We start from the raw sequence: 55,919 nt of genomic DNA, 5'->3' as shown, positions 1-55,919 counted from the left end.
TTCCGGGGGAATCGGCACGCCGCCACACCCGGAGGTTCTTGCATCACCTGACGGTGCGTGAGCGTATGGAGGAATTGCGCTCACTCATGGGGTAGTCGCACGATTCACCCCGTTTCCGGAGGTGGTGTCGTGTCGGGCAAACTCCTGCGCTCCCTCGGCACGGCGGCGCTGGCAGCCGTCGTCGTGACCTCTCCGGCCGCGGCTCTCGCGGCCCCCTCGCCCGCACCCTCACCGGCCCCTTCGCCGGGCCCCGGGGACCAGGGCGACCCGGCCGCCGGACCCGGAGCGGCGCCGGGCGGCGTCGCCGCGCTGCTGACCGAACTCCAGCGGCTGTACCAGCAGACCGAGGAGGCCACCGAGTCCTACAACGGGACGGCGGCCGAGCTGAAGAAGCGGACCGCCGAAGCGAAGAAGCTGGACTCCGCGCTCGTCACCGCCCGGCTCCAGCTGTCCCGCAGCCGCGACGCCGCCGGGCGGCTGGCCCGTGAGCAGTACCAGGGCCGATCCGATCTCTCCGCGTATCTGCGGCTGCTGCTGATGCGCGATCCCGAGTACGCGCTGGACCAGGGCCAGGTGGTCCAGCGGCTGGCCGCCGGCCGGGTGGCGACCGTGAAGCGGCTCGGCGGCGCCGAGAAGCGTGCCGCCGAACTGTCGGAGCGCTCCCGCAAGGTGCTGGACCGGCAACAGGTCCTGGCGGCCCAGCAGAAGAAGCAACGGGACACGGTCCGCTCACGGCTCAAACAGGTCGAGGGCCTGCTCGCCGCCCTCTCCGCGGACCAGATCGCCGAGCTGTCCCGCCTGGAACAGAAGGGCACGGCCAAGGCCCAGGACGCCCTGCTCGCCTCCGGCGCCCTGTCCTCGTTCCGCCCGGCGACCGCCGAGGGCGGCGAGGCGGTCCGGTACGCGGTCGAGCAGATCGGCAAGCCGTACGTGTGGGGCGCGGAGGGGCCGGACTCGTTCGACTGCTCCGGACTCACCTCGCAGGCCTGGGCGAGTGCCGGGCGCGACATCCCCCGGACCTCGCAGGAGCAGTGGCGGCAGTTGCGCAAGGTGCCGCTGAACGCCCTGCGCCCGGGCGACCTGGTGATCTACTTCCCGAAGGCGACGCACGTGGCGCTGTACATCGGCAACGGCCTGGTGGTGCAGGCGCCCCGGCCCGGCTCCCGGGTCAAGGTCTCCCCGGTGGCGTCGAATCCGCTGCTGGGCGCTGTCCGGCCCGATCCGGAGAGCGCGCCGCTGGCCACGTACACACCGCCGGAGCTTCCCGACGGGGCCTCCGAGGGCTCCGACGAGGGTTACGGGGACACCTCGGCGCCCGCCGAGTAGCGTCCCGCCGAAGCGGCCATCCGAGCGGCGCCCCGCCACCCGGCGGCTGCCGCCCGGCTCCCGCCCGGACACACATCGGCCGGGCCGGGGCCCGCCGGAGATCCGGCTGTGCCCGGCCCGGCCGGTGCGTCTTCGGTACGGGATGGCTCAGGCGGCCGGACCCGCGACCGAGGCGAGGTACGCGTTCGTCTTCTCGGGCTCGAAGAAGAAGTTGTCGAAGTCCGCCGGGTTGTTGAACCCGTTGGCGAAGCGGTCGGCGACCTGCTGGAACTGACCGCCGGCGCCGATCAGGTTCAGCACGTGCTCCGGCGGGACGCCGAGCATCGCGTTCGTCCACTTCGTGACGTGCTGGGCGGTGTCCCAGTAGCGGTCGAACGTGGACTGCATCCAGGCCGCGTCGAACTCGCCGTCGCCGTGCTCGATGATCGAGTCCAGGTAGGCGTTCGCACACTTGGAGGCCGAGTTGGAGCCCTGCCCGGTGATCGGGTCGTTGGCGACGACCACGTCCGCGACGCCGAGCACCAGGCCGCCGCCGGGGAGCCGGCCGATCGGCTTGCGGACGGTCGGGGCGTAACGGCCCGCCAGGGTGCCGTTGGCGTCGGTCAGCTCGACCTTGGTGGCGCGTGCGTACTCCCACGGGGTGAACCGTTCCATGAGCTCCAGCGTCTTGGCGAGGTGCTCCGAGGGGTCCTTGATGCCCTGGAACGCGTCGAGCGGTCCGCCCGGGATGCCCTCCCAGAACAGGATGTCGGCGCGGCCCGACGTGGTCAGGGTCGGCATCACGAAGAGCTCGCCGACGCCCGGGACCAGGTTGCAGCGGACCGCGTCGAAGTCGGGGTGCTCCGGGCGCGGACCCATGCCGTGGACGTACGCGACGGCCAGGGCGCGCTGCGGGGCGTCGAACGGCGAGCGGGACGCGTCCCGGCCGAACATGGAGACCAGCTCGCCCTTGCCGGCCGAGACCATCACCAGGTCGTAGGTGCGCGAGAAGTAGTCCAGGTCGGAGACCGCCGCACCGTGGATGACGAGCTGTCCGCCGCGCTGGGCGAAGGTCTCCATCCAGCCGGCCATCTTCACGCGCTGGTCAACGGACTGGGCGAAGCCGTCCAGCTTGCCGACCCAGTCGATGGCGCGCGAGGAGTCGGGCGCGGCGACCGAGACGCCGAGGCCCTCGATGCGCGGGGCCTGGGACTCCCAGAAGTTGAGCTGGTAGTCCCGCTCGTGCTGGAGGGCCGTGTGGAACATGCACTGGGTCGACATGACCCGGCCGGAGCGGATCTCGTCGGCGGTGCGGTTGGACATCAGGGTGACTTCGTAGCCCCTGGACTGCAGTCCGAGGGCGAGCTGGAGTCCGGACTGGCCGGCTCCGACTATGAGTATCTTCCGCATCGCGGTTCTCCGTTGTGTGTAGCTATGCCGGTGTGGCGTCGAGGGCGTGGCCGACGAGGGCCAGGAGCGACTCGACGACGGTGATCCTGTTACGCGCGTCCATGATCACAACAGGCACGTGCGGAGGGACAGTCAGGGCCTCCCGGACATCTGCGGCCTCGAACCCGGGTGTCCCCTCGAAGTGGTTGACGGCCACGATGTACGGCAGCCCGCAGCTCTCGAAGTAGTCGAGGGCGGGGAAGCAGTCGGCGAGCCGGCGGGTGTCGGCCATCACGACCGCGCCGATCGCGCCGCGCACCAGGTCGTCCCACATGAACCAGAAGCGCTGCTGGCCGGGGGTGCCGAAGACGTAGAGCACCAGGTCGTCGTCGAGCGTGAGGCGGCCGAAGTCCATGGCGACGGTCGTGGTGACCTTGTCGGGCGTGGCGCTGAGGTCGTCGGTCTCCTCACTGGCCTGGGTCATCATCGCTTCGGTCTTCAGCGGGGTGATCTCGGAGACCGAACCCACGAAGGTGGTCTTGCCCACGCCGAAGCCGCCCGCGACCACTATCTTCGTGGCGATCGGGGCCCTGGTGTGATCGAGCTGCCAGGCCTGCAGCGATTCCTCGGCCTGGTCCTTCGGCCCCGGCTGGCGCGGGGCGAACAGCGGCGACTCAGAGACGACGGAGTCCATTGAGCACCCTTTCGAGCAGTGCGCGGTCGGGCTGGCCGGTGCCGTGACCGGTTCCGTACACGCGAATCTTTCCCTGGTCGGCCAAGTCGCTGAGCAGCACCCTGACGACGCCGAGCGGCATCTTCAGCAGTGCCGAGATCTCCGCGACGGTACGCATCCGGCGGCAGATCTCGACGATGGCCTGAAGCTCCGGCATGACGCGCGAGGCCAGGTTGCCGTTGGTCAGTTCGCGGCGCTCGTCGGGGGCCTCCAGCGCCGCGACGAACGTCTCGACGAGCAGGACGTGGCCGAAGCGGGTCCGGCCGCCGGTGAGCGAGTACGGGCGCACCCGCGCGGGCCGTTTGTCGGCCCCGCGCACGGGGAGCCTGCGGGCGGGTTCAGCAGCAGCGGGGATCACTGGGCGCTCTCCATCGATTTGCGCAGCTCACTGCGGAGTTCGGGGGTGAGTACGTGTCCGGCACGGCCGACGAAGAGCGCCATGTGGTAGGCGATGACGCTCATGTCGCAGTCGGGTGTGGCGTGCACACCGAGCAGCGAGCCGTCGCTGATCGACATGACGAAGACGCTGCCCTCGTCCATGGCGACCATGGTCTGCTTCACGCCGCCGCCGTCCATCAGCTTCGCGGCACCGACGGTGAGGCTGCCGATGCCGGAGACGATGGTCGCCAGGTCGGCGCTGGAGCCCCGGGGGCCGTCCTGCCGTCCGGTCACCTGGGCGTTCTGGTGGCCGGGGTCGGAGGAGAGCAGCATGAGTCCGTCGGACGAGACGACGGTGACCGAGTGGACCCCTGGCACCTCCTCCACCAGATTGCTCAGCAACCAGTGAAGGTTCCGGGCCTCGGTGCTCAGCCCGAACGTGCTGGGCGCAGTCAACTGCGTGCCTCCTCGACTGTGTCCCCCGTCTCTCCGGTCCGGCCGTCGGTACGGCCTGCCGGCTCAGTGTGCTCGGTACGTGTGGTGCCTGAGGCCGGGGCCGTGGCCTCGGCGATCTCCGCCTCGACGTCCCGGCGGCCGTTCTTCGCGCCCTGGTGGAAGCCGCCGAGCCGGCGGCGCAGGGCCTCCTTGTCCACACTGCCCGTGCGCTCGGGTGCGGGGGCGGCGGCGGGCTTGACGACCTTGGGGGTGCGCTTGGGCAGCCCCTTGTCGGTGATCCGCCCGGACTGCGGTTCCGGCTCGGGGTGGCGCGGTCCCGGCAGCGCGTCGGCCACGGGGGTCGCGACGGGGGCCGGGGTAACGGGCGAGGGGCCGCTCTGCGGCTGCGCGCCCTCGTCGGCGGCGCGCTCGTGACGGTCGGGGCCGATGGCGTACGGACCGGCGGCGGTGGTGGGCTCCGGGCCGTCCCCGAAGGCGGGGGCGTGCGTGAACTCGGGTACGTCGTCGAACTCGGGCACCCGCGGGAGCCGGACCTGCATCGTGGTCTCGGCCTCGCTCTCCACGGGCAGCGCGGGCTCGGGATCCGGGGCGGGCCGCGCCGCCTGCGCGGGCGCGGCCGGGGGTGCGTGGTCCGGGGCGACGAGGGCCCCGGCCTCAAAGCCCGGCGTGGTGACGGCGGCCGGGCCGGCCTCGGCGATCGTCTGCTCGGCGGCCGCGATCAGCGGGTCTCCGGGCAGTGCGAGGGTACGGCTCGGCAGGGCGTTGGAGTTGGCCTCGGCGACCGATCCGGGGAGGTTCAGCGTGGGTGCGTCGCCGGGGGCCGTGACCGGCGGCGGGGTCGCGGCCGGGGGTGCCTTCGGGAGCAGGGCCTGCGGCAGCACGACGACGGCGGTCACCCCGCTGCCCTTCTGCTCGCGCAGCTGGACCCGTACGCCGTGGCGCGCGGCCAGCAGCGAGGTCACCTGGAGGCCGAGACCGGCCCCGTCCGCACTCTGCTCGCCCGCCTCGAAGAGCGAAGGGTCGCCGAGCCGGGTGTTGAGCTCGCCCATGCGTACGGACGACATGCCGATGCCCTCGTCCTGCACGGAGAGCATCACCTCGCCGGTCTCCAGCAGCCAGCCGGAGAGCTGGACCTTGGAGTCGGGCGGGGAGAAGGCGGTGGCGTTCTCCAGGAGTTCGGCGACGAGGTGGCTGAGGTCGTCGGCCGCGAACCCGGCGATCTGGGCGTGCGGCGGCAGGGACTGGATGGTGACCCGCTCGTACCGCTCGATCTCGCTGACCGCGGCGCGCAACACGTCGACCAGCGGGATCGGTCCCGGGTGCCCGTGTCCGTGCTCGGCGCCCGCGAGGACCAGCATGTTCTCGCTGTGGCGGCGCATGACGGTGGCCATGTGGTCGAGCTTGAACAGCGTGCCGAGCCGCTCCGGGTCCTGCTCGCGCTCCTCCAGGGACTCGATGACGCCGAGCTGGCGTTCGACGAGGCCGAGGGTGCGCAGCGAGAGGTTGACGAAGGTGTGGTGGACGGTGTTCTTCAGCTTCTCCAGCTGGGCCGCCAGATCGGCGGTGTGGACCTGGAGTTCGGCGCGCTGGAGGGTGAGGGCCTCGCGGCCGGCGATCAGTTCGCCGCGCTCGCTCTCCAGCTTCTCGAAGCGTCCGTTGAACTCGTGGAGCAGTCCGTGCAGCCGGCCGTGCAGGGCGTTGATGGACCGGACGACCTGGGCGAACTCGTCGTTGCGCCCGGTGTAGCGGACCGGCTCGGCGGTCTCGGGTTCCGCGGCGAGGCGGCCGGCGCCGATCCGCAGGACGGCGAGCGGCTGGGTGAGGGTGCGGGCCACGGCGGTCGAGACGCCGACGGCGATGAGCAGACAGCCGCCCAGCAGCGCGATCCGCAGTTCGAGCGCGGTGACGTCGTCGTCGCGCAGCTGCTCCAGGCGCTGCACCTGGGCGGTGCCGAGGGCCGACTCGACGCCCCGCATCCGGTCGATCCGGGCGGAGAGCGCCGCCTGGAGCTTCTTGCTGCTGGTCTTCTGGTCGGACTCGGAGAGCTCGGGGCGGTCGGTGAGCCCGGCGAGGTACTTCTCCGCGCTGTTGACCTCGGGGCCGGTGACGGTGCCGGCCAGCTTGTCGCGGGCGGTGGCACCGGCGGCCTGGTCGAAGTCGGAGAGGGCGGAGAGCTCGCCGACCCGGTACTGCTGGGCGGCGCCGCTCAGCTCGTCGCGGGTGCGGTCCTCCTTGGTCTCGCCCTCGTCCTGGGTCTGGACGGGCAGACCCGTGAACGGGTCGATCTGCGGGGCGGCCGGCTCCTCGCGGGGGACGGCGAGCGCGGCGAGCAGCAGCCCGCGGGTGGCCGAGGCCTGTTCGGTGGCCCGGCCGAGCGCGAGCGGGGCGCGGACCGACTCGGCGGCGCGCGGCGGGGTCGCGTCCGCGAGCTCGTCGGCGAGGTCGTGGAGCTTGGAGATGACCTCGGTGTACGCCTGGTGGGCCTCCAGTGCCGTGCCCTTGCCGCCGATGGCGTCGCGGCGCAGGGAGGGGATGGTGGAGAGGTCGCGGCGCAGGACGGCGGAGGCCGCGTCCCGGATCTCGTCCACCTGCTGGTCGACGCGGGCGCTGCGGCTGCCCGCCGCACCGCTCGTCGAGCCCAGCTTCCCCTCGCGGCCGCCCGCGATGAAGGCGGTGACCTCGTCGCGCTCGTCGGCGAGGGAGTGCGCGAGCGCGATGGCCTGCTGGTTCAGCTCCGCGAGGGTGACCAGCCGCTGCGATTCGGTCAGGTCGGAGGAAGCACTGAGGACCGCCGGCGCTCCCGCGGCCACGACGGTGATCCCGACGACCGCGACGCCTGCGACGAGCCGGCTGCGGACGCGCACGGTGCGCCCGCTCTCAGCCGGCGCCGAAGACGCCATCTCGGAACCGCTGTGCTTGCTGCCCTTGCTCCGAGGCCGCTTCTTCTGCACCGGTGCTCGCAATCTTGACTCGTCCGCCCTTGAAGCAGAGGTGACGCTCGGTCACGTGAACGAGCGCCCCGACTCCTGGTACGGCTTCTGACCATTCCAGTGCTTTTGAGAGGGGGGCGCGCATCAACCGCTCCGCCACTCGAACGAGTGAACCGCACTCCCGAGTTGGCGAACAAGTCTCCCCGCGGGCCCCTGACGGCACACCTGGACGTCCGGCTGGATCTTCGGGGCAGGCTTTGGCAGGATGCCCGCCCGCACACTTCCCGGAGTGATTCCTTCCACCCCACTCGCCCTTCTGACCTGCTGGTACGGGCCAATCCCCGGTGCGTGCAGGGTCCGTGAAGGCATCGTGCAGACTGGGCCGCATGCGCATGGAACTCGCTACCGCCGCCGGCCTCGCCGGACGCCCGAACGAAGACTGGGCAGCCGCTGTCCTCCCTGCCTCCGGGCAGGGTGGGGGGCTCGTTCTGCTCGACGGGGTGACCCCGCCGCAGGGTGACGACGGTTGTGCGCACTCGGTCCCGTGGTTCACCGCGCGGCTGGGCGGCGCCCTGGTCGAACTGTCGGGTTCGCGGCGGGATCTGACCCTGCGGGACATCCTCGCGGAGTCCATCCGGCGCACCGCCGACGCACACCGTTCCTCGTGTGACCTTTCTCACGTACGTACGCCACAGGCGACTGTCGTCCTGGCGCGTTGGGACGAGGCGGAGATCGAGCACCTGGTGCTGTCCGACTCGGTGCTGCTGTTCGAGTCCCCGGGCGGCGCCGTCCGCGCCCTGCTGGACGACCGGCTCGACCGGCTGCCGCCCGGCTCCCTCGCCTCGGAGGCGATCGCCGACGCCCGCGCGCGGAACAAGGAGGGCGGCTTCTTCACCGCCGCCGCCGACCCGGCGGTGGCGGACCGCGCGGTCACCGGGCGCACGCCGCGCGCCGAGGTGCGCGCGCTCGCCGCGATGACGGACGGGGCGAGCCGCTGGACGGAGATGTTCGGCGAGGGCGACTGGGCGGACTGCCTCGGGGTGCTTCGCAAGGAGGGGCCCCAGGGACTGATCGACCGGGTCCGCTCCCTGGAGGACGCGGACACCGACCGCACGTACCTGCGGCGGAGCAAGCCGCACGACGACGCGACGGCGGTCTACGTGCAGTGGTGACCGGGCCGGCCCGCGACGCCCCGGAGGGCCGGCGCGCCGCCCGCGGCCCTCGGCGCGGGTGACGTGGGGCGCCCGCGGCCCTGGTTGCGGGTGGCGGCGGCCGCTCGGCACGCGCGGCGGGCGACGGCGGCTCAGTCCTCGGCGCGGGCGTTCAGCTGGTGCAGGAGCCGGGCCAGTTCCGCCACCTCGGAGCGGTCCCAGTCGGCGAGTTTGCGCACATAGCGGTCGCGGCGCGCGTCCCTGACACTGCGGAAGCGGGCGAGGCCCTCCTCCGTGAGGTGGACCAGGAAGGCCCGCCCGTCGGCGGGGTCGGGCTCGCGCGCGACCAACCCGAGGTCCTCCAGGGCGCGCAGTTGACGGCTCATGGTGGCCTTGCCGACGCCGAAGTACGAGGCGAGGTCGGTGGCCCGCTGACGGCCGGCCGATTCCAGGCGTACGAAGAGTCCGTAGGCCGCCGCCTCCAGCTCGGGGTGCACCTCGCGCGCCATCTCGCCGGAGTTGGCCCGTGCGCGGCGCAGGAAGACCGCCAACTCCAGCTCCAGGGCCAGGAATTCGTGGTCCACACCATTTCCTGCGGTTGCGCCGGGTTCACTCCCGCTTTCGCTCCCGTGCACGTCAACACCCCTCATGAGCTTTCCCGCCACTGAAAGTTTCTTTCGCCGCCGGTCATCGCCGCAGCTCCACCAGTATTTCGCAGGAGTAGACCAACGGCACCGCCCAGGCCCTCTTCCGCCACCCGGGTCTACGTGCGTAGCGTCATGCATGGCATGTTCACACCATGGCATGCCACCAGGGGTGCGTCCGTCGCGCCCCGGGTCAGCAGTTCCCCCCACTGAGGCCTCGGAGGCACGCAATGCCCGTGCACAGATCCGGCTCCAAGACAGCCCGCCGCTCGCGCTTCGCAGCGGCGGGAACCCTGCTCGCAGCTCTCTCCCTCCTCGTCGCCCTGCCCGGCGCCGCCGGCGCGGCCCCCACCGCCGGTGACCCGACCGCGCCCGCCCGGGGCACGGCCACGATGGGCATGGGCGTCGTCGCCCACGACGGCCAGGGCGGACTGCCCACCACCCGCGCGGTCCAGACCGAAGGCGTGGACGTGAGCAGCCACCAGGGCAACGTCGCCTGGTCGACGCTCTGGAACAGTGGCGTGAAGTGGGCCTACACCAAGGCCACCGAGGGCACGTACTACACGAACCCGTACTTCGCCCAGCAGTACAACGGCTCGTACAACGTCGGGATGATCCGCGGCTCGTACCACTTCGCCACCCCGGACACCACGAGCGGCGCCGTCCAGGCCAACTACTTCGTGGACCACGGCGGCGGCTGGTCGAAGGACGGCAGGACACTGCCGGGCGTGCTCGACATCGAGTGGAACCCGTACGGCGCGCAGTGCTACGGCAAGACCGCGGCCGGGATGGTCTCCTGGATCCGCGACTTCGTGAACACCTACAAGGCGCGCACCGGCCGCGACGCGGTCATCTACACCGCGACCAGCTGGTGGCAGACCTGCACGGGCAACAACGCGGGCTTCGGCACCACCAACCCGCTCTGGGTGGCCCGTTACAACACCACGGTCGGCACCCTCCCGGCCGGCTGGGGCGTCTACACGATCTGGCAGTACACCTCCTCCGGCCCCACGGTCGGCGACCACAACCACTTCAACGGCGCCCTCGACCGCGTACAGGCGCTGGCCAACGGCTAGGGCGCGCTTCGAAAAGTCCCGCCCGCCAGCCCTTCCCCGCAGAGCCCGGTGACGCACCCGTCGCCGGGCTCTGTCCCGTCCACCGCTCCGACCAGGCACGATGCCTTCGTGGCCCCACACCCTCCCCCTATACATGCCGTGTATACGTGCTGTGTATAGTCCATGCAGTCCGCACGTAAGTGCGACTTAAACAACGAGGGAGTGACCTGCCTTGCCCACTAGGACGAAGTCGATCGGTACGGGGTTGGCCGTCGCTCTTGTGACGGCGCTCACGCTGACACTGAGCGGCTGCTCGATGGAGACCACGGCCCCCGGATCCGCCCGCGGCGACGCCGGATCCGACGCCAAGGGCTCGTTCGGTCCGGTGGACTGCCGCAAGGCCAAGTGCATCGCGCTCACCTTTGACGCGGGCCCGGCCGAGGACACCCCTCACCTGCTGGACATCCTCAAGAAGGAGAAGGTCCACGCGACCTTCTTCCTGCTGGGCAAGAACCATGTGAAGAAGCACCCCGACACCGTCCGCCGCATCGCGGCGGAGGGACACGAGGTGGCCAACCACACCTGGTCGCACGAGATCCTGACGGACAAGAAGCCCGCGGAGATACGCGCCGAGCTGGAGAAGACCCAGGACGCGATCGAGGCGATCACCGGCAAGAAGCCTCGGCTCATGCGCCCGCCGCAGGGCCGCACCGACGACACGGTCTCCGGGATCAGCAAGGACCTGGGCCTGTCGCAGATCCTGTGGAGCGCGACCGCCAAGGACTACTCGACGACCGACTCCGCGCTGATCAAGAAGCGGATACTCGACCAGGCGAGCAAGGACGGCATCATCCTGCTGCACGACATCTACAAGGGCTCGGTCCCCGCCGTGCCGGGCATCATCGAGGAGCTGAAGAAGCGCGGCTACACCTTCGTGACGGTGCCCCAGCTGATGGCGCCCGCCGAGCCCGTACCGGGGACCATCTACCGCCCGTAGCACCTCCGGTACGCGAAACGGCCCGCCTCCCCGCGAGGGGAGACGGGCCGCCCGTACCGGCCGTGCCCGTGGTGCCACGCCCGTCACTGCGTGACACCTACGCGGCGGCCGGGATCCTGCGCTCCGCCGGGGCCGAGGCCGGGGCGAGGGCGATCTCCAGGACCTGGCGGACGTCCGTGACCGGGTGGACCTCCAGCGTGTCCAGCACCTCGGCGGGGACGTCGTCCAGGTCGGCCTCGTTGCGCTGGGGGATCACCACGGTGGTGATGCCCGCGCGGTGGGCGGCCAGCAGCTTCTGCTTCAGGCCGCCGATCGGCAGCACGCGGCCGGTCAGCGACACCTCACCGGTCATCGCCACATCCGTACGGACCAGCCGTCCGGAGAGCAGCGACGCCAGTGCGGTCGTCAGCGTGATGCCCGCACTCGGGCCGTCCTTGGGGACCGCGCCCGCCGGGAAGTGGATGTGCACGCCCCGGTCCTTCAGGTCCGCGACCGGCAGTTCCAGCTCCGCGCCGTGCGAGCGCAGGAAGCTGAGCGCGATCTGCGCGGACTCCTTCATGACGTCGCCGAGCTGACCGGTGAGGGTCAGTCCGGACGCCCCGGTCTCCGGGTCGGCCAGCGAGGCCTCGACGAAGAGGACGTCGCCGCCCGCGCCGGTGACGGCGAGGCCGGTGGCCACGCCCGGCACGGCGGTACGGCGTTCCGCCGGGTCCTGGGCGGACTCGGGGACGTGGTGCGGCCGGCCGATGAGACCGCGCAGGTCGGCGTCGGTCACCGTGAACGGCAGTTCGCGGTCGCCGAGTTCGTGCTGGGCCGCGACCTTGCGCAGCAGCCGGGCGACGGAACGCTCCAGGTTCCGGACACCGGCCTCCCTGGTGTACTCGCCCGCCAGCTTGCGCAGCGCGGACTCGTCGAGAGTGACCTCGGCCGGCTCCAGACCGGCCCGTTCCAGCTGGCGCGGGAGCAGGTGGTCGCGGGCGATGACGACCTTCTCGTCCTCGGTGTAACCGTCGAGCCTGACCAGCTCCATCCGGTCGAGCAGGGCCTCCGGGATGGCGTCCAGGACGTTGGCGGTGGCGAGGAAGACGACGTCGCTGAGGTCGAGTTCGACCTCCAGGTAGTGGTCGCGGAAGGTGTGGTTCTGCGCCGGGTCGAGCACTTCGAGGAGGGCGGCGGCCGGGTCGCCTCGGAAGTCGGAGCCGACCTTGTCGATCTCGTCGAGCAGGACGACCGGGTTCATCGAACCGGCCTCCTTGATGGCGCGGACGATGCGGCCGGGGAGCGCGCCGACGTACGTGCGCCGGTGACCGCGGATCTCCGCCTCGTCCCGGACACCGCCGAGCGCGACGCGGACGAACTTGCGTCCCATGGCGTGCGCCACGGACTCACCCAGCGAGGTCTTTCCGACTCCGGGAGGTCCGACCAGGGCCAGCACCGCGCCGCCGCGGCGCCCGCCGACCACACCCAGCCCCCGGTCGGCGCGCCGCTTGCGGACCGCGAGGTACTCGGTGATGCGTTCCTTCACGTCCTGCAGTCCCGCGTGTTCGGCGTCGAGGATCTCCTGGGCGCCCTTGATGTCGTACGCGTCCTCGGTCCGCTCGGTCCACGGCAGTTCGAGGACGGTGTCGAGCCAGGTCCTGATCCAGGAGCCCTCGGGGCTCTGGTCGGAGGACCGCTCCAGCTTGTCGACCTCCTTGAGCGCGGCCTCGCGGACGTGCTCGGGGAGATCGGCGGCCTCGACGCGCGCCCGGTAGTCGTCGGACTCGTCCTCCGGGTCGCCGTTGAGCTCGGAGAGCTCCTTGCGCACGGCGTCGAGCTGGCGCCGCAGCAGGAACTCGCGCTGCTGCTTGTCGACGCCCTCCTGGACGTCCTTGGCGATGGACTCGGCGACGTCCTGCTCGGCGAGGTGCTCGCCGAGCCACTGGATGGCGAGCTTCAGCCGGGCGACCGCGTCGGCGGTCTCCAGCAGCTGCACCTTCTGGGCCGTGGAGAGGAAGGGTGAGTAGCCGGAGTTGTCGGCGAGCGCGGAGACGCCCTCGATCTGCTGGACCCGGTCCACGACCTGCCAGGCGCCGCGCTTCTTCAGCCAGCTGGTGGCGAGCGCCTTGTACTCCTTGACCAGCTCGGCGACGGCTCCGGGGAGGGGTTCGGGGACGGAGACGTCGACCCGGGTCCCTTCGACCCAGAGCGCGGCACCGGGGCCACTGGTCCCGGCCCCGATCCGCACGCGTCCACGGCCGCGGATGAGGGCGCCGGGGTCGCCGTCGGAGAGCCGTCCGACCTGCTCGACGGTCCCGATGACACCGACCCCGGTGTACGAACCGTCGATGCGCGGGACGAGCAGCACCTCGGGCTTTCCGCCGCTCTCGCCGACCGCGGCCTGGGCGGCCTGGACGGCGGCGCGCACCTCGGTGTCGGACAGATCCAGCGGGACCACCATTCCGGGCAGCACGACCTCGTCGTCGAGCGGCAGCACAGGCAGGGTCAGCGGTGTGACGGCGTTGGACTCAGTAGCCATGATCTCCCCTTCGGCATTCAAGTTGAGCTATGAAGACTCAATGCTGCTGAGCCGCTCAATGTTCCCCGGGGTGCGTTCGCTGTCAGCGATCACGCGACGCCGCCGCTGCGTGCCCTGGGTGCAACGCCGGGCACGACCGCCGTAGTCCCCGCCCGTCGCAGGCCCGCGTGCCCGTGCCCGCAACGGCCCGCTTACGCGAAATCCCCTGGAGGCCGTCGGCCGCGCCGGACAGGATGGCGCCATGACCGATTCCGCGCTTCCCGCACATGCCCTGCTCGTCGTGGACGTCCAGAAGGCCGGGGTGACCGGGGACAGGGCCGTGCCCGGCGCGGCCGGACTGCTGGAGCGGACCGCGGACCTGATCGCGCGGGCCCGGCGCAGCGGCGCGCTCGTCGTCCACCTCCAGAACGACGGCGCACCCGGCGCGGGCGACGCGCCCCACACACCTGGCTGGGCCCTGCATCTGCCGGTCGGCACGGGCCCTGCGGAGTCCGTGATCCGCAAGACCCGGGACGACGGCTTCGCCGGGACGCCGCTGGGCTCCTTGCTGAGCGGGGCGGGCGTCGAGGCGGTCGCTGTGTGCGGTGTGATGTCGGAGATGTGCGTCCAGGCGACGGCCCGCACCGCCCTGGCCCTGGGCTACCGGGTCGTGCTGCCTCACGACGCGCACGCGACACAGGACGTCCCGGCAGCCCCCGGAATCAGCGAGGCGGTCCCGGCCGCCGTGGTGTCCCGGGTCGCGGCGTGGGCCGTCAGCGCGGACGCGGACGTCACCACGGCGGCCGCGGACGTGACGTTCGCGGCGCCGCCGAAGGCGCGGTCCTAAGGGCTGGCCAGGGTGAAGGCGGGGCGGCAGAGTGCCCGTATGAACGGCGACCGAGGGCGGCCGGACCAGTGATCCGGCCGAGTCGGCCGAGCTCTTCGCCCGCTATTACCCGCATCTTCCCGAGCGGGTCGAGCAGATGCGGCCGGCCGCGCGCACGGGCCGCACCCCGACCGCCGATCCGGCCGTCCTGTCCCTGCTCGTCGACGACCTCGCTCCCTGGCCGGCGGCCGGACACATCGCGGTCCACGGCGAAAGGGCACCACGTCCCCGACCGCATCCGCATCTGTGTGCGCCGTGCGTGAACCGACCCGCACCCGGCCTCCGATAGAGGAGGTGTGAGCCACTTGCGCCCCTCGGGGGACGACCGGACCGACGAGGCGCTGCTGCGTGCCGTCGCACAGGGGGACACGACCGCTCTGGCCGCGCTCTACGACCGGCACGCCGGCTGGCTGCTGGCCCGGCTGAACCGGCGGTGCGCCGACCCCGAGACCGTCCGGGAGGTGCTGCAGGACACCTTCGTCACGGCCTGGCGGTCCGCCGGTACGCACCGGGGGGCCGAGGCGGGCGGCTGGCTCTGGGTGATCGCCGCCCGCAGGCTGGTCGACGCGCAGCGCACCCGGGCCAGGACGGAGCGCGTGGCGCAGGCCGAGCACGCCGGCGGCACCGCGTGGGGGGCCGCCGTCCCGTCCGCCGAGGACCGGGTCCTGGCCGGTCTGGAGTACGGCGACGTGGGAGCCGCGCTCGACCGGATCTCGCCCGAACTCCGGGAGGTCCTGCGGGCGACGGTCATCGACGGGCTGACGACCCGGGAGGCGGCCCGTCTCCTCGGCATACCGGAGGGGACGGTCAAGACCCGGGCGATGCGGGCCCGGCGCGAGCTGCGGGCGGCACTGGACCGGATGGTCGTGGAGAACGGCCCCTTGGGAGGCACGGCATGACGGCCTGGCACGTGGGAGACGAACTGGCCGGGCGGTACGCGGAGGGGACTGCCGCCGAGACCGACGCCTGGTCACTGGAGAAGCACGTCGAGTCGTGTGCGCTCTGCGCGGCCCGGGTGTCCGCGGCGGTACGCGGCCGGGGGGCCGCGGCACCGCTGCTGGAGGGGGTGCGCGCGGCGGTGCTCGCAGCCGCGGTGGCGCAGCCGGTGCGGGGGCGCTCGTGGGACCGGACCCGGGCGTGGGGGCGCTCATCGGGCCGGGGGCGCCCCCGGTCGCCGGTGCCGGGGCCCGCCACCCGGCGCGGGCGGTTGCTGTGGGCCGCCGGACCCGCTCTGCGCGGCTCCTGGGCGGCGGCGCTGGTGCTGGTGGTGCTCACGGCCGTCGCGCTGGCGTACGGGGGCGGGCTCGGTGGCTCGGCCCGGCCCCTGCTCCTTGTCGTCGCGCCGGTGCTGCCGCTCGCCGGGGTCGGCCTCTCGTACGGGCGCTCCGCCGACCCGATGCACGAGATCGCCGCGACGACTCCGGGCGGCGGGCTGCGGCTCTTGCTGATCAGAACCGCCGCGGTACTCGCGGTGACCGTCCCGGCGCTCGCCCTCGCCTGGGCGGTGCTGCCTCCTTCGGCCGCCGGTCCGGGGGTCGTGGCGTGGCTGCTGCCGGGCCTCGCCATGACGCTGGGGGCGCTGGCCCTCGGCTCGTACGTCGGCTGCCGCACCGGCACCTCGTCCGTCGCCGTGTGCTGGGCCCTCGCCGTCGTCGTGCCGGCCTTCACCACGATGCCGTCGGAGCCCGACGCTCCGCTGGCGGCCGGCGCCCGCTATTTCGCGGGGCCCGCGGCCCAGGGCGCCTGGGCGGCCGCGGCCGTGCTCTGCGCCGGTCTGCTGACCCTGCGCCGCAGATCCTTCGACCACTTGGAGACATCATGAGCGTGACCGCGTGAACAGTACGGTCAAGGTTTCGGGACTGACGGTCCGCCACCGTCGCACGACCGCCCTGGACGGCGTCGATCTGGACTTCGCACCCGGCGTGCACGGACTCCTCGGGCCGAACGGCGCCGGCAAGACGTCGCTGATCAGGGTGGTCTCCACGGCCGTCGCCCCGGCTTCGGGGCGGGTCGAACTGCTCGGCAGCGAGGTGGGCAAGGACGCGGACCACCGCGGCAGGGCGGCGGTCCGGCGCAGGCTGGGCTATCTGCCGCAGGAGTTCGGGTACTACCCGGGCTTCACCGTCCGCGAGTTCGTCGCCTACGTGGCGTGGCTCAAGGAGATGGACGGCGCCCTGATCGCGGGGGCCGTGGAGCGTGCGGTGGACCGGGTGGGTCTGACGGACCGCATCGATGCCCGGATGAAGACCCTGTCGGGTGGCATGGTCCGGCGCGTGGGCATCGCTCAGGCGATCGTCAACGAACCGGAGCTGCTGCTGCTCGACGAGCCGACCGCCGGGCTCGACCCCGAGCAACGGGTCGAGTTCCGCGCCCTGATGCGGGAGCTCGGCGAGCGGGCCACGGTCATCCTGTCCACCCACCTGGTCGAGGACGTGGCCACCGCCTGCACGGACGTGACCCTGGTCGAGGCGGGCCGGATCGCGTACCGGGGCACGACGGCCGAGCTGGCGGCCCTCGCAGGCCGGGGGGACCAGCTCGACGGCAGCCCCATCGAGCGCGGCTACACCGCCGCCCTGCACAGCCACCGTGCGACGGCGGCCGCCCGATGACGACGACCCGCACCCCCGCCGCCGAGCGGCAGGACTCCCCCGCACCCCGCCCCGGCCGCCCCTCCCCGCCGTACCGGCCGACGCTCCTCGCCCTGCGGACCGAGCTGCGCCGAGGCATCGCGCCGTGGACCGGTCTCTGCACGGCGGTCACGCTCGCCGCCACCATGGCGGCCAAGGCCGGTTCCTGGCAGGGGAACTGGGGCGAGACCCAGGGGCTGCTGCATTCCGGCGCCACCCTGCTCGTCGGCCCGCTGGTGGCGGCCGCCTCCTGCTGGCAGGGCGCCCGCGAGCACCGGCGCTCGACCACCGAACTCTGGCTCTCCACCCCGCGTGCCAGGTCCGCACGGGCCGTGGTGGCCGCGCTGCCGCTCGCGCTCTGGGCGGTGGCCGGGTATCTCGTCGCGCTGGCCGCCTCGCTGGTGGCCACCTGGCCGTACGCCGGGGGCGGAAGCCCCTTCCCGTCCTTCGCCGTCGCGGACAGCGCGTTCCTGGTGGCCGTCGGACTGGCCGGGTTCGTCGTCGGGCAGCGGTGCCGGTGGCGGCTGGCCGCGCCCGTTCTCGCCGTGCTGCTGTACCTCGTGCTGGGTGTGCCGAGCTACTTCGACTCCTCGGCCCGGTTCCTCGACCCCGCCGTGCAGTACACGCTCGACGGGTCGCTGCCCGTGTGGTGGTTCGCCCCGGTGATGGCTGCGTGGACCTGCGGTCTCGCCCTGGCCGCACTGATCGTCCACGCGGCCAGGCGCCGGTTCCTCGCCGTCGTACCGCTCGCCGTGGCGGCGGCGGTCGCCACGGCGATCGTGCACACCGGCCCCGGTCTGCTGCGGGAGGACCCGGCCGCGCGCCGCGTCGTCTGCGCCGACGGCGCCCCGCGGCTCTGCCTGACCGGGGACAACGGGGCGCTGCTCCCCCAGGTCTCCCGGGCGTTGTCCGGGCTGCTCGGCAGGCTGGACGGAGTGCCGGGGGCGCCGGTCCGCTACGCGGATCAGGAGGCCCGGCCGGGCTCCGGTGCCGTCTGGATGCCGACGCCGAACCTCGGCTGGTACCTCCTGCGAGGGCGGCTGCAGCACCCGGAGGACTACGTCTGGCAGGTGGCCCACGGCGTGGTGAACCGGGAGTGCCCGGATTCTCTCCGCTCCGACCGGGTGGGGGCGACCGACGATGCCGTCACGAACTGGCTCGCAGGCACCTCGCACGCCCCCGGCACCGAGCAGGCCTCCGGCGCGGAGCGGACCCCGCAGCTCCGCCGGCTCGAAGCCATGCCGGCCCCCGAGCGCCGGGCGTGGCTCGGCCGCTTCCTGGCCACGCGCACGAGCTGCTCCCCGGCGGAGGTGCCCGTCCTGTGAACACGGCCGCCGGCACCACCGCGAAGCGTTCGGCGCTCCTGCCCGTCCTCTATATCCGCTCCCGCGGCCTCCCCCGTACCGCGGCCGCGCTTGTCTGTGTCGTTCTGCTCGCCGCCTGGTCCGCCGACCGGCTGGAGAGCAGCTTCGACCCGGGCGCCCGCGTCCCGGTCCTCGTACTGGCGCCGCTGCTGGTGTCCGCGGCCCTCGGCACCAGCCTGTACGCCGCCGCCGACGAGCTCGACCGGACCGCCGTGCACCGCTGGTGGCCGCGGCGGCTGCTGCATCTGCTCGTGCTCACCGTCCCCGCCGCGGCGGCTCTCGCGCTCGCCGTCCCGGGGCATCCCGGGGAGTTCGGCGCCCCGGGCATGATCCGTAACGTGCTCGGGGCCACCGGGGTGGCGGCCGCCTCCGCTGCCCTGATCGGCGCCCGGCTGAGCTGGCTGCCGATGACGGTCTACGGCGGCGCGGTGTACCTGGCCGCACCGCGCACCCCGGGAGGCGCGGCGTCCGTGTGGGCCTGGCTGATGCAGCCGGGTCCGCAGCCCGGGGCCTGGGTGGTGGCCTCGGTGGCGTACGCGGCGGGGACCGCGTTGTTCGCGGTACGGGGTGCCCGCCCCGAGCGCGGCTGACCGCGCCCCCCGATCGGCCGGTGTTTCGACAAATCGCTGGCCCGGCCGCTGCGGCGCGGGCCAGGATGGCGGGGACACCGACCGCCATCCACCGGAGACCAGCACCATGCCCCACGCCTTCGGCCCCGACACCCTCGCCCCCGTCACCCTGGACCGCCGCGAGGGACCGTACGGGGAGGTCGTCCTGCGCAGGCGGGGCGACGACTTCGAGATCATCGCCAACGGGTGCTTCCTGATGGACACCTCGGACGGGCGCTCGGAGCGGCTGCTGATCGACGCCGCACTCGCCGCGCTGCCCGCCGGCCGGACCGGCCCGGCGGTGCTCATCGGCGGACTCGGCGTCGGGTTCTCGCTCGCCCGGGCCGCCGCCGAGCCCCGCTGGGGGCGGATCGCGGTCGCCGAGCGGGAGCAGGCCATCGTCGACTGGCATCTGGACGGACCGCTGGCCGGGATCTCGGGAGCGGCGCTCGCCGATCCGCGGACCGTCGTACTCACGACGGATCTCGTCGCCCACCTCCGTACGACTACGGACCGTTACGACGCGCTGTGTCTCGACATCGACAACGGGCCGGACTGGACCGTCACCGAGGACAACGGACATCTGTACTCCCCGGCCGGGCTCGCCGACTGCCACGCGCGGCTCACGCCGGGCGGCGTGCTCGCGGTGTGGTCCGCACAGCCGTCCGCGGAGTTCGAAGAGGCCTTGCGGAATGCCGGATTCCGTGGGGTAAGGACGGAAGAGGTAGGTGTTGCCCGAGGTGTGCCCGACGTGGTCCATCTCGCAATTCGAGCGGGCTGAGATCCCCCCGCCGGGTATGCGGGAGCCCGGGACGCCCGGGGGCCAAGCGCCACAAGCGCGACACTCCGCCTCCTCTGTCCCCCCGGACCGCGCCTGCGGCCTTGCACCCTGCGTAGCCGGGAGCCCTCCGCTGCCTTTACGCTGCTGACCGATAGCGGGATCACCCACGAAATTCACGAGCGAAGACCGTACGTCCGGGGGAATGGCCTCCGCGAGAACGGGCAGGGGCGGGGCGATGGAACAGACACACACCACCCACACAGGTGTCGCGGCCACCCCGGGCGCGCAGCGCCGCGTGCTGGTGGTCGAGGACGACGCCACGATCGTCGATGCCATTTCCGCCCGGCTGCGGGCCGAGGGCTTTCTGGTGCAGACCGCGCTCGACGGCCCGGCGGCCGTGGACGCGGCCGAGGCGTGGCAGCCGGATCTGATGGTGCTCGACATCATGCTTCCCGGCTTCGACGGCCTGGAGGTCTGCCGGCGCGTGCAGGCCCAGCGGCCGGTGCCGGTGCTGATGCTCACCGCCCGGGACGACGAGACCGACATGCTCGTCGGCCTCGGCGTCGGCGCCGACGACTACATGACCAAGCCGTTCTCCATGCGTGAGCTGGCGGCCCGGGTCCACGTGCTGCTGCGCCGGGTGGAGCGGGCCGCGCTGGCCGCCGTGACGCCCCGCAGCGGAATACTCCGTCTCGGCGAGCTGGAGATCGACCACGCGCAGCGCCGGGTGCGGGTCCGCGCGGACGACGTCCACCTGACGCCGACCGAGTTCGACCTGCTGGTCTGCCTGGCCAACACGCCGCGCGCGGTGCTCTCCCGGGAGCAGCTGCTGGCGGAGGTCTGGGACTGGGCGGACGCCTCGGGCACCCGTACCGTCGACAGCCACATCAAGGCGCTGCGCCGGAAGATCGGTGCGGAGCGGATCCGTACCGTGCACGGTGTCGGTTACGCGTTGGAGACCCCCGCGCCATGAGCGCGCCCGGGTCGGGGCTGCGGCCGTTCTCCATCAAGGCCAAGCTGGGCACGCTCGTCGTGGTCTCGGTGTTCATCACGACCGGGCTGCTCATGGTGGCCCTGCGGACGCGTACCGAGCTGCGGTTCATCACGGTGTTCTCGGTGATCGCGACCCTGCTGATCACCCAGTTCGTGGCGCACGGCATGACCGCGCCGCTGGACGAGATGAGAGCCGTGGCCCGGTCGATCTCGCACGGCGACTACACCAGACGGGTGAGCGGCGCCGACCGGCGCGACGAGCTCGGCGACCTGGCGCAGACGATCAACCTGATGGCGGACGATCTGGCGGCGGTGGACCGGCACCGCAAGGAGCTGGTGGCGAATGTCTCACACGAGCTGCGCACGCCCATCGCGGCGCTGAGAGCCGTGCTGGAGAACGTCGTGGACGGGGTGTCCTCGGCCGATCCGGAGACGATGCGCACGGCACTCAAACAGACGGAGCGGCTCGGCCGGCTGGTGGAGACGCTGCTGGACCTGTCCCGGCTGGACAACGGCGTGGTCACGCTGAAGGCGGGCCGCTTCGAGGTATGGCCCTATCTGTCGGGGGTCCTCAAGGAGGCGAACCTCGCCGCCGCGCACCGCCGGCTGTCCTCGGGCTCCGGCAACCACGCCCGCAAGGACGTCCATCTGCACCTGGACGTGTCGCCGCCGGAGCTGACCGCGCACGCGGACGCCGAACGGCTGCACCAGGTGGTCGCCAATCTGATCGACAACGCGGTGAAGCACAGCCCGCCGCACGGCCGGGTCACGGTGCGCGCCCGGCGCGGCGCGCAGCCCGAGTCGCTGCACCTGGAGGTCATGGACGAGGGCCCCGGCATCCCGGAGTCCGAGCGGCACCGGGTCTTCGAGCGGTTCAACCGGGGCGAGATGCCGTCTCCGCACGGCCCCGGCAGCGACGGCGGGACGGGTCTGGGCCTGGCGATCGCCCGCTGGGCGGTGGATCTGCACGGCGGCCGGATCGGTGTGGCCGAATCAGCTCGCGGCTGCCGGATACGCGTCACTCTTCCGGGGATCCATCAGCCGCGAGGTTGACATAGGGTTCGAACCGGAAGGGCACGTTCTACGTGTTCTGTTCAAGGGGTACGGTCCAAGGGGCCGTAACTGCGGTCTCGCGTACCCGGAGCGAAGCGGAACCAAGCTTGTTTCCCGCCATTTCTTGCCCCGAAACCCGACTTTCGATGTGACTTGCACGACGAAGACCGGCCCGGCCTGCATGGAACGGCCGGGGAGGCGTAGCCTTGATTTCCGCTGTCCATCACCTTGTGAAGCGGAAGAGGGCGGTTGCCGCCGTGTCGTCTCAGTCCCCCAGTAACTCGAGCATCTCGACCGACCAAGCCAGCCCGGGTACCAACCCGGCTGCCGCTTTTGGCCCCAATGAGTGGCTCGTCGACGAGATCTACCAGCAGTACCTCCAGGATCCCAATTCGGTCGATCGCGCCTGGTGGGACTTCTTCGCCGACTACAAGCCGGGTACGTCCGGCACGGCGGACAAGCCCGTTCCCGGCGCCGCAGCCGCGGGGGCTGCGGTGCCCGCGGCTCCCGCCGCACCCGCACCGGCCACCACCGCGCCCGCCGCACCCGCGCAGCCCGCGGCTCCGGCTCCGGCCGCACCCGCTGCCCCGGCGCCCGCTCCGGTCGCACCTGCCGCCCCGGCGGCTCCGGTGAAGGCCGCTCCGGCGAAGGCGGCACCGGCTCCGGCCGCGAAGGCCCCGGCCGCTCCGGCGACCGAGGCACCCGCCGGCCCGGAGTACGTGACGCTGCGCGGTCCGTCCGCCGCTGTCGCGAAGAACATGAACGCCTCGCTGGAGCTGCCGACGGCCACGTCCGTCCGCGCGGTCCCGGTGAAGCTGCTCTTCGACAACCGCATCGTCATCAACAACCACCTCAAGCGCGCCCGCGGCGGGAAGATCTCCTTCACGCACCTCATCGGGTACGCGATGGTGCAGGCCCTCAAGGCCATGCCGGCGATGAACTACTCCTTCGCGCAGAAGGACGGCAAGCCGACCCTGGTGAAGCCGGAGCACGTCAACCTCGGCCTCGCCATCGACCTGGTGAAGCCGAACGGCGACCGCCAGCTGGTCGTCGCGGCCATCAAGAAGGCCGAGACGCTCAACTTCTTCGAGTTCTGGCAGGCCTACGAGGACATCGTCCGCCGGGCCCGCAACGGCAAGCTCGGCATGGACGACTTCACCGGCGTCACCGCCTCGCTGACCAACCCCGGCGGCATCGGCACCGTCCACTCGGTGCCCCGCCTGATGCCCGGACAGGGCCTCATCATGGGCGTCGGCGCGATGGACTACCCGGCGGAGTTCCAGGGCACGTCGCAGGACACCCTGAACAAGCTGGGCATCTCGAAGGTCATGACGCTGACCTCGACGTACGACCACCGGGTCATCCAGGGCGCCGCCTCCGGCGAGTTCCTGCGGATCCTCTCCCAGCTGCTGCTCGGCGAGAACGAGTTCTACGACGAGATCTTCAAGGCGCTGCGCATCCCCTACGAGCCGGTCCGCTGGCTCAAGGACATCGACGCCTCGCACGACGACGACGTCACCAAGGCCGCGCGGGTCTTCGAGCTGATCCACTCCTACCGGGTCCGCGGCCACGTCATGGCCGACACCGACCCGCTGGAGTACCACCAGCGCAAGCACCCCGACCTGGACATCACCGAGCACGGCCTCACCCTGTGGGACCTGGAGCGGGACTTCGCGGTCGGCGGTTTCGCCGGCAAGACGATGATGAAGCTCCGCGACATCCTCGGTGTGCTGCGTGAGTCGTACTGCCGCACCACCGGCATCGAGTTCATGCACATCCAGGACCCGAAGCAGCGCAAGTGGCTCCAGGACCGGGTGGAGCGTCCGCGCCCCAAGCCCGAGCGCGAGGAGCAGCTGCGCATCCTGCGCCGGCTGAACGCCGCGGAGGCGTTCGAGACCTTCCTGCAGACGAAGTACGTCGGCCAGAAGCGGTTCTCGCTGGAGGGCGGCGAGTCCGTCATCCCGCTGCTCGACGCGGTCATCGACTCCGCCGCCGAGGCCCGCCTCGACGAGGTCGTCATCGGCATGGCCCACCGCGGCCGGCTGAACGTCCTGGCGAACATCGTCGGCAAGTCGTACGCGCAGATCTTCCGGGAGTTCGAGGGCAACCTCGACCCGAAGTCGATGCACGGCTCCGGCGACGTCAAGTACCACCTGGGCGCCGAGGGCACCTTCACCGGTCTGGACGGCGAGCAGATCAAGGTCTCGCTGGCCGCCAACCCCTCACACCTGGAGGCGGTCGACCCGGTCCTGGAGGGCATCGCCCGCGCCAAGCAGGACATCATCAACAAGGGCGGCACGGACTTCACCGTCCTGCCCGTCGCGCTCCACGGCGACGCGGCCTTCGCGGGCCAGGGCGTCGTCGCCGAGACGCTGAACATGTCGCAGCTGCGCGGCTACCGCACCGGCGGCACCGTGCACGTGGTGATCAACAACCAGGTCGGCTTCACCGCCGCCCCGGAGTCCTCGCGCTCCTCGATGTACGCCACCGACGTGGCGCGCATGATCGAGGCGCCGATCATCCACGTCAACGGTGACGACCCCGAGGCCGTCGTCCGTGTCGCGCGGCTCGCGTTCGAGTTCCGTCAGGCGTTCAACAAGGACGTCGTGATCGACCTCATCTGCTACCGCCGCCGCGGTCACAACGAGGGCGACAACCCGCAGTTCACCAACCCGCAGATGTACACCCTGATCGACAAGAAGCGCTCGGTGCGCAAGCTGTACACCGAGTCCCTCATCGGTCGCGGCGACATCACGCTGGAAGAGGCGGAGCAGGCGCTCCAGGACTTCCAGGGCCAGCTGGAGAAGGTGTTCGCGGAGGTCCGCGAGGCCACCTCGCAGCCGACGCAGCCGCATGTCTCGGACCCCCAGGCCGAGTTCCCGGTGGCCGTGACCACCGCGGTCTCGCAGGAGGTCGTGAAGCGGATCGCCGAGTCGCAGGTCAACATCCCGGACAACATCACGGTCCACCCGCGCCTGATGCCGCAGATGCAGCGTCGTGCGGCCTCCGTGGAGGACGGCACGATCGACTGGGGCATGGGCGAGACCCTGGCCATCGGTTCGCTGCTGATGGAGGGCACCCCGGTCCGGCTCGCCGGCCAGGACACCCGCCGCGGCACGTTCGGCCAGCGCCACGCGGTGCTGGTCGACCAGGTGACCGGCGAGGACTACACCCCGCTGCTCTACCTCACCGACGAGCAGGCCCGCTACAACGTCTACGACTCGCTGCTCAGCGAGTACGCGGCGATGGGCTTCGAGTACGGCTACTCGCTGGCCCGTCCGGAGTCGCTGGTCATCTGGGAGGCCCAGTTCGGTGACTTCGTCAACGGCGCACAGACCGTCGTCGACGAGTTCATCTCCTCGGCCGAGCAGAAGTGGGGCCAGACCTCCGGCGTCACGCTGCTCCTGCCGCACGGCTACGAGGGCCAGGGCCCGGACCACTCGTCCGCCCGCCCGGAGCGCTTCCTCCAGATGTGCGCGCAGGACAACATGACGGTCGCGATGCCGACCCTGCCGTCGAACTACTTCCACCTCCTGCGGTGGCAGGTGCACAACCCGCACCACAAGCCGCTGATCGTCTTCACCCCGAAGTCGATGCTCCGCCTCAAGGCGGCGGCGTCCAAGGCGGAGGAGTTCACCACCGGCGGCTTCCGCCCGGTGATCGGCGACGACTCGGTCGACCCGAGTGCGGTCCGCAAGGTCGTCTTCTGCGCCGGCAAGGTCTACTACGACCTGGACGCCGAGCGTCAGAAGCGCGGCGACACGGAGACCGCGATCATCCGTCTGGAGCGCCTGTACCCGCTGCCGGGTGCGGAGATCCAGGCCGAGATCGCCAAGTACCCGAACGCGGCGAAGTACCTGTGGGCCCAGGAGGAGCCGGCCAACCAGGGTGCCTGGCCGTTCATCGCCCTGAACCTGATCGACCACCTGGACCTGGCCGTCGGTGCCGACGTCCCGCACGGTGAGCGCCTGCGCCGCATCTCGCGCGCGCACGGCTCGTCCCCGGCGGTCGGCTCGGCCAAGCGCCACCAGGCCGAGCAGGCACAGCTGGTCGCCGAGGTCTTCGAGGCCTGACCGGTCGCCGTACGTACGAAGGGGCCCGGCCCGCGATTCGCTCGCGGGCCGGGCCCCTTCGTGTTCGGTGTGGCGTGCCGGGCCGTTTCTCAGATGACCAGGGGCTCGAAGTCCCAGTAGGGGCGGTTGCGGGAACGGGCCGAGACCGTGTGGACGTGCTGGGCGCCGAGCGTCTCGACCAGGTCGTCGAGTGCCTCGCCCTCGGTCTTCTCGGCCTTCCGCCGTTCCCGCAGGCCGCGCAGGTCGGCAGCGTGGGCGATCCGGGCGGAGAGCGTCAGCGGATGAGTACGGCCGAGGACCTCGACGGCCCGGGTGACGACCGAGTCCGTCAGAGCGGCGGCGGCCTCCGTGTCCCCGACCAGGTTGCGCAGCGCGGAAGCGTTGATCGCACAGCCCAGGGTCCAGGGATGGTTCTCGCCCACGGCCCGTGTCATGGCGGCCAGTGACTCCTCCACGAGCGCGTGGGCGTGCTCCCGCTCGCCCACGTTGCGCAGGATCAGGGCGTGGTTGCCCCGGGTCCCCGCCGCGAAGGGGTGCTCCTCGCCGAGCATGTCGACGTACGCGGCGACGGCCTTCTCGCTTATGGCCCTGGCCTGGTCGATGCTGGCGTGCTCCCGGGCGAAGCAGCTCTGGCCGGCCGCGAACATCATGGTCAGCGGAGCGCCCTCGCCGAGGACCCGTTCGGACCGTTCCAGGACGCGGGTGAACAGGGTGGCGGCCTTGTTCCGCTCCCCCGAACGGTAGTAGCACAGCGCGAGGTTGAACTCGGCCCGCAGGGTCTGCGGGTTGTCCGGCCCCATGACGTTCCGGTGCACCTGGACGCTCTGGTTCTGGAGCGACATCGCCTCGTCGTAACGGCCGAGCAACCGCATGTCGGTGGAGTAGTGGATCTCGGAGTCCAGCGTCCAGGAGTGGCGCCGCGGCAGGAGCGTCCGCCGGGCTTCCAGCGTACGGCCGTCGAGGTCCAGCGCCTCCGGGTACCGGCCCAGCAGCCGGAAGGTGACGGCCAGGTTGTTCTGCGCGGCGAGGGTGCGCGAGTCCTGGTCCCCCAGCAGCTCGCGGTAGCCGGAGAGCACCCAGCCGGACATCTCCCGCGCCTCGTCGTAGCGGCCGAGGCCCCGCAGGTCGGCGGCGAGGCCGGCGGCGGCGCGAAGGTGCTCCAGGTCCTGGACTCCGCGCTCCGTGCGCAGATGGTCCACGGCCGCCCGCTCGATGGCCTCCGTACCGGCGTAGTCGCCGACGGCCCTCAGCAGGTTGGCGTAGTGGTAGCTGACGTCCCAGATCCTGGGGTGGTTCTCACCGAGGAGTTCCTGCCAGGCCTTCATGGCCCGTTCGCCCAGCTTGATGCCGGCCCGGTACTCCCCGGAGACGTACATGTAGCGCAGGCAGTTGAGCACCAGGTTCTGCACCGCCGGGTCGGTGCTCCTGAGCACGTCCGCCCACTTCAGGTGGGGGGTGAGCTCGGCGTACGTGGGCCATTGGCTGGGTTCGGTGGGGCGGCCCGGGTCGGCGGCCGCGAGCGCCCGGCGGACGACGCCGATGAACTCCTGACGGTCCCGTCCCGTCATGTCGTGGCCGACGATCTGGTGGACCATGCGGTGCATGTAGAGCGATTCGCCGGACGACGCCACGTCGTCCGCCGACTCGTGGGACTCCAGCCGGACGACGGAGTACTGGCGGAGCTGGCTGATCGCCTTGTTCCAGAGCAACGGATCGTTCATCAGCCCGGACACCTGCTCCGGCAGCTCTCCGGAGGGCATGTCCTTCAACAGCCGCACGGGGATGGAGCCGGGTGCGAAGAAGCTGCACAGCCTCAGCAGGTCGACGGACTCGGGGACCGTGTCCTTGAGCTTGTTGAGCAGTATCGACCAGGCCGTCTGAAAGGCGAGCGGGAAGTCCGCGGAGACCTTGACGACATCCTGGTCGATCCCGCCTTCGAGGAGCTCGATGTACTCCTCGACGGACATGTCGGAGTCGTTCAGCCACCCGGCGGTCTGGTCCAGGAGCAGCGGGAGGTCTTCGAGTGCGTCGGCCAGCTGGTCGGCTTCGGCCAGGGTGAGGCGGGCCGCGCGGCGGCGGATGAAGGCCACCGACTCCTCACGGCTGTAGACGGGCACCTCGACGAGATGGCTGTTGTGCTCGCTCCACTCCGGGTTGCGGGAGGTGATGAGGACGTGTCCGGGGCCGGTCGGCACCAGGTCCCAGATCTGGTCCGGCTCGTCCGCCCCGTCCAGGATCAGCAGCCAGTGGGCGTGCGGGTCGCCCCGGCGCAGCGCGTCGCGCACCGCGCGCAGCCGCTCGCCGTACTCGGCGCCGGTGGACAGGCCCAGTTCCGGGGCGAGTTCGGCGAGCTTCTGGCGGTAGAGCGCACGACGGTCGGCGGGCACCCACCAGACCACGTCGTACTCGGAACCGAAGCGGTAGACGTATTCGGCGGCCAGCTGTGTCTTGCCGACGCCGGACATGCCGTGCAGCGTCACGACCCCGGCGCCCCGGCCGGACTCCTGGAGGGCGCTGTAGGCCTGGCTGAGCAGTTCCTCACGCCCGGTGAACCGGATGTTGCGCCGCGGCACCCCTCCCCACACCTGCGGGGTGTCGGCCGGATAGCGCGGGCCGGGGCGGGCCTCGGCCGCCTCGGGCAGCGCGTCGGCGGGCAGTCCCAGCCTCGCGAGGAGCCGTCGCTCCGCCTCGTCCGCACCGACGTTGGTCAGGTCCGCCGCGCCGAACGCCGACGTGGCACCGGGCAGCGCGGACGTGGTGACGCAGACCGCGGCGAACCGCTCGGGGTCCGGGGCCACCTCCGAGCGCAGCGCCCTGTTCCATTCGTCATGGCTGCGGGGGCCGAGCTGGAAGTACCAGTCGCTGAGGATCACCAGGACGAGGCCGTGCGAAAGCGTCAGGTCGCGCAGCGACTCCTCCAGCGGAATCTCCACGGGCGGGTCCCAGCGCTGCTGGTAGACCGTCACACCGCGGCGCTCCAGCCGGTCCGTGATCCACGCCGCCCAGGCGCGGTTGTAACCGGCGAAACTGATGGTGACGGTTCTCGCCCCGGTTGCTCCAACTTGCCTGGCCGTTCCGGGCATTCAACCGTCTCCCTGCCTCGATACCAGCATTGTCAACATACACCGGCGCATGGTCGCTCCGGCCGCAAATCCCGGTGGACGCTCACTGCCCTCGCGAGCCGTTCCTCTGCTGCCATATCACCTTCACGGTGCTCACATACGCCTTCGCGCGCGCGAGATGACCCGGGGGAGGCGGACTATGGTCCATACGGTGGTAGAGCGTGATCATCTCGTTGACCAGGACTCTGCCTTCGCGCGTCAGCCCCGCCGATCCGGCCAGGACGGGCAGCACGGCCCCGACCTGTTCGCGGCAGCGGGCGTGCTCGGCCCAGGCCAGGTCGCGGGAGGTGACGCGCCGCGCGCCGAGCGCGGACCGCTGCCAGTAGTCGGCGAGCGCGAGGTGCGAGTAGGCGCCCTGAAGGAGCCCGTCGAAGGGCCGGGGGTCCGAGCGCCAGGGGGCGAAGTGCCGTGGCGTCGCGTCCTCGTGGTGCAGTCGTACGAGACCGCCGAGCGCGGCCAGCTTGGTGTGCTGGAGTTCGTGGACGAGGGTCGAGGCGAAGTAGACGGAGGTGGCCGGACGGCTGCTGAGGACCGCGCCGAACGCCTCTCGCCTCGTTCCGCTGCAATGCGCCACGCCGCCGTCGTCGGCCCCCGATCCGGGCGGGCGGCCGAGCGGCACCACGCAGCGCAGCAGCACGGCCACTTCGGTGAGGCGGTGCTCACCACCGGTGCGGAGCAGGGGTTCCACCCCGGACCAGCACGCGGCCCAGGCCTTGCGTTCGTGGTCGTCCATGCGGACGGCCACGCTCAGCCCGTGACGCGGGAGTCCGCCCCCCTCGGTGCCGTAGGGGTCGACGTCGTCCAGCGGTACGGGGCGGCCGCCGGGCAGCAGGGCGGGGAGGGCGAGCACGGGCAGCCAGCGGGGGTCGGCCGAGGTCATGGTGCCGTCGGGCTGGGTGCGGGCCGTCAGGGGCGGGCCGTTCGCCGGACGGATCACCATCTCGCCCGCGGTGTGGCTGAGTTCGACCGGCCCGGAGTCCGTCCGCACCGCCCCCAGCGTGGGCAGGGGGACGAGCCCGCCGCGGGGGTCGAGCACGGCGGTGCAGTGCACCCCGGCCCGGATCGCGGCCGCCACGGCGAGCGCGGTCAGATGGGCCAGGCCCGCGGGAAGGTCCGGTCCCGTGACGGTCGCGGCGGTGAGGCCGCTCAGCAGCCGCTGCGCCCAGGGGCCCGCCATGGGGTGGAACAGCACGGTGCGCACGGCGTCCCGGTCGACGCGCTCGGCCGTTTCGAGCAGCGCCCAGTCCTTGCGCAGCCGGTCGAGCAGACGGGGTGGACAGACGGTCGTGGGGGCGGCCGCCGCCGCGTCGAGCAGGGCCCTGAGGAGGACGAGGCGGCGGGTGTCCTGGTCGCGTACGAGCAGGCCGAGCGAGTCGGCGTCGCCCTCGGTGCGGCCGAGTTGGCGCAGCGCGTGGTCGGAGATGGGGGGGCTCATGGGGGGTCTCCAGCGGTTGCTTCGGCGAGCCGGCCCGCCACGTGGCGGATCAGCCGTTCGAGGTCGGCGCAGTAGACGGAGGGGTTGATGTAGCCGTTCTCTGCGCGGTAGCGGTGGGCGTAGTGACCGCCTCCGCAGACGTTCAGCAGCGGGCAGCCACGGCAGGCGGCCGCGAGGGCGCCGGCTCCCGACTGGCGGGCGACGATGCCGGGGTGGCGCAGGGCGTCGTCGAAGGTGTGGCGGAAGATGTCGAGTCCGGTGGCGGCCGCGGTGTCGTACGCGGACTTCAGGGAGTCGACCTGCTCGATCGATCCGTCGGTCTCGACGACGACCGCGTTGAGGGGGTCGAGGCCGAGGGATTCGGTGGCGGCGGGCAGGCCGAGGAGCAGGGCGATGCACTCCTCGAAGAGCCGGATCCGGGTCTCCCGCCCGGCGGCCGGCCACCACCGGTCGAAGACGGTGCAGAGCCAGTCGCCGTACGGCGTGGGGCGGCCCGACCCCGGTCCCCCGGGCGTGTCCGCCGGATCGGGCAGACCGGGCGGCGGGCTGGACCAGTTGCCGTGGGGCAGCAGCAGGTCCAGGGCCGGCGGGCGCAGGGCGAGCAGCGACTCGTACATCTCCAGGGGGTCGGTGCGCGGGTCGACGACGGTGAGGATGCCCGCGTACGCGCCGGGGTGGCGGTCGGCGAGGAGCCGGGCCCCGCGCGAGGCGGCGGGCCAGGAGGGGCGGCCCGCGTGGTCGACGCGCTGGGTGTTGTGGGCCGCGCGGCCGCCGTCCAGGCTGATGCCGACGCGTATGCCGTGCCGGGCGAGGGTGGTGACGCCCGCGTCCGTGAGCAGCGTGGCGTTGGTCTGCACGGTGGTGTGGACGGTGCAGCCGTCGGGGACCGCGTGCCGTACCCGGTCGGCGAGGGCGCCCAGCCGGTCGGGGCCCGCGAGCAGGGGTTCACCGCCGTGGAGTACGAGAGCGACGTGCCGGAGCCGGTGGGTGGCCGCGTGTTCGGCGATCCGGTCCGCGGTGCGGTCCAGGACGGCGGGCGCGGCGGCGGCCGGCCTGGACCGCCAGCTCCGGTCGGGGCCCTCGTAGAGGTAGCAGTACCGGCAGGCCAGGTTGCAGCGGCCGTGCACCTTGACGATGAACTGCCCGAACGGCACCGGTGACGGCGTGCCGGGGCCCGGGGGCGCGGCCCGGCCCGGCCCGGGTCGTGGCGCCCCCCGCGCGTGCTGTCCCCCTCGCGGCGTCGTCCGACGAGACACTCCGGCACCCCCGTGCTGTATGTCTGCCGGGACGGCCCGCGCGGCCGGCCCGGGGCGCGTGGCCCCGGCGCGCGGCAGGGAAGGTCCGTCCCGGTCGATGATGTCCTGGTCGATGGCGCCCCTGACCGCGACCGCGCGGTGCCGGGTCCGGCCGCGGTGGTGCGGGGCACCGCCTCAGAAGGCGCTCTGGAAGCCCCAGAGCATCTCCCGCGGCTGCTCGGCCCGGCCCCGCAGATCCGCGAGCACCTCGGTCAGCACCGGGTGGTCCAGGGTCCGCAGCGTCTCCAGATCGAGCCCCAGCAGATCCGGCAGCGCGCCCGCGTCACCGGGTGCAGCCGTCCCGTCGTTCCGTGTCGTCCCGCTCATCACGCCTCCCCGTACTGCAGCACCGGGACCGCCGTGCCGCACTCGCCGTTGAGCGCGCACCGCGGTCCCACGTCCCTGACCTGCCTTGTCCCGCCGCCCTCGGCCGGAGAGCGTCGCCCGTCCCCGGTCCGGGCGCTCACGCCCGGGGCGCCGCGTGCTCCTGGTCGAGCACTCAGCGCTCCAGCTCCGCCAGCCGCGCGGCGGTCGACTCACCCGCCGCGCCGCCGCCGTCCGGCAGCTTGCGCCACTCCTGGAGGGCGGCCCGGTACGCAACGCGCGCGGCCCGGGGGCGCCCCGCCTTCTCATACGTCATACCCCGCCAGTGGTTGGCTGTAGCACCCAACTCGACTGCGGACTGGAGTTGTTGTGGAGTTTCCAGCTCCGCTTCCGCCTCCCCGGCCCGCTCGGCGGCCGAGCGGAAGTCCTCCGCGGCCTCGTCGCGCCGGGCCGGTCTCTCCAGGACCTCGGCGGCCTCCAGATGCGCCCTGCCCAGTTCGAGCCAGCAGCGCGCCGCGGTCAGCGGGTCCACCGCCTCCTGCGCGGCCAGCCCGAAGAGGTACTCGGCCTCCCGCAGGTCGACCCGGTCCGCGGTGGCACGGTGGCGGAGCATCAGGGCCCTGCCGAGCATGAGCAGCCGCTCGGACTGGTGCCCGCCCGCCTCCGGCGTCTCGGTCCGGCAGTCCCGCAGCACCCGTACCGCCGCACCGATGTGCGCGCCGCCGTCGGGCAGTTCGGCGCGGCGCAGCAGTGTGGCACCCCATTCGGCGAGCACATCGGTGTGGGCCCGGGAGTCCCGTGGAATGCCCCGGGCCGCCCGGGCGAACCACGCGCCCGCGGCGACGAGTTCGTCCGGATCGCCGGTGTGCTCGTAGCGGGCCACCCGGACCCTTCCGGCCCGGATCTGCAACTGGGCGCGCTGCCGCTGCTCCCGTACGGTCTCCAGGGCCTGGCCGGTCAGGGCCGCGGCCTCGTCCGGTTCCGCGCCCGAGGCCAGCAGGGCGTCCACCAGGTCCAGCACGATGCGGACCTCGGTGCTCAGGGTGTTCGTGCCGCCCTGGGCGAAGGCCGTGCGCAGCGAGCGGGCCGCCTGCGCCGCGTACTCCCTGGCCTGTTCGTCGTCCTCGGTGGCGCCGGCCAGCTTCAGAAGGGTCCGGCCGTGCTGGAGCGGCAGGGTGGCCGGCCGGTTCTGCTGATCCGGCCAGGCGTCCGCGAAGGCCTCCAGCATGCCGCACGCGCTCTGGAGCAGGGCGCTGTCCCCGTCGAGCCGCCACTGCGCCTCCAGCGCCCGCACCCGCTCCAGGGTGAGCTGGAGTGCCTCGGCGGGCTCCAGGCCGGGGGCCGCGCAGGCCGCCGTGTACTCACGGTCGGCGCGGCGCAGCAGTTCCAGGGCGCCACGCCGGTCGCCTTGCCGGCGGCGGTCGTCGGCGGCCGCGTGCAGCACGTGGGCCAGGACGGCCTGTTCGCGTCCCCCGCCAGGATGCGCGGAGGCCTGCTCGGCGGCGCGCTCGGCCTCGCGGAGCAGTTCGGCTCCGCCCTGCACCTCCCACAGCCGCAGGACGCAGCGCGCGTACTGCGCCCAGAGCCCGGGGTCGGCAGCCGGGTTCGGGCTGCTCGCAGCGGCTCCGCGCAGCAACTGGACGGCGTCGATCAGTCGTTGCACCATCCTGTCCGCCTCGAAGTCCCGCACGAGGGCGCGGGCCCGCTCCACCGTCGGGCGGGTGTCGGGTGCCGAGGGTCCGGCGGGTGCCTCTTCGGATACGGGGGGCAGGGGCATGAATCGCTCCAGTACGCGGGCGGCGACCTCGGCGAAGGCGTGGGGTGCGCGCCTCGCGCCTCCTCCGTTCTCCTCGCCGTCCTCGGTTTCCTCGGCGGTCTCGTTCCCGGAACCGGGACGCACCGTGCCGTAGCCGGCCGGGTACGGGGATCCGTGCGGCGCGCCGTCGCCGAGCTGGGCGAAGGCGAGGGCCGGGAAGTTGGGCCCGCCCTTGCCGAACCGCTGCTCGATGTACTGCGAGCAGTGTTTGAGTACGAGCAGGGCCTCGTCCCGGCTCAGGGGTCCGAGCAGCGCCTCCTGGACGCCAGGCTCGAACACGTACCACTGCCCGCGGCCTCCGTGCCCGTCCGCACGGGAGAGCAGTCCGCTCAGCAGCACCTCGGCGAGTTCGGACGGACCCGAATGCGGCAGCATCGTGCGCTGCACGAGCTGCATCACCGGCAGATAGAGGGGTGCCGCCGCGAGGTAGACGGCCAGCTGTCCGGCGACCGGGGAGGCCATCGAACGGAAGCGGCTGACCAGCTGGAGCGAGGAGAGGGTGCTGCCGGAGCGCTGGGCGGCGGCCGCGGGCTGGTCGCCGCGCACCCAGCCGACCGCTCCGGGGATCTGTCCCGAACCGGTGCCGGAGAGCAGTCTCGCCCAGGCCGCCAGCGCGTCGGGCAGCGGCGGGAGGACCGGGACCGCCAGCGCCCCCGGGTGGACCGCGGGGCCGGCTCCCCCCTCCTCGGTGACCTTGAGCAGGGTGGCTCCGGCGAGGCCGTCACCGCGTGACAGCGAACCGAAGGTGACCGGCAGCCGGGTGCGGTTCCACATGCGCTGCGGGAGGGGCTGCAGCACGGCGACCGGTGCCTGCCGGGCCAGCTGGTGCAGCAGCCGGTGGGCTCGCCCGCTGTGCCAGAGCGGCCCGGCGCAGTCGCTGATCATCACGGTGACCCGGCGTCCGGTCGGATCACTGAGCCGGTCCGCGGAGTGCAGCGGGGCCGCGGCCGGGTCGGAGCTGCGGCTGACCGTGCAGCCACCGTCCGGGCCCTGGTGCAGATAGCGCACCTGGACGTCCCTGAAGGCCCCCAGCTGGCCGAAGATCTGTTGGAGCTCCCCGAACATCCGGTCCCACACCAGCATCGAGGAGGAGGCGTCCATGACGCACTGCAGGATGGCGTCGGCCCGCCGGACCCCGCGGAAGACCGGCATGATCACGCCGCCGGCGCGGGCGCTGCGTTCCGCGGTCGCCGTCTCGTCCAGGACGCGGCGCAGCGGGGCGGTGGCCGGGTGGTAGCGCTGTAACGGGCGTAGTGCGCGGGCGAGTTCGAGCGGCGCCGGGAGGACGGGGGCGGCGGGCACCCCGAGAGCGAACGCGGCCGCGCGCGGCCCCCGGCCGGACCGCCGTCCGGCCGGAGTCCCGGCCTCGTCGTCGCCCCGCCCGCCGCCGTCCCGCGCGGAGCGGGGGACGGGGTACAGGGAGATCTGCCGGTCCCCTCCGGCCGGCTCCCCCGCCTCGGACGTGCGGGCGCGCCCGCCGGACTCCGGGGGGCTGTCGTCCCGCACCGCTGCCGCTCCCGCGGCAGAGGTCTCCTCCGGTGCCGGGGTCCCCGCCGCGACCGGCCCGGCCCCGGCACGGACCTCCGCGGGTGCGTCGGCGGCGCGGGTCCTCTCCGCCAGCCAGAGCGCGTCACAGAGCTGCTCGACGTCGGGGTCGATCCCGGCCTCGCGCAGCCTGGCTATCAGCGTCGGCAGCAGCCCTCCGCCGTACGGCTCCGGGGCGTCGGAGGCCACCGGGACATCACGGGGCCCGGTCACCGCCGCCCCGTCGGGCGTCCCGCCCGCTCCGCGCGCATCCGGCGTCCCGTCCACCCCCGGCATCAGCCGCTCACCTCGGCCGGTCGAGTCGCTGGATGAGCAGGTCGGCCAGCCGGTCCCGGCCGGCCGGGGCCGCGGCGTGGGTGAGGTAGATGGCGTTCAGCAGCTGGTCCGTGGCCAGCAGTTCGCTGCGGGAGCGCTCCAGGAAGTGGGCGATGAGGTCCTCGCTGGAACGGGCGGCCTCCTCGCCCAGATGGGCCTTCACGAACGCGGCCAGCCGCTTGTGGTCGGGGCGGTCGAGCTCCAGATGAATGCAGCGGCGCATCAGGGGGGCCGGGAAGTCCCGCTCGCCGTTGCTCGTGAGCACCACGAACGGGAACGCCCGGCACTGCACCCGGCCGCCCTTGATCCGCACCTTGTTGCCTTCGTGGTCCAGCACGTCCGCCTCGCCGTCCGGCAGCCGGTCTGCGATCCGCTCCAGTTCGGGAATGGCGAACTCACCCTCCTCCAGCACGTTGAGGAGGTCGTTCGGCAGGTCGATGTCGCTCTTGTCGAGTTCGTCGATGAGCAGCACCCGCGGCCGGTCCGAGGGGAGCAGCGCGGTGCCCAGCGGGCCGAGCCGGATATAACTGCCCACGTTCTGGGCCGCGTCGGCGCCCTCACCGGCCGCCGCGGACGCGTGCGAGGCGATCTGCACATCCTGGAGCCGGGCGATCGCGTCGTAGCGGTAGAGCCCGTCCAGCAGCGTGGACCGGCTGACGATGGGCCAGCGCAGGACCTTGCCGAACTCCAGCTCGCGGGCGACGGAGTGGGCCAGGGTGCTCTTTCCGGCGCCCGGATCCCCGGTGACCAGCAGCGGACGCCGCAGATACAGCGCGGCGTTGATCATTTCGAGTTCCTCGGCGCCCGGCCGGTGCTCCTCGGCGATGCGTCCGGGGATGCCGAGCCGGCGGTCGGCCGAATCGGCCGCGCCCTCCGGGGCGGACCGGCCTCCCGCGAAGTCCCGCCAGGGCGGAGGGGGAGGCAGCTGCGGTACGCCGTCGTGGGGTTCGCCGATCCCTCGGTAGATGAGCCACTCGCTGGGTTCACTCATAGCGTTCCTCGTCGTCATTCATTCGCCAGGGAGCAGCCGTCGAACCTGCCTCACCGTATCGATCCGGCGCACCCCCCGAAAGGGGCGGACCGGCACGGCCCTTCGACGCACGGCCGGCGCCCCTCGTCACGGTGCTTCCAGAAAGTCGGGGCGGGGCAGGGGCTGGTGCGGATCGTCGTAGTAGAGCGCCACACCGTCGGACCAGAACGTCTCGGTGTGCGCCGTGTGCACGCCGTGCCTGAGCGCGTGGACCCAGCGCGGCAGGCGGTCACGGACCCCGAGCTCCGAGACGCCCTCGGCCACGCGCCGGTGGAACTCCTTGCAGACCGTTTCGCCCTCCGCCGGCCGCCGCTGGAGCAGTGCCACCCCGAAGCCCGCGTCGAGCACCCGCCCCAACCCGGCCGTGACCCCGGGGTCCGGCCGGTTGCCGTAGCGGCAGAGGACCGGGACCGTTTCGGGGGCGAGCCCGCGCAGCTGGGCGGTCTGCGGCACCGGCACCCGTAACTCGTTCTCGCAGTCGATGACTTCGGCCTGGGTCCCGGCGTTCGGCGGCGCGTCCCAGCGCCTCAGCCGCTCGTCGGTGGGGCCGTGTTCCGAACTGCGCAGGATCACGGGGCGTACGACACCGAGCGGGCGTCCGTCGGAGGGGAGCTCCCAGCGGTCGACCTCCAGACCGAACAGTGCGGTGGCGACCACGACCTGGAGCACGGCGGGACTGTCCGGCTCGTCGCACTCCCGGAAGGCCTCGGTCAGCGCGGCGGCGAGCTGGTCGGGCACGGATCCGAGCGGACCCCCCTGGCCGTCCCTGATGCGCGACATCTGTCCGTCGTGCCGGGCGACGGCGACCCGCCAGTCGTACTGGCCGGGGGCCCAGCCCTGGCGTTCCACCTCCAGTACGACGCAGTCGCGTTCCGCGGGGACGGCGGGCCCGCCCAGCGGCGGACGGGTCTGCCGGCGGTTCTGCTCCAGGATGCGGTGGACGTTCGCCCACTCCCGGTCGAGCCCGCGGCGCAGATCCCGGGGCAGTTCGGCCGTGGCCACCCGCTGCACCCAGTCCCACAGGGCCTCGGCGTTCGCGGCGGACAGCACCCCGGCGGGCCGGTCGGCCGTGAGGACGGCCATGCAGTAGCGCAGGACCAGATCGAACTGGGCCACCCGCTCGCGGGCGCGGGTGTCGTACAGCGCCGCCAGCCCGTCGCGCCAGCCGCGCGGTGCCGGGCGGTGCTCGCGGGAATGCACGCCCGGCAGGGTGTCGAGGAGGACGAGCAGGCTGCGGGTACTGGCCGGGGGCGGGAGCTCGGCGAGCCGCCCGAGCAGGTCCACCCGCTGTTTGGGGCCGAGGATCCCGCCGGGCGGCAGGGGCAGCTCGCTCTGCACATCGGCCCAGGTCCGCTCGGTGCCGGCCGAGCTGTTGTGCCGGTCCGCGTGGTAGCGGTCGTGGGCGTGGAAGACGGACTGGTAGGCGTCGTCGGCTTCGGTGCCGACCGGCCCGGACGGCACCTTCAGGGTGCGCAGCCGCTCGGTCCCCACGGCCGTTCCGCCCTGGTGGTTGTCGAGCCGTGACTTGATCACCCCGACCACCTCCCCCCGGACGAGATCCACCACGGGGCCGCCGGACATGCCCGGCTCCAGCCAGTCCCCGTCGAGCCGCACGACCTGCTCGGCGTCGTCCGACGCGCCGTAGGTGCCCTTCACCACGCAGACACCGCTGCGCTTCAGCAGCCCCCCGCCCTGCGAGGGCACCCAGCCCACGCAGTGGATCTCACGGCTGCGCAGCATCGCTTCCGAGCGCTCGGTGACGTACACGCAGGCGTGCTCGGCGGGGCGCTGGAGCTTGATGAGCGCGAGGTCGGGAGCGGGCCAGCCGGCGGCCCCGGGCGGTCGCGACCCGGGCATCGCGGCGACGACCTTGCCCGGCACCTCGCTCAGATCAGTGCTGTAGCTGTCCCCCTTGAACCACACGCTCACCATGCCCCCCTCCCCCCGCATCGCCACATGCGCACAGGTGAGGATCCAGTTGGGGGCGATGAAGAAGCCGCTCCCCAGGAACTCCCCGCCCGGTCCGTCCTGGACATACCCGGGCCCCGGGCGATGGATGCGCACAGTGGCGTCGCGCACGAGGTCCATGAGCGCAGCCTGCGGTCCGCCCAGACCCCCCTCCGCGCCCCCGCCGCCGTCCGAGGTCACGCCCCGCCGCCGTCGGTGCCGTCCGCTCCGTCGGGGTGCGCCGGAGAGCCGGGGGACGCCCCGGCGGGCGTTGCCGGGGGCGCGGGCGCCGGTGCGGTGGGCGGCGCGAACGGAACCGGCGGTACGGGCGCGGCACGGCCTGGAGGTGCGGGTGCCTGGGCCGGCACGGGCGTGGGAAGCGGTGGCGGCGGATCGACCGGCGGCCCCCCGCCGTTCCAGGTGAGCGTGACCTTGATCGCCCCCTTGGCCTCGCCGTCCGCGAGCAGGCCGACGACCTTGCCGGACTTGGCGGTGAGCTCGATCCCGAACTCGACGCTGACCTCGTCCGGCCGCACGGCGCGCAGCGGCACGGCGAGTGAGCGCGCGACGCTGGTCACCACGGAATGCAGGCTCTCGACCCGGGCCTGCACCTGGTCGGAGATGTTCCCGAACCCGGTGTCCGTGAACGTCAGACCACCGGACTCCGGACGGTCCAGTTCCTCGGCTCCCGAGATCCGTGCCCAGACCGGCGTGCCGTCCGGCATCTCGATGCGCGTGATACGGGCCCCACTGTCACCCATGACACCCCCCGTTCCCCAACTCCCCGCAGGTTAACGGCCGTAGACGGCCGATGCGAGGTTCATGCACCATGACGCGGGAGGACGGCGGGCCGGTTCTCGGCTGCCCCGCCCTGCCGCCGCCGGGCCGTCTCCCGGCCGCGGCAGGGCTGTCACCAGGGCTTAAACTTGCGCCATGTACTTCACCGACCGCGGTATCGAGGAGCTGGAGAAGCGGCGAGGCGAGGAAGAGGTCACTTTCGAGTGGCTCGCCGAGCAGCTCCGTACGTTCGTCGACCTGAACCCCGACTTCGAGGTGCCGGTCGAGCGCCTCGCCACCTGGCTGGCCCGGCTGGACGACGAGGACGACGACGAGGACTGACCGGCCCGGGAGGGTCAGGGACCGTCCGGCGCCTCGTCCCTGATCCGGTCGTACGCGAGCCCGAGCGCGCCGTGCGCCATCAGCAGGGCTCCGGCGAAGACCCACCCGCCGCTGCGCCGGCCCGCTCCCCAGAGGGCGATCGGGAGCCCCGCCGCCAGCTGGGCGCCCGCCAGGGCGCGGGCCCGGGGACCCCGCATCCAGGGGCCCATACGGCTGTTCTCGACCGCGTCGAGTTCGACCATGACCGCGTCGCGCCAACCGGTCCAGGCGATCCGCTCGGCCCCCGGCCACGCGTCGGCCCCCGAGGCCGGCCGGCCGGAGGGCTCGCCCGGTTCCGGGCCGGGCGGGAGCTCCAGCCCGGTGCGGGTGAGCACGGCGAGCAGTCCGCGGAGCCTGGCCCGCGCGTCCGTCTCCGGATCGGGGCGGGTCAGGGCTTCGAGGGCCTGGACGTCCAGCACGGGATCCAGGCCGAGCCGTTCGGCGAACGTACGCATCGCCTCGTCCTCACCGGCCGGGGTCCCGTCGGCGAGCCAGACGTAGCCGACCGGGCGGCGGAATCCCGCGGCGAGCGTGTAGCCGGCCCGGTCGCCGTCCCACCACAGCGCGAGGACCGGCCAGGTGGAGCCGACCGCGAGCGCGGTGGCCCAGCCGCCGACCACCCGGTCGACCGGCTCGGCCGGTTCGGCGGCCTCCCCCTCCGCCGGCTGCTCGCCCTGCCAGGGCGTTCCCTCCGGTACGAGGACGCTCCAGCCTTCCCCGGCGGGCGCCAGCAGCATCCCCTCACGCAGCAGATGGGCGACCGGCCGCACCGCATCCGGCTCGGCCCGGCACAGCAGCAGCGCTCCCACGGGTGATGTCGCGTTCATGCCCCACACCGTAGGACAAATTGCCCGACTATGAGGCTTTTTGCGCCGCCCGTCGCGCCACCCTCCCCCGGCAGACCGCCACGATCGCCTTGACTTCCGTCATTCGCGATATAACGTGTTCTGCAAGAGACGCGATATGTTGCGTCATCCGCGCTCCCCAGGAGGTCTGATCCATGCCTGTGTCGACGTGGGCCATCGCCGAGCCTCGCAAGCTCACCTTCGACGAACCCGTGACCGCGCTCAACGTGCGCATCGTCAACGGAACGGTCAACGTCGTCGGCACCGACGAGCCGACCGCCAGGCTGGAGGTCTCCGCCATCGAGGGACCGCCGCTGATCGTCACGCAGCAGGACGGCGTCCTGACCGTCTCGTACGAGGACCTGATCTGGCAGAACATGCTCAAGTGGTTCGACCGCAAGGGCTGGCAGCGCCGCGCGGTGGTCTCCCTGACGGTCCCGGCCGGCTCGGCGGTGGCGGTCGGCGTGGTCGGCGCCGGCGCGTTCGTCTCCGGGGTGCGCGGCCGCACGGACGTACGCGGCGTCACCGGTGACACCACGCTCGTCGGGCTCGCGGGACCGGTCGGCGCGGAGACCGTGTCGGGCAACGTGGAGGCCCAGGCCGTCACCGGCGCTCTGCGCTTCCACTCGGTCTCCGGCGATCTGACCGTCGTCGAGGGCGCCGGGGCATGCGTGAAGGCGGAGTCCGTCAGCGGAAACATGGCACTCGACCTCGACCCGACCGGGAAGCCCACCGACGTCCGGCTGACCACGATCTCCGGCGAGCTCGCCATCCGCCTCCCGCACCCGGCCGACGCGAAGGTCGAGGCGAACACGGCAAGCGGCTCCGTCTCCAACGGCTTCGACGACCTCCGCGTCAGCGGCCAGTGGGGCGCGAAGAAGATCACGGGCACGCTGGGCTCCGGAACCGGGACACTGAGGGCGACGACGGTCTCGGGATCGATCGCCCTGCTGCGCCGCCCACCCGCCGAGGACGGTCCGCACGACGCCGAGCCGACCGGAAAGGTGCTCTGACATGCCCCCCGTATTCGCCCACGGCCGCCTGCGCCTCTACCTGCTCAAGCTGCTCGACGAGGCACCCCGCCACGGCTACGAGGTGATCAGGCTCCTCGAAGAACGCTTCCAGGGGCTGTACGCCCCTTCGGCGGGCACGGTCTACCCGCGCCTGGCCAAGCTGGAGGCCGAGGGGCTGGTCACGCACGCCACCGAGGGCGGCCGCAAGGTCTACTCGATCACCGACGCGGGCAGGGCCGAGCTGGCGGGCCGCACCGGCGAGCTCGCCGATCTGGAGCTGGAGATCAGGGAGTCGGTCTCGGAGCTGGCCGCCGAGATGCGCGACGACGTGCGGGGTGCGGCGGGCAAGCTGCGCAGCGAGATGCGCGCCGCGGCCGACGAGTCGCGCCACACGGGGTCCTCGCGACCGGCCGGCAAGGCGGGCAGGACGTCCCCCTTCGGGGGTTTCGGCGATCTCGGCGACCTGGGCAACTTCGGTGACTTCACCGACAAGGAGGCCTGGCGCACCGCGAAGGAGGAGCTGCGCAAGGCGAAGCAGGAGTGGAAGGAGCAGGCACGCCGGGCGAAGGACGAGTCCCGCCGAGCCCGCGAGGAGGCCCAGCAGGCCCGCCGCCAGGCCAAGGAGGCCCAGGACCGGGCGCGCGAGCAGATGCAGAACGCCGCCCGTCAGGTCCAGGACCACTTCGCCCGGGGCGACTGGCCGGCCGGCGTACGGGAGGGACTGGCCGAGATCACCGGCCAGCTGGGCGGCTTCGCCCGTACCGGCAACTGGCCGCCGTACGTGAAGCCGGACGCCACGGACGCCGACCCCGACTGGGGCAAGGACGTGGGCGGCACCGGTGACCCGGCCCGCGATCTGGACCGCCTGCTCGACCGGTTCCGCGACGACATCCGCGACGCCGCCAGGGACCGGGGGGTGACGGAGGACCAGCTCGCCGAGGCCCGCCGCCATCTGTCGGCCGCGGCGGACCGGATCGGGGCGCTGCTGCGGAAGGACGCCGACGGCACCGCGGGGTAGGACGCGCCGGGCGGCCCGGGAGAGCCATACCTCCGGGCCGCCCGCCGTTCAGCCCGCCCTGCGGTCCCGGCCCTGCTCGCCGTCCCCGTACAGCGCGCGGCCGACCGTCCCGTACGTCGCGCCGTGCTCGGCGAGCACGTCGGCGACGACTCCGGGGGACGCGGTGAGGGCCAGCAGCAGGTGCTCCTCGCCGATGAAGCGGTCGCCGCGGCCGAGTGCGATCCGCAGCGACTTCTCCAGGATCTTCTTGGCCCCCTTGGTGAACGCCCGGCCGCCCGTCCACCGGCGGCGGTCCCTGCGGTCACCCGTCAGGGCTCCCTCGCCGTGCGCCTCCTCGATGCGCGAGACGATCGCGGTGAGATCGATACCGATGTCCGCGAGGGCGTCGGCATCGGCCTTCGTCATGCCGCCGCGCCTGCGCGCCTCGGCGAGCGCCGCCTCCACCGAGGCCCTGCGGTCCGTGAGCCCCAGTGCGGCGACGGCGAACGAGGCCCGGCCGTCCGCCTGGTCCAGCAGGGCGAGCAGCAGGTGCTCCTCGGTGACCGGACCGGCACCGGTCCGTTCGGCGTGTGTCACGGCACCGGTCACCGTGGCGCGGGCGCCCTTGGTGAATCGCTCGAACATCAATGCCTCCCGTACTTCTTGTGCACGGCCTGCCGGCTGACACCCAGTTCGGCCGCGATCTCCTGCCACGACCAGCCCTGCACCCGGGCGCTTCTGACTTGTACGGCTTCGAGCTGCTCCAGCAGCCGCCGCAGCGCGGCGACCGACCGCAGCCCCACCCGGGGGTCGCGGTCACCGGCGCGCTCGGCGAGATCCGTTGCTTCGGTCATGATGTCAACTTACGTTGACACCCGCCGTGCGTCAACCCTAGTTGACAGTCGTCAGTACGATCTTCCCGAACTGGTCACCCGAGGCGAGCCGTTCGAATCCCTCGCGGGCCCGGTCCAGCGGCAGTACCTCGTCGATGACGGGGCGCACCCCGGTGGTGGCGCAGAACGCCAGCAGGTCCTCCAGTTCGTCCTTGGACCCCATGGTCGAGCCGACGACCTTCAGCTCCAGGAAGAAGATGCGGGTCAGCTCGGCGTGCGCGGGGCGGTCGCCGCTGGTGGCACCCGAGATGACCAGCGTGCCGCCGGGGCGCAGGGACTTGACGGAGTGGGACCAGGTGGCGGCGCCGACGGTCTCGATGACGGCGTCGACCCGGTGGGGCAGCCGGGCGCCCGGCTCGTACGCCTCGATCGCACCGAGTTCGACGGCCCGCTTGCGCTTGGCCTCGTCGCGGCTGGTGGCGTAGATCCGCAGCCCGGCGGCCCGGCCGAGCACGATCGCGGCGGTCGCGACACCGCCGCCGGCTCCCTGGACGAGTACGGAGTCGCCGGGGCGCACCCCGGCGTTGGTGAAGAGCATGCGGTACGCGGTCAGCCAGGCCGTGGGCAGACAGGCGGCCTGCTCGAAGGTGAGCTCCTTCGGCTTGGGCAGCACGTTCCAGCTGGGGACGGTGACCTGCTCGGCGAACGTGCCCTGATAGCGCTCGGTGAGGATGGAGCGGGGCTCGTCGGGGCCGACTCCGTGTCCGGTCTGGCCGATGACGGAGTGCAGGACGACCTCGTTGCCGTCCTGGTCGGTCCCGGCAGCATCGCAGCCGAGGATCATCGGCAGCTTGTCCTCGGTGATGCCGACACCGCGGAGCGACCAGAGGTCGTGGTGGTTGAGGGAGGCGGCCCGGACGTTGACGGTGGTCCACCCGGGACGCGCCTCGGGAGCCGGGCGTTCGCCCAGCTCAAGGCCGTTGAGGGGGTGGTCGCGGTCGAGGCGGGATGCGTAGGCGGCGAACATGGGGCCGACGATAGGCGGGGCCACGTTCGGGCGTAACCGGCTGCGGGTGTGACACGCACCAAATCGAACCCCTCCGGCACACAGGAGCGGGGGCCCGGGCCGACGTCCCCGAAAGGCGCCGCGCCCGAACCCCCGCACCCACCCGGCTCAGCGCCGGGCGACACCCTCCGCACGGGCGGCCGCGGCCACCGCGGCCGTCACGGCCGGGGCGACCCGCTCGTCGAACGGCGAGGGGATCACGTAGTCGGCGGCCAGCTCGTCGCCGACCACATCGGCCAGCGCGGTCGCCGCGGCGATCTTCATTCCCTCGGTGATCCGCGACGCCCGCACCTGGAGCGCGCCCGCGAAGATGCCGGGGAACGCCAGCACGTTGTTGATCTGGTTCGGGTAGTCCGACCGCCCGGTCGCCACGACGGCCGCGTACTTGTGGGCGATGTCGGGGTGCACCTCGGGGTTCGGGTTCGCCATGGCGAAGACGAAGGCACCGGGCGCCATCGAGGCGACCGCCGGCTCGGGGACCGTACCGCCGGAGACGCCGATGAAGAGGTCGGCACCGGCCAGCGCGTCCGCGAGGGACCCCGAGATCCCCGCCTTGTTGGTGAGCTCGGCCAGCTCCCGCTTGACGTCCGTCAGGTCCTCGCGGTCCCGGCTGACGATGCCCTTGCGGTCGGCGACGGCGACGTCTCCGAGCCCCGCCTCCAGCAGGAACTTGGCGATGGCGACCCCGGCCGCACCCGCGCCCGAGATGACACCGCGCAGCTCGCCCAGGCCGCGGCCGGACAGCTTCGCGGCGTTGCGCAGGGCGGCGAGGGTGACGACGGCGGTGCCGTGCTGGTCGTCGTGGAACACGGGGATGTCGAGCCGCTCCTGGAGCTTGCGCTCGATCTCGAAGCAGCGCGGCGCCGAGATGTCCTCCAGGTTCACGCCTCCGAAGGACGGGGCGAGCCGGACGACGGTCTCCACGATCTCGTCCGCGTCGGTGGTCGCGAGCGCGATCGGCACCGCGTCCACGCCGCCGAACTGCTTGAACAGGATCGCCTTGCCCTCCATCACGGGGAGGGAGGCCTCGGGTCCGATGTCGCCGAGACCGAGCACCGCGGTGCCGTCCGTCACGACGGCGACGACCTGCGACTTCCAGGTGTAGTCGTGGACGAGCTCCGGATTCTCGGCGATCGCGCTGCACACCTTCGCGACGCCGGGCGTGTAGGCGAGGGACAGGTCGTCCTTGTCCCGGATCGGGACGGTGGCCTGCACGGCCATCTTCCCGCCCCGGTGGAGCGCGAAGGCCGGGTCGAACGGCTCGTCGGTGGCGCTGTCGGTCGTGCTGTCCGTACTGCTGTCGCTGCGAGGATTGACGATCTCCGCTGCCATGGTGTTGACCCCTTAAGTCTTCATCGTTTGAGGGTGGCCACTCCTGGTTGAGGAGGGGTGGGTGGGCACCGCGTACGTTCCCTGCGCCGGGCGGTTTCGGTCCGCCCCGGCAGGGTGAGTCACCTACGCGCGGGCGCGCCGCACACGCGCCCTGAGCCCCGGATGAGGGGTGTAAACGTCCTTCTTACCGGACAGGCCGTACCGCCGACGAGTCGGTATCCCCACGGTGACGCGTCTCATAGTGGGACATACAGACAAGTCGGCCAGCCGACATGAAACCCGCCCAGAGCAGGGCCAAGGCGGGGGATCTTCCGGTGGGAAGAAGTGATTCCAGGGAAAGGTCCGGCCTTGATGTGCCGGCCCGCTGGGTTCGGGGGTGTCCCGTTACCCGATTTTGACATGCGGTGCCCCCTGTTTGGACTAGTCCGAATGGCAAGATGCCGTAATCACACAAGGCGGCGACACCCGACGCCGTGTGCCATACCGCCTGGCGACACCACCCTCACCTGCCGGAGGAATCCCGACATGACCGCACGTACCACGCGCCGCACGACCGCGAAGTCCCGGATTGCCGCGGTCGGCGCCATCGCGGTCGCCGGCACCATGCTGCTGACCGCCTGTGGCGACCAGACGAAGAACGACAGCGTCTCGAAGCCGAGCAAGGCCACGGCCGGAGCCTCCTCCCCCGCCGACCTCCTCCCCGCGGAGATCAAGTCCAAGGGCGTCATCAAGGTCGGTTCGGACATCGCCTACCCGCCGGTCGAGTTCAAGGACGACTCGGGCAAGACGGTCGGTATCGACCCCGACATCGCGGCGGCGCTCGGCAAGGAACTGGGCGTGGAGTTCCAGTTCGAGAACGGCACCTTCGACACGCTGATCACCGGCCTGCGCGCCAAGCGCTACGACCTGGCGATGTCGGCGATGACCGACACCAAGGACCGTCAGAACGGCGTCGACCCCGAGACGAAGAAGAAGGTCGGCGAGGGCGTCGACTTCATCGACTACTTCACCGCCGGTGTCTCGATCTACACCAAGAAGGGCGACGACCAGGGCATCAAGACCTGGGCCGACCTCTGCGGCAAGAAGATCGCCGTCCAGCGCAACACCGTCTCCAACGACCTGGCCAAGGCCGAGTCCAAGAAGTGCACCGGCGGCAAGAAGATCGCCATCGAGTCGTACGACAACGACCTGCAGGCCCAGACCCGGCTGCGCTCCGGCGGCGCCGACGCAGGCTCCTCCGACTTCCCGGTCGCCGCGTACGCGGTGAAGACCTCGGGCGGCGGCAAGGACTTCCAGATCGTCGGCGAGCAGGTCGAGGCCGCCCCGTACGGCATCGCCGTCGCCAAGGGCAACGACCAGCTCACCAAGGCCGTCAAGGCGGCCATGGACGCGATCATCAAGAGCGGCGAGTACGAGAAGATCATCGCCAAGTGGGGCGTGGAGGCCGGCGCGGTCACCGAGGCCAAGCTGAACGGCGGATCCTGACCGGATCCGGCGCTGAAAGGCATCAGCCGTGACTGATATCGAGAAGACGGGCCCGGCCGACCAGCCACCCGCACCCCCCACCACGCCGCCGGCCGGCCCGGAGGCGATCAAGGCCATCCCGGTCCGGCACTACGGCCGGTACGTCTCGGCGGTCGTCGCCATCGCCGCGCTCGTCGCGATCATCTACGCCTTCAGCCAGGGAAAGATCAACTGGGGCGCCGTCCCGGACTACTTCTTCGATCACCGCATCCTCAAGGGCGTCGGCCAGACCCTGCTGCTGACCGTCCTGTCGATGGTGATCGGCGTGGTCGGCGGCATCCTGCTGGCCGTCATGCGCCTGTCGAAGAACCCGGTGACCTCGTCGATCGCGTGGTCGTACATCTGGTTCTTCCGCGGTACGCCGGTCCTGGTCCAGCTGTTCGTCTGGTTCAACCTGGGTCTGGTCTTCGAGTACATCAACCTCGGGCCGATCTACAAGGACTACTGGTCGAGCTTCATGACGCCGCTGCTGACGGCGCTGCTCGGACTGGGCCTCAACGAGGCCGCGTACATGGCGGAGATCTGCCGGGCCGGTCTGCTGTCGGTCGACGAGGGCCAGACGGAGGCGTCCCACGCCCTGGGCATGAGCCACGGCAAGACGCTCCGGCGCGTCGTGCTCCCGCAGGCCATGCGGGTGATCGTGCCGCCGACGGGCAACGAAGTCATCAACATGCTCAAGACCACGTCGCTGGTGGCGGCCGTGCAGTTCTACGAGCTCTTCAAATACGCCCAGGACATCGGGCAGGCCTCCGGAGCCCCGGTGGAGATGTACTTCCTCGCCGCGGCCTGGTACCTGATCATGACCTCGGTGCTGAGCGTCGGGCAGTACTACCTGGAGCGGTACTACGCCCGCGGCTCCAGCCGCAGTCTGCCGCCCACCCCGATGCAGAAGATCAAGGCCAACCTGCTGTCGCTGGGCCGCCCGAAGGGAGGCATGGCATGACCGCCATGGTGAAGGCCGAGGGCGTCCACAAGTCCTTCGGCGCCGCACACATCCTCAAGGGCATCGACCTGGAGGTCGCCCCGCGTGAGGTCTTCTGCCTGATCGGCCCGTCCGGTTCCGGCAAGTCGACCTTCCTGCGATGCATCAACCACCTGGAGCAGATCAGCGCCGGACGGCTGTCCGTCGACGGCGAACTGGTGGGCTACCGCCAGAAGGGCGACAAGCTCTACGAGCTCAAGGACAGCGAAGTCGCCCTGAAGCGCCGGGACATCGGCATGGTCTTCCAGCGCTTCAACCTGTTCCCCCACATGACGGCGATCGAGAACGTCATGGAGGCCCCCGTCCAGGTCAAGGGCGAGTCCAAAGCGGTTGCCCGGGCCCGTGCGGAACGGCTCCTGGACCGGGTCGGCCTGTCCGACAAGGCGAAGAACTACCCCTCGCAGCTCTCCGGCGGACAGCAGCAGCGGGTGGCGATCGCCCGGGCGCTGGCCATGGAGCCGAAGCTGATGCTCTTCGACGAGCCCACGTCGGCGCTCGACCCGGAGCTGGTGGGCGACGTGCTCGACGTCATGCGCGGTCTCGCCGAGGACGGCATGACGATGATCGTCGTCACCCACGAGATGGGCTTCGCCCGTGAGGTCGGCGACGCGCTGGTCTTCATGGACGACGGCGTGGTGGTCGAGTCGGGCCACCCGCGCGACGTCCTGACCAACCCGCAGCACGACCGGACGAAGTCGTTCCTCTCCAAGGTCCTGTAACGACGGGCACCCACATGCGAGGGCGGTACGGACCGACGTGGTCCGTACCGCCCTCGCGTGCGTCCTACTTCGCCGGCAGCAGCTCCGGGCTGAGCGTCAGCGTCCTCAACTGCGCCCGCGTGAGCGGCGGGGTCTTGAGCAGCGGCCCCAGCGCGGTGTCGGCCTCGAAGCCGGTGCTGTCGCGTACGGTCAGCTGGCCGCCGTCCCTGAGCACGAGGCGGGCCACCAGTTCCGGGCCCCACTGCGGCGTGCCGTCCCCGTAGTCCATCGAGTCGCTCCAGACGGTCAGCACCCGTCCGTCCGGCAGTTCCTCACGGACACAGTCCGTACGATGCGGCTCTCCCGGTTGCACCTTGCACAGGTTGGTCTCCCGGGGACCGTCCCCGAGCTTCTTCTCCACCTTCTCGGCGTCCATGAGCCCGACGACGAGGTAGCCGACACCACCGTCCCTGCGGACCGCGTACTGCCCGTCCAGCGGCCCGTACAGCTTCGTCTCGACCTGCCCCGGCGGCACGTGCTTGATGATGGCGGCCAGCGGCACCTCCTTGACCGAGCCGACGTCCTCGGGCAGCAGTGCGGTCAGTTTCCGGGCCCGCTCGCTGTCGCCGGCGAGCTTGCCGGGGGCCGCGACCGAGGAGGTCCGCGGCGCCTGCTCCTGTCCTGCCGAGAGGCCGGGCACCACGAACGCACCCGCCGCCACCGCGCACACCGCCGCCGCCGACACCGCGACCCGGCGGCGCCTGCGCACCCGGGCCGCCCTCGCGTAGACCACCTCGGTACTGATGACCGGCTGCCCCGCGTCCTCGGCGACCCGCCCCAGCAGCTTCCGCACGTCGTTCATACCAGTTCCTCCACCATCTCGGCGCGCAGCGCCGCCAACCCCCGAGCCGCGTGGCTCTTGACCGTGTTCTCCCGCATCCCGAGCAGTTCGGCCGTGGCCTCGACGCTCAGGTCCTCCCAGTAGCGCAGCACCAGTACGGCCCGTTGCCTGGGTGTGAGCCGGGCGAGTGCCGCCCGCACCGCGAGGCCGGTGTCCGGGTCGGGTGCGTGGACCGCCCGCTCGGGCAGTTCGCCGTACGACTGCTCGCGCCGCCAGAACCGGCGGCGGGCCGCGATGAAGGTGTTCACCAGGGTCTTGCGGGCGTACGCCTCGATGTTGTCGAGCCGCCCGTGCCGCCGTCCGCCGAGCACCACCTTGACCAGCGTCGCCTGGACCAGGTCCTCGGCCTCGTGCCGGTCGCCGCAGAGCAGATACGCGCTGCGGAACAGTGCGGTGCGTCTGCTCTCGACGAAGGCGTGCAGCGCGGCGTCGTCATCGCTCCGCATCGTCAGGGCCCCTCCCCCGGCCCGCAGGCGCGGACCGTCTCACTCCTCCAGTGCGGTGGGACACGGGGCGGGTTGCAGCAGCCGGCAAAAAACCCGCGGGCCGTCCCGGGCGCCCGGGCGGCGATGGTACCGGCGGAGAACGGACGGCCCCCGGACGGCGGCCGGTCAGGCGCCGGCGTGGAGGTGGGCGGCCCATAGGAAGGGGGTCCGGGTCCGGTCCGGTCGAGCCGGCCGGGCAGCTCATGGCCGTCGCGCACGCTCCGCACGGCCTGGTGCAGGGCCCGCCCCGCCCCCGACGCAGACCTCGGAGTTCCGGCGACTGCCACCGGCCCCGGACATGACGGCGGAGCCGGACATGACGGCGGGGCCGGACAAGACGGCGGGGCCGGACAAGACGGCGGGGCCGGACAAGACGGCGGGGCCGGACAAGACGGCGGGGCCGGACAAGACGGCGGGGCGGGGCGGCCCGGGCTGTCGCCCGTCCGCTCCCGCCCCGCCCGCGGGCTACCGCCACTTCACCTACTTCACCGCGAGCACCAGACTGTCCGAGGGCGAGGACCAGACAGGCCGAGCCTCGGAGAATCCCGCCGCGCGCAGGGTGTCCGCGTGCCACGCGGCGGACGGCATGTCGCCGTCGGCGTGCTCACCGTAGATCGCGAACCGCTCGGCGGTCGGCCCGGCGAGCACCGGGTCCGCGGCGGCCCGCGCCCACCACTGCGCCCAGTCCAGGACCCCGGCGGCCTTGGCCCGGTCCATACCCGCGTGCCGGTGGGCGCGTTCGGCGGCGTTGATCCGGGGAGTCCCGGTCTCGATCATGCGGTCGGCGTTCATGAACACGCCGCCGTCCCGGACGAGCCCGGCGATCTGCCCGTAGAGCGTGGTGAGCGGCTCGCTGTGCAGCCAGTGCAGGGCGGTGGCCGTGAGTACGGCATCGTACGAGTCGTGGGGCAACCGCTCCGCCCACCGCGGGTCTTTGAGGTCGGCGGTCACGAAGGAGACGCGCTCGTCGCCGGCGAAGGAGCCGCGGGCGATGGCGAGCAGTGCGGGGTCGAGGTCGACACCGGTGCTGGTGGCCTTCGGGAACCGTCGCAGCAGCCGGTCCGTAATACTTCCCGTACCGCACGCGAGGTCGAGCACCCGCGGTTCGGGGCCGGTGAAGGCCTCGACCATGTCGAGCATCACCCGGAAGCGCTCCTCGCGGTCGGGCATGTACCACTCCTGCTGCCGGTCCCAGCTCTCCTGCCAGGCCTGCCAGTCGGCGCCCGCGCCCGTCTCCGTCACCAATGTCTCAGCCACCCGAGAACCTCCATGTAATACCCTGGACCCCTAGCGGCCCATTACATCATCGCCGCATCGACCTTAGACCGACGCCGTAAGGACTACAAGTGGAACTGGCCTATTACTCGGACTACGCCGTGCGCCTGGTCAACACCGAGGAGCCGGCCCGCAACAAGGACGCCCTCACCTCGGTCGACGCGGTGCGCGAACTCTTCGGCGCCAACGGGCAGGCGGCCCGGCGGGCGACCGACGCGGACGTGACCCGCTTCCGGTCCGTACGGGCCCGGCTGCGCGCGGTCTTCGAGGCGGCCGACGGCGGCGACGAGACGCTCGCGGTCGACCTGCTCAACTCCCTGCTGCTGGAGTTCCCGGTCAGCCCGCAGATCTCCGGGCACGACATCCGGGACGCGGACGGCAAGCCGGACTGGCACATGCATCTGGCCGACCACCCGTCCAACGCCACGGCGGGCTACACCGCGATCGCCGCGATGGGCCTCGCCTTCCACCTCACCTCGTACGGCGTGGACCGGCTCGGCCTGTGCGAGGCGGCACCCTGCCGCAACGCCTACCTCGACACCTCGACCAACCGCTCCCGCCGCTACTGCTCGGACCGCTGCGCGACCCGGGCCAACGTCGCCGCCTACCGCGCCCGCAAGCGCCTGGAGACGGAACGGGCCGCGGAGACCGGCCGCAGCGCGTAGACGGCCCAGCTCACCACACCGCGCACCGAGCGCTGATCCTTCGTCAGCGGCCGGTACCGGGCCCGGACCCTGGCCAGCACGAGCTCCTCCGGCACGGTCCCGTAGTCCGTGCTGTCCCCACCCGCGAAACTGTTGTCGGCCAGCACCCACCAGCCACCGGCCCGCCGCTCCACGGCCCGCTTGACCACCAGCAGGTCCTGCTGGAACGGATGCCGCAGAATCACCACGTCACCGGGGCGCACCTGCGCCCCGTACTGCACGAGCAGCCAGTCCCCGTGGTGGAGCGTGGGCACCATCGAAGGGCCCGTCACCTCCACCACCTGGAACGGCACTCTCGCCGCCAGCCCCCGTCCGGGCTGCTCATCGGTCAGCTCGGGCACCTCCGGCTCCTCCCGCATCTCTCCGGCACCTCCCCGGTCCGTCCCGTACACCGTCCCCTACAGGGTTCCGTACATTCGGCCACTGGTCCCATCCTCACCCTGGACTTTTGGCCTAAGCCCATGGGGGCACCCGCAAAAACACGCTTCTCACGGAGTAATGTCCCACCTGAGAAGACGATCACGAGGAAGGACAGCCCCATGCTTTCCCGCCTGTTTGCCCCCAAGGTGAAGGTCAGCGCCCACTGCGACCTCCCCTGCGGCGTGTACGACCCGGCCCAGGCCCGCATCGAGGCGGAGTCCGTCAAGGCCGTCCAGGAGAAGTACCAGGCCAACGAGGACCCGCACTTCCGGGCCCGCGCGGTGGTCATCAAGGAGCAGCGCGCCGAGCTGGCCAAGCACCACGTCTCGGTGCTGTGGAGCGACTACTTCAAGCCCCCGCACTTCGAGAAGTACCCGGAGCTGCACCAGCTGGTCAACGACGCCCTCAAGGCGCTGTCGGCCGCGAAGGGCTCCACGGACCCGGCCACGGGCCAGAAGGCGCTCGACCTGATCGCCGAGATCGACAAGATCTTCTGGGAGACCAAGAAGGCTTGATCTCCGGCAGTTCGGCCCTCGGCTGGACAGCAGGTCACAGCAGGAACGAGAGAGGCCCGACCGCTTCGAGCGGCCGGGCCTCTTCGTCATTCGTAGATACGAGAAGGCCGTGACTGCTCGCCGCCAGCTGCTGCGACAGCAGGTCGCCGAGAAATAGCGGCAGGATCCGAGTCCGGTACGAGCTGTACTTCGGTGGCAGCAGAATGAACCCCTTGGCCGGACGCGCCTTCTGGCCGGCTGCGGCCGTGGCAGGGGCACTTTCGTTGTGGTGTGGGGTCAGTCGAGCGGTGTGGCCTGGTGCGCTGCCGCGATTGCGTCGATGCGGGCGGCAAGGTCGAAGTCCGCCTCAGTCAGTTTGTAGTCGGCATCGTGGGTGGTGACTGCGATGTGGAGGTGGTCGATCCGCAGGTCGATGTCAGCGTGGTGTCCGATGCGCCGCTCACGGTCTGCGATGTGCACGATCATCGCCACGCCTGCGTGATAGCGGACGTCGACACGGCGATGGATCTCGTCTCCGTCCCGCTTCCACTCCGGCAGCGCGGCCAGCCGCTCCGCGATCTCCTCATCCGTCAACGGCTGCGGTACGTCTGCCACGTCATCCCCTGTCTGTCACTGGCGCCATCACCTCTGCGAAGTCACGGCCGATCGGGGCATCCTGCCATGGCCGCATCGCCTGCTCCAGAGTGGCCAGCTCCCGCCTCATCCGCGCGGACCGGGTCTCCACGGCAATCGTCGCGACGCCCCGCGCAATGTCTACGGCCTGGTCCGGATCTCCCGCCCCGGCCGCTGCCGTGGCCTGCCGTGCCATGTAGACGCCACGGTCCCGCCGGGCGGTTTCCGGGACAACGCCGAGCACCTGCGACCACAGAGCGCCGGCCTCCGCGCCGAGGCCGAGCCGGCCGTAGCAGGTGGCGCGCTGCACCTCCAGATACCCCGGGGTCCGGCGGCAGGCGTTGCCCCACGGGAGGTCATCGTCGACGAAGGCCAGCAGCCCGCCGGCCTGTTCGATGAGCTGGTCGACTGAGGCTCGATCCCCGATGAGGCTTGCCCCGTGCGCCTGCTGCTGCAGTGACATCACCCGCACCTTGGGGGTGAGGCGCCCGGCGTAGTCCAGGGCGGCCTCGCACAGGTCGATGACCGCGGGCCCGTCCCCAAGGTCGGTGCGGACCTGCGCCTGATTGACCAGGCTGTACCCGATGAGGTGCGGGTCCCGGGACCGCATTGCAATCTCCTGCGTGATCCCTCGCCAAAAGCTCGCGCCGTCCATGTCGCCCGCGTCCTGGTACAGCCACCCGACGAGCGCAGCGTACGCAGCACCGACCCGGAGCAGGCCCCGCCTCGTCTCGCCCTTGGCAGACCGAACGAGCTTGTCGATCAGCTGGTACTGCGCAGACACGGTGCCGATCAGATCATGGGGCCCGAGGAACATGTCCGCCCGGTAGTGCCCCTCCAACTGCTGCTGGAAATAGCCGATCAGGGCAGGGTCCACATGCTGCGGTGCTACCGGACCGGCAACGAGCGCGGCAGCGGTGACGCCTACGAAAGCGCGTCGTCCCACATCTGCCTCTTCATGATGCTCGGGCCGGATCCATCCCGGCGGGGTGGTGAACCCGAGGTCCTCGGGCCACCGACCGAGCGCATCGTGTACGACGATGGCGGTCTCCTCGGCCGGCCAGCCCGGTTGGGCGCCCTCCCATCGCCGCCACGTCCTGGCCGACACGGTGAACTGGCGGTCATCGAGCAGAGCTTGCCCGTGCTCGGTGAGGCCGGCCGCGGCAGTTTCCATCGTCCGCCATCCCTTGCGCAGGCGGGCAGCCCGTAACGCGTCGTTGCGGCTCACGTGTCCAGTCTGGGGTGTCATCGTCCGCGCTCCCGGCCATGGCCACTACGTGGCCACGCGTGGCCATCCGCCGACCTAGTACCTACTCGACGTGCACGCACATCATCAGGGTGTGACCGCGGGCGCGTACAGCGAACTGGCTGAATGCCCCTCAATCGACGAGGCCGGGACGACATGACGATGACACTCGGGGTGTACGAGGTAAACCAGGCAGGTACCACAGTCCGCGTGTTACGGCCGACAGCCGAGGTGGAGCCGGCGACGACGGTGGATCGGACGGCTGCGTACCCGGACTGTGAGTGCCCCCGCCACCGCCGCCCCGGCGCCGATGCCGCGTACCGGACGCTCCTCGGTCACACGGCCACGTGCGCCACCTGTCGTGCCGGGGCTGCCTGCCTTACTGCGGTGCAGCTCGGCCGGGCGTGGAGGGCGATCCGATGATCTGTGCTCGCTGCGGCAAGCCGGTGACGCCCGAGGAGTCGGTGCCGTACACGGTGCCGGGAGCGTCCGGCCCCGGGATCACAATCATGGTGCACCGGGTGATCTGCCCGATCCCGCGTACAACCCCGCCCCGCTACCCGC

General features: G+C 72.0%; 48 protein-coding genes. 22 read left to right on the top strand and 26 right to left on the bottom strand.

Features of this window, described 5'->3' with window-relative positions; translation table 11 throughout:
• The first annotated feature begins 129 nt into the window (after positions 1-129).
• Positions 130-1,326: an NlpC/P60 family protein gene (locus tag ACGFZA_RS04540; protein WP_385276165.1), complete on the top strand. Its 1,197-nt coding sequence runs from the start codon at positions 130-132 to the stop codon at positions 1,324-1,326.
• Positions 1,327-1,473: 147 nt separating this feature from the next.
• Here ACGFZA_RS04540 and ACGFZA_RS04535 read toward each other — a convergent pair whose 3' ends face one another.
• Genes ACGFZA_RS04535 through ACGFZA_RS04515 form a run of 5 tightly spaced genes read right to left on the bottom strand, consistent with a single transcriptional unit; the run spans position 1,474 to position 7,212 of the window.
• Complete coding sequence (locus ACGFZA_RS04535) at positions 1,474-2,715, bottom strand: styrene monooxygenase/indole monooxygenase family protein (protein WP_385276168.1); 1,242 nt, start codon at positions 2,713-2,715, stop codon at positions 1,474-1,476.
• A 22-nt stretch (positions 2,716-2,737) separates the two neighbouring features.
• Positions 2,738-3,388 (bottom strand): ATP/GTP-binding protein, encoded by a 651-nt coding sequence (locus tag ACGFZA_RS04530; RefSeq protein WP_385276171.1) that lies wholly within the window; start codon positions 3,386-3,388, stop codon positions 2,738-2,740.
• Positions 3,369-3,785 (bottom strand): DUF742 domain-containing protein, encoded by a 417-nt coding sequence (locus tag ACGFZA_RS04525; protein ID WP_326738732.1) that lies wholly within the window; start codon positions 3,783-3,785, stop codon positions 3,369-3,371. Before ACGFZA_RS04525 ends, ACGFZA_RS04530 begins: the two co-directional genes overlap by 20 nt.
• Entirely contained in the window at positions 3,782-4,261 is a 480-nt protein-coding gene (locus ACGFZA_RS04520) for a roadblock/LC7 domain-containing protein (RefSeq protein WP_326738731.1), read from the bottom strand. Before ACGFZA_RS04520 ends, ACGFZA_RS04525 begins: the two co-directional genes overlap by 4 nt.
• Positions 4,258-7,212 (bottom strand): nitrate- and nitrite sensing domain-containing protein, encoded by a 2,955-nt coding sequence (locus ACGFZA_RS04515; RefSeq protein ID WP_393677063.1) that lies wholly within the window; start codon positions 7,210-7,212, stop codon positions 4,258-4,260. Before ACGFZA_RS04515 ends, ACGFZA_RS04520 begins: the two co-directional genes overlap by 4 nt.
• Positions 7,213-7,577: 365 nt before the next feature.
• Here ACGFZA_RS04515 and ACGFZA_RS04510 point away from each other — a divergent pair, with 365 nt between their 5' ends.
• Positions 7,578-8,363 (top strand): protein phosphatase 2C domain-containing protein, encoded by a 786-nt coding sequence (locus ACGFZA_RS04510; protein WP_393677060.1) that lies wholly within the window; start codon positions 7,578-7,580, stop codon positions 8,361-8,363.
• Between the two features lie 131 nt (positions 8,364-8,494).
• On the opposite strand, the gene ACGFZA_RS04505 is transcribed toward ACGFZA_RS04510, so the two are convergent.
• Positions 8,495-8,992 (bottom strand): MarR family winged helix-turn-helix transcriptional regulator, encoded by a 498-nt coding sequence (locus ACGFZA_RS04505; RefSeq protein WP_393677058.1) that lies wholly within the window; start codon positions 8,990-8,992, stop codon positions 8,495-8,497.
• A gap of 224 nt (positions 8,993-9,216) precedes the next feature.
• Between ACGFZA_RS04505 and ACGFZA_RS04500 the strand changes: the two genes are divergently transcribed.
• Both ACGFZA_RS04500 and ACGFZA_RS04495 read left to right on the top strand, forming a co-directional pair.
• Positions 9,217-10,062, top strand: coding sequence for a lysozyme (locus ACGFZA_RS04500; protein ID WP_385276184.1), 846 nt, complete (start codon positions 9,217-9,219; stop codon positions 10,060-10,062).
• A 295-nt stretch (positions 10,063-10,357) separates the two neighbouring features.
• On the top strand, positions 10,358-11,038 hold the full coding sequence (locus tag ACGFZA_RS04495; RefSeq protein ID WP_385276346.1) for a polysaccharide deacetylase family protein: 681 nt from the start codon (positions 10,358-10,360) through the stop codon (positions 11,036-11,038).
• 97 nt (positions 11,039-11,135) lie between these two features.
• On the opposite strand, the gene lon is transcribed toward ACGFZA_RS04495, so the two are convergent.
• Positions 11,136-13,556: an endopeptidase La gene (gene lon / locus ACGFZA_RS04490; RefSeq protein ID WP_385276187.1), complete on the bottom strand. Its 2,421-nt coding sequence runs from the start codon at positions 13,554-13,556 to the stop codon at positions 11,136-11,138.
• Positions 13,557-13,797: 241 nt separating this feature from the next.
• Between lon and ACGFZA_RS04485 the strand changes: the two genes are divergently transcribed.
• The 10 genes from ACGFZA_RS04485 to ACGFZA_RS04440 all read left to right on the top strand — a co-directional run bounded on the left by ACGFZA_RS04485 (position 13,798) and on the right by ACGFZA_RS04440 (position 25,920).
• On the top strand, positions 13,798-14,382 hold the full coding sequence (locus tag ACGFZA_RS04485) for an isochorismatase family protein (RefSeq protein ID WP_393677055.1): 585 nt from the start codon (positions 13,798-13,800) through the stop codon (positions 14,380-14,382).
• A 335-nt stretch (positions 14,383-14,717) separates the two neighbouring features.
• The gene (locus tag ACGFZA_RS04480) at positions 14,718-15,320 is read left to right on the top strand and encodes an RNA polymerase sigma factor (protein WP_385276193.1); all 603 of its coding nucleotides are present in this window, start codon (positions 14,718-14,720) and stop codon (positions 15,318-15,320) included.
• Positions 15,317-16,243: a hypothetical protein gene (locus ACGFZA_RS04475; protein WP_393677053.1), complete on the top strand. Its 927-nt coding sequence runs from the start codon at positions 15,317-15,319 to the stop codon at positions 16,241-16,243. Before ACGFZA_RS04480 ends, ACGFZA_RS04475 begins: the two co-directional genes overlap by 4 nt.
• A gap of 10 nt (positions 16,244-16,253) precedes the next feature.
• On the top strand, positions 16,254-17,030 hold the full coding sequence (locus ACGFZA_RS04470; protein ID WP_385276199.1) for an ATP-binding cassette domain-containing protein: 777 nt from the start codon (positions 16,254-16,256) through the stop codon (positions 17,028-17,030).
• Positions 17,027-18,373: a hypothetical protein gene (locus tag ACGFZA_RS04465; RefSeq protein WP_393677050.1), complete on the top strand. Its 1,347-nt coding sequence runs from the start codon at positions 17,027-17,029 to the stop codon at positions 18,371-18,373. Before ACGFZA_RS04470 ends, ACGFZA_RS04465 begins: the two co-directional genes overlap by 4 nt.
• On the top strand, positions 18,370-19,002 hold the full coding sequence (locus ACGFZA_RS04460; protein WP_393677048.1) for a hypothetical protein: 633 nt from the start codon (positions 18,370-18,372) through the stop codon (positions 19,000-19,002). Before ACGFZA_RS04465 ends, ACGFZA_RS04460 begins: the two co-directional genes overlap by 4 nt.
• 106 nt (positions 19,003-19,108) lie before the next feature.
• Entirely contained in the window at positions 19,109-19,801 is a 693-nt protein-coding gene (locus ACGFZA_RS04455; RefSeq protein WP_393677046.1) for a spermidine synthase, read from the top strand.
• 235 nt (positions 19,802-20,036) lie between these two features.
• Entirely contained in the window at positions 20,037-20,774 is a 738-nt protein-coding gene (locus ACGFZA_RS04450; protein WP_024491908.1) for a response regulator transcription factor, read from the top strand.
• Positions 20,771-21,847: an ATP-binding protein gene (locus ACGFZA_RS04445; RefSeq protein WP_385276211.1), complete on the top strand. Its 1,077-nt coding sequence runs from the start codon at positions 20,771-20,773 to the stop codon at positions 21,845-21,847. The genes ACGFZA_RS04450 and ACGFZA_RS04445 overlap by 4 nt, the downstream gene beginning before the upstream one ends.
• 257 nt (positions 21,848-22,104) lie before the next feature.
• Positions 22,105-25,920, top strand: a complete 3,816-nt coding sequence (locus ACGFZA_RS04440; RefSeq protein WP_393677043.1) for a multifunctional oxoglutarate decarboxylase/oxoglutarate dehydrogenase thiamine pyrophosphate-binding subunit/dihydrolipoyllysine-residue succinyltransferase subunit — start codon at positions 22,105-22,107, stop codon at positions 25,918-25,920.
• An 89-nt stretch (positions 25,921-26,009) separates the two neighbouring features.
• Here ACGFZA_RS04440 and fxsT read toward each other — a convergent pair whose 3' ends face one another.
• From fxsT to ACGFZA_RS04400, 8 genes are all read right to left on the bottom strand, one after another.
• Positions 26,010-29,003: an FxSxx-COOH system tetratricopeptide repeat protein gene (fxsT, locus tag ACGFZA_RS04435; protein WP_385276217.1), complete on the bottom strand. Its 2,994-nt coding sequence runs from the start codon at positions 29,001-29,003 to the stop codon at positions 26,010-26,012.
• An 82-nt stretch (positions 29,004-29,085) separates the two neighbouring features.
• Positions 29,086-30,477: an aKG-HExxH-type peptide beta-hydroxylase gene (locus tag ACGFZA_RS04430; protein ID WP_393677041.1), complete on the bottom strand. Its 1,392-nt coding sequence runs from the start codon at positions 30,475-30,477 to the stop codon at positions 29,086-29,088.
• Positions 30,474-31,631 (bottom strand): FxsB family cyclophane-forming radical SAM/SPASM peptide maturase, encoded by a 1,158-nt coding sequence (locus ACGFZA_RS04425; protein ID WP_385276223.1) that lies wholly within the window; start codon positions 31,629-31,631, stop codon positions 30,474-30,476. Before ACGFZA_RS04425 ends, ACGFZA_RS04430 begins: the two co-directional genes overlap by 4 nt.
• 276 nt (positions 31,632-31,907) lie before the next feature.
• Positions 31,908-32,099 (bottom strand): FxSxx-COOH cyclophane-containing RiPP peptide, encoded by a 192-nt coding sequence (gene fxsA / locus ACGFZA_RS04420; protein ID WP_385276226.1) that lies wholly within the window; start codon positions 32,097-32,099, stop codon positions 31,908-31,910.
• Positions 32,100-32,271: 172 nt separating this feature from the next.
• Entirely contained in the window at positions 32,272-35,733 is a 3,462-nt protein-coding gene (locus ACGFZA_RS04415; RefSeq protein WP_393677038.1) for an SAV_2336 N-terminal domain-related protein, read from the bottom strand.
• Between the two features lie 7 nt (positions 35,734-35,740).
• Positions 35,741-36,763 carry an AAA family ATPase gene (locus ACGFZA_RS04410; RefSeq protein ID WP_385276232.1) on the bottom strand — a complete coding sequence of 341 codons (1,023 nt, stop codon included), beginning with the start codon at positions 36,761-36,763 and terminating at the stop codon, positions 35,741-35,743.
• A 126-nt stretch (positions 36,764-36,889) separates the two neighbouring features.
• Complete coding sequence (locus tag ACGFZA_RS04405) at positions 36,890-38,890, bottom strand: trypsin-like peptidase domain-containing protein (RefSeq protein WP_393677035.1); 2,001 nt, start codon at positions 38,888-38,890, stop codon at positions 36,890-36,892.
• A 56-nt stretch (positions 38,891-38,946) separates the two neighbouring features.
• On the bottom strand, positions 38,947-39,510 hold the full coding sequence (locus ACGFZA_RS04400) for a CU044_2847 family protein (protein ID WP_393677033.1): 564 nt from the start codon (positions 39,508-39,510) through the stop codon (positions 38,947-38,949).
• A gap of 172 nt (positions 39,511-39,682) precedes the next feature.
• Between ACGFZA_RS04400 and ACGFZA_RS04395 the strand changes: the two genes are divergently transcribed.
• Positions 39,683-39,868 carry a DUF6104 family protein gene (locus ACGFZA_RS04395; RefSeq protein WP_046907272.1) on the top strand — a complete coding sequence of 62 codons (186 nt, stop codon included), beginning with the start codon at positions 39,683-39,685 and terminating at the stop codon, positions 39,866-39,868.
• Positions 39,869-39,882: 14 nt separating this feature from the next.
• On the opposite strand, the gene ACGFZA_RS04390 is transcribed toward ACGFZA_RS04395, so the two are convergent.
• On the bottom strand, positions 39,883-40,734 hold the full coding sequence (locus ACGFZA_RS04390) for a hypothetical protein (protein WP_393677031.1): 852 nt from the start codon (positions 40,732-40,734) through the stop codon (positions 39,883-39,885).
• Positions 40,735-40,907: 173 nt separating this feature from the next.
• Here ACGFZA_RS04390 and ACGFZA_RS04385 point away from each other — a divergent pair, with 173 nt between their 5' ends.
• Both ACGFZA_RS04385 and ACGFZA_RS04380 read left to right on the top strand, forming a co-directional pair.
• Positions 40,908-41,765 (top strand): DUF4097 domain-containing protein, encoded by an 858-nt coding sequence (locus ACGFZA_RS04385; RefSeq protein ID WP_385276244.1) that lies wholly within the window; start codon positions 40,908-40,910, stop codon positions 41,763-41,765.
• 1 nt (position 41,766) lies between these two features.
• On the top strand, positions 41,767-42,783 hold the full coding sequence (locus ACGFZA_RS04380) for a helix-turn-helix transcriptional regulator (protein ID WP_385276247.1): 1,017 nt from the start codon (positions 41,767-41,769) through the stop codon (positions 42,781-42,783).
• A gap of 48 nt (positions 42,784-42,831) precedes the next feature.
• Here the strand turns inward: ACGFZA_RS04380 and ACGFZA_RS04375 are convergent, their stop codons facing one another.
• From ACGFZA_RS04375 to ACGFZA_RS04360, 4 genes are all read right to left on the bottom strand, one after another.
• Positions 42,832-43,407 (bottom strand): Clp protease N-terminal domain-containing protein, encoded by a 576-nt coding sequence (locus tag ACGFZA_RS04375; protein WP_393677028.1) that lies wholly within the window; start codon positions 43,405-43,407, stop codon positions 42,832-42,834.
• A complete protein-coding gene (locus tag ACGFZA_RS04370; protein ID WP_266782775.1) occupies positions 43,407-43,616 on the bottom strand; it encodes a sigma factor-like helix-turn-helix DNA-binding protein in 210 nt (69 codons plus the stop codon). The genes ACGFZA_RS04375 and ACGFZA_RS04370 overlap by 1 nt, the downstream gene beginning before the upstream one ends.
• A 37-nt stretch (positions 43,617-43,653) precedes the next feature.
• The gene (locus tag ACGFZA_RS04365; RefSeq protein WP_393677025.1) at positions 43,654-44,622 is read right to left on the bottom strand and encodes a zinc-binding dehydrogenase; all 969 of its coding nucleotides are present in this window, start codon (positions 44,620-44,622) and stop codon (positions 43,654-43,656) included.
• Between the two features lie 147 nt (positions 44,623-44,769).
• Positions 44,770-45,993, bottom strand: a complete 1,224-nt coding sequence (locus ACGFZA_RS04360; protein WP_385276257.1) for an NADP-dependent malic enzyme — start codon at positions 45,991-45,993, stop codon at positions 44,770-44,772.
• Between the two features lie 525 nt (positions 45,994-46,518).
• Between ACGFZA_RS04360 and ACGFZA_RS04355 the strand changes: the two genes are divergently transcribed.
• From ACGFZA_RS04355 to ACGFZA_RS04345, 3 genes are read left to right on the top strand one after another with little or no spacing between them, the layout of a single operon-like run.
• A complete protein-coding gene (locus tag ACGFZA_RS04355; protein ID WP_385276260.1) occupies positions 46,519-47,478 on the top strand; it encodes an ABC transporter substrate-binding protein in 960 nt (319 codons plus the stop codon).
• A 28-nt stretch (positions 47,479-47,506) separates the two neighbouring features.
• A complete protein-coding gene (locus ACGFZA_RS04350) occupies positions 47,507-48,460 on the top strand; it encodes an amino acid ABC transporter permease (RefSeq protein ID WP_385276263.1) in 954 nt (317 codons plus the stop codon).
• Entirely contained in the window at positions 48,457-49,218 is a 762-nt protein-coding gene (locus tag ACGFZA_RS04345; RefSeq protein WP_285564637.1) for an amino acid ABC transporter ATP-binding protein, read from the top strand. Before ACGFZA_RS04350 ends, ACGFZA_RS04345 begins: the two co-directional genes overlap by 4 nt.
• Positions 49,219-49,282: 64 nt before the next feature.
• Here ACGFZA_RS04345 and ACGFZA_RS04340 read toward each other — a convergent pair whose 3' ends face one another.
• The 3 genes from ACGFZA_RS04340 to ACGFZA_RS04330 form a co-directional block, all read right to left on the bottom strand.
• Positions 49,283-50,059 (bottom strand): hypothetical protein, encoded by a 777-nt coding sequence (locus tag ACGFZA_RS04340; protein ID WP_393677021.1) that lies wholly within the window; start codon positions 50,057-50,059, stop codon positions 49,283-49,285.
• On the bottom strand, positions 50,056-50,544 hold the full coding sequence (locus tag ACGFZA_RS04335; protein ID WP_385276275.1) for a SigE family RNA polymerase sigma factor: 489 nt from the start codon (positions 50,542-50,544) through the stop codon (positions 50,056-50,058). The genes ACGFZA_RS04340 and ACGFZA_RS04335 overlap by 4 nt, the downstream gene beginning before the upstream one ends.
• 519 nt (positions 50,545-51,063) lie before the next feature.
• Complete coding sequence (locus tag ACGFZA_RS04330; RefSeq protein WP_393677637.1) at positions 51,064-51,825, bottom strand: class I SAM-dependent methyltransferase; 762 nt, start codon at positions 51,823-51,825, stop codon at positions 51,064-51,066.
• Positions 51,826-51,929: 104 nt separating this feature from the next.
• Between ACGFZA_RS04330 and ACGFZA_RS04325 the strand changes: the two genes are divergently transcribed.
• Positions 51,930-52,523, top strand: a complete 594-nt coding sequence (locus tag ACGFZA_RS04325; protein WP_385276278.1) for a CGNR zinc finger domain-containing protein — start codon at positions 51,930-51,932, stop codon at positions 52,521-52,523.
• On the opposite strand, the gene sodX is transcribed toward ACGFZA_RS04325, so the two are convergent.
• The gene (gene sodX, locus ACGFZA_RS04320; protein WP_385276281.1) at positions 52,463-52,921 is read right to left on the bottom strand and encodes a nickel-type superoxide dismutase maturation protease; all 459 of its coding nucleotides are present in this window, start codon (positions 52,919-52,921) and stop codon (positions 52,463-52,465) included. The genes ACGFZA_RS04325 and sodX overlap by 61 nt on opposite strands.
• 180 nt (positions 52,922-53,101) lie before the next feature.
• On the opposite strand from sodX, the gene sodN reads away from it, so the two are divergent.
• A complete protein-coding gene (gene sodN / locus ACGFZA_RS04315) occupies positions 53,102-53,497 on the top strand; it encodes a superoxide dismutase, Ni (protein WP_219567071.1) in 396 nt (131 codons plus the stop codon).
• Positions 53,498-53,773: 276 nt separating this feature from the next.
• On the opposite strand, the gene ACGFZA_RS04310 is transcribed toward sodN, so the two are convergent.
• Both ACGFZA_RS04310 and ACGFZA_RS04305 read right to left on the bottom strand, forming a co-directional pair.
• Positions 53,774-54,091 (bottom strand): 4a-hydroxytetrahydrobiopterin dehydratase, encoded by a 318-nt coding sequence (locus ACGFZA_RS04310; protein WP_393677018.1) that lies wholly within the window; start codon positions 54,089-54,091, stop codon positions 53,774-53,776.
• Position 54,092: 1 nt separating this feature from the next.
• Positions 54,093-55,337 (bottom strand): Twin-arginine translocation pathway signal, encoded by a 1,245-nt coding sequence (locus tag ACGFZA_RS04305; RefSeq protein WP_393677016.1) that lies wholly within the window; start codon positions 55,335-55,337, stop codon positions 54,093-54,095.
• Between the last annotated feature and the right edge of the window lie 582 nt (positions 55,338-55,919).

This window comes from Streptomyces sp. NPDC048211 (genome assembly GCF_043202315.1).
Classification (GTDB): domain Bacteria; phylum Actinomycetota; class Actinomycetes; order Streptomycetales; family Streptomycetaceae; genus Streptomyces.
This window is presented reverse-complemented; position numbering and strand designations above follow the sequence as displayed.

What these genes read in the sequence shown, in the direction of transcription:
- ACGFZA_RS04375 (WP_393677028.1), bottom strand. Translation starts at nt 43,407, where the DNA reads ATGTTCGAGCGATTCACCAAGGGCGCCCGCGCCACGGTGACCGGTGCC.
- ACGFZA_RS04400 (WP_393677033.1), bottom strand. Translation starts at nt 39,510, where the DNA reads ATGGGTGACAGTGGGGCCCGTATCACGCGCATCGAGATGCCGGACGGC.
- fxsT (WP_385276217.1), bottom strand. Translation starts at nt 29,003, where the DNA reads ATGCCCGGAACGGCCAGGCAAGTTGGAGCAACCGGGGCGAGAACCGTC.
- sodN (WP_219567071.1), top strand. Translation starts at nt 53,102, where the DNA reads ATGCTTTCCCGCCTGTTTGCCCCCAAGGTGAAGGTCAGCGCCCACTGC.
- ACGFZA_RS04335 (WP_385276275.1), bottom strand. Translation starts at nt 50,544, where the DNA reads ATGCGGAGCGATGACGACGCCGCGCTGCACGCCTTCGTCGAGAGCAGA.
- ACGFZA_RS04505 (WP_393677058.1), bottom strand. Translation starts at nt 8,992, where the DNA reads ATGAGGGGTGTTGACGTGCACGGGAGCGAAAGCGGGAGTGAACCCGGC.
- ACGFZA_RS04450 (WP_024491908.1), top strand. Translation starts at nt 20,037, where the DNA reads ATGGAACAGACACACACCACCCACACAGGTGTCGCGGCCACCCCGGGC.
- ACGFZA_RS04535 (WP_385276168.1), bottom strand. Translation starts at nt 2,715, where the DNA reads ATGCGGAAGATACTCATAGTCGGAGCCGGCCAGTCCGGACTCCAGCTC.
- ACGFZA_RS04380 (WP_385276247.1), top strand. Translation starts at nt 41,767, where the DNA reads ATGCCCCCCGTATTCGCCCACGGCCGCCTGCGCCTCTACCTGCTCAAG.
- fxsA (WP_385276226.1), bottom strand. Translation starts at nt 32,099, where the DNA reads ATGAGCGGGACGACACGGAACGACGGGACGGCTGCACCCGGTGACGCG.
- ACGFZA_RS04370 (WP_266782775.1), bottom strand. Translation starts at nt 43,616, where the DNA reads ATGACCGAAGCAACGGATCTCGCCGAGCGCGCCGGTGACCGCGACCCC.
- ACGFZA_RS04530 (WP_385276171.1), bottom strand. Translation starts at nt 3,388, where the DNA reads ATGGACTCCGTCGTCTCTGAGTCGCCGCTGTTCGCCCCGCGCCAGCCG.
- ACGFZA_RS04345 (WP_285564637.1), top strand. Translation starts at nt 48,457, where the DNA reads ATGACCGCCATGGTGAAGGCCGAGGGCGTCCACAAGTCCTTCGGCGCC.
- ACGFZA_RS04500 (WP_385276184.1), top strand. Translation starts at nt 9,217, where the DNA reads ATGCCCGTGCACAGATCCGGCTCCAAGACAGCCCGCCGCTCGCGCTTC.
- ACGFZA_RS04410 (WP_385276232.1), bottom strand. Translation starts at nt 36,763, where the DNA reads ATGAGTGAACCCAGCGAGTGGCTCATCTACCGAGGGATCGGCGAACCC.
- ACGFZA_RS04510 (WP_393677060.1), top strand. Translation starts at nt 7,578, where the DNA reads ATGCGCATGGAACTCGCTACCGCCGCCGGCCTCGCCGGACGCCCGAAC.
- ACGFZA_RS04445 (WP_385276211.1), top strand. Translation starts at nt 20,771, where the DNA reads ATGAGCGCGCCCGGGTCGGGGCTGCGGCCGTTCTCCATCAAGGCCAAG.
- ACGFZA_RS04465 (WP_393677050.1), top strand. Translation starts at nt 17,027, where the DNA reads ATGACGACGACCCGCACCCCCGCCGCCGAGCGGCAGGACTCCCCCGCA.
- ACGFZA_RS04395 (WP_046907272.1), top strand. Translation starts at nt 39,683, where the DNA reads ATGTACTTCACCGACCGCGGTATCGAGGAGCTGGAGAAGCGGCGAGGC.
- ACGFZA_RS04360 (WP_385276257.1), bottom strand. Translation starts at nt 45,993, where the DNA reads ATGGCAGCGGAGATCGTCAATCCTCGCAGCGACAGCAGTACGGACAGC.
- ACGFZA_RS04430 (WP_393677041.1), bottom strand. Translation starts at nt 30,477, where the DNA reads ATGAGCCCCCCCATCTCCGACCACGCGCTGCGCCAACTCGGCCGCACC.
- ACGFZA_RS04415 (WP_393677038.1), bottom strand. Translation starts at nt 35,733, where the DNA reads ATGCCGGGGGTGGACGGGACGCCGGATGCGCGCGGAGCGGGCGGGACG.
- ACGFZA_RS04495 (WP_385276346.1), top strand. Translation starts at nt 10,358, where the DNA reads ATGGAGACCACGGCCCCCGGATCCGCCCGCGGCGACGCCGGATCCGAC.
- lon (WP_385276187.1), bottom strand. Translation starts at nt 13,556, where the DNA reads ATGGCTACTGAGTCCAACGCCGTCACACCGCTGACCCTGCCTGTGCTG.
- ACGFZA_RS04340 (WP_393677021.1), bottom strand. Translation starts at nt 50,059, where the DNA reads ATGAACGACGTGCGGAAGCTGCTGGGGCGGGTCGCCGAGGACGCGGGG.
- ACGFZA_RS04475 (WP_393677053.1), top strand. Translation starts at nt 15,317, where the DNA reads ATGACGGCCTGGCACGTGGGAGACGAACTGGCCGGGCGGTACGCGGAG.
- ACGFZA_RS04365 (WP_393677025.1), bottom strand. Translation starts at nt 44,622, where the DNA reads ATGTTCGCCGCCTACGCATCCCGCCTCGACCGCGACCACCCCCTCAAC.
- ACGFZA_RS04390 (WP_393677031.1), bottom strand. Translation starts at nt 40,734, where the DNA reads ATGAACGCGACATCACCCGTGGGAGCGCTGCTGCTGTGCCGGGCCGAG.
- ACGFZA_RS04405 (WP_393677035.1), bottom strand. Translation starts at nt 38,890, where the DNA reads ATGGACCTCGTGCGCGACGCCACTGTGCGCATCCATCGCCCGGGGCCC.
- sodX (WP_385276281.1), bottom strand. Translation starts at nt 52,921, where the DNA reads ATGCGGGAGGAGCCGGAGGTGCCCGAGCTGACCGATGAGCAGCCCGGA.
- ACGFZA_RS04455 (WP_393677046.1), top strand. Translation starts at nt 19,109, where the DNA reads ATGCCCCACGCCTTCGGCCCCGACACCCTCGCCCCCGTCACCCTGGAC.
- ACGFZA_RS04385 (WP_385276244.1), top strand. Translation starts at nt 40,908, where the DNA reads ATGCCTGTGTCGACGTGGGCCATCGCCGAGCCTCGCAAGCTCACCTTC.
- ACGFZA_RS04355 (WP_385276260.1), top strand. Translation starts at nt 46,519, where the DNA reads ATGACCGCACGTACCACGCGCCGCACGACCGCGAAGTCCCGGATTGCC.
- ACGFZA_RS04485 (WP_393677055.1), top strand. Translation starts at nt 13,798, where the DNA reads ATGACCGATTCCGCGCTTCCCGCACATGCCCTGCTCGTCGTGGACGTC.